Annotated in this window: 37 protein-coding genes and 1 pseudogene; 24 read left to right on the top strand and 14 right to left on the bottom strand. The window is 57.3% G+C overall.

The window, feature by feature from the left end; genetic code table 11:
• The first annotated feature begins 508 nt into the window (after positions 1 to 508).
• The 6 genes and pseudogenes from QZ869_RS21730 to QZ869_RS21705 all read left to right on the top strand — a co-directional run bounded on the left by QZ869_RS21730 (position 509) and on the right by QZ869_RS21705 (position 10327).
• Complete coding sequence (locus QZ869_RS21730) at positions 509 to 4822, top strand: putative Ig domain-containing protein (RefSeq protein WP_296022521.1); 4314 nt, start codon at positions 509 to 511, stop codon at positions 4820 to 4822.
• A gap of 1142 nt (positions 4823 to 5964) precedes the next feature.
• Positions 5965 to 6120: pseudogene (locus QZ869_RS21725) on the top strand (integrase); the annotation flags it as partial.
• 517 nt (positions 6121 to 6637) lie between these two features.
• On the top strand, positions 6638 to 8653 hold the full coding sequence (locus tag QZ869_RS21720; protein WP_296022518.1) for a ParB/RepB/Spo0J family partition protein: 2016 nt from the start codon (positions 6638 to 6640) through the stop codon (positions 8651 to 8653).
• A 107-nt stretch (positions 8654 to 8760) separates the two neighbouring features.
• Entirely contained in the window at positions 8761 to 9135 is a 375-nt protein-coding gene (locus QZ869_RS21715; protein WP_296022516.1) for a type II toxin-antitoxin system RelE/ParE family toxin, read from the top strand.
• Positions 9132 to 9428 (top strand): helix-turn-helix domain-containing protein, encoded by a 297-nt coding sequence (locus tag QZ869_RS21710; protein WP_296022514.1) that lies wholly within the window; start codon positions 9132 to 9134, stop codon positions 9426 to 9428. Before QZ869_RS21715 ends, QZ869_RS21710 begins: the two co-directional genes overlap by 4 nt.
• Positions 9429 to 10093: 665 nt before the next feature.
• The gene (locus tag QZ869_RS21705; protein WP_363315134.1) at positions 10094 to 10327 is read left to right on the top strand and encodes a hypothetical protein; all 234 of its coding nucleotides are present in this window, start codon (positions 10094 to 10096) and stop codon (positions 10325 to 10327) included.
• Positions 10328 to 10496: 169 nt separating this feature from the next.
• Here QZ869_RS21705 and QZ869_RS21700 read toward each other — a convergent pair whose 3' ends face one another.
• The gene (locus tag QZ869_RS21700) at positions 10497 to 10739 is read right to left on the bottom strand and encodes a WGR domain-containing protein (protein WP_296022511.1); all 243 of its coding nucleotides are present in this window, start codon (positions 10737 to 10739) and stop codon (positions 10497 to 10499) included.
• Between the two features lie 340 nt (positions 10740 to 11079).
• On the opposite strand from QZ869_RS21700, the gene QZ869_RS21695 reads away from it, so the two are divergent.
• Entirely contained in the window at positions 11080 to 11376 is a 297-nt protein-coding gene (locus QZ869_RS21695) for a hypothetical protein (protein WP_296022509.1), read from the top strand.
• A 31-nt stretch (positions 11377 to 11407) separates the two neighbouring features.
• On the opposite strand, the gene QZ869_RS21690 is transcribed toward QZ869_RS21695, so the two are convergent.
• The 6 genes from QZ869_RS21690 to QZ869_RS21665 form a co-directional block, all read right to left on the bottom strand.
• On the bottom strand, positions 11408 to 12022 hold the full coding sequence (locus tag QZ869_RS21690) for a 3'-5' exonuclease (protein ID WP_296022507.1): 615 nt from the start codon (positions 12020 to 12022) through the stop codon (positions 11408 to 11410).
• Positions 12023 to 12177: 155 nt separating this feature from the next.
• A complete protein-coding gene (locus QZ869_RS21685) occupies positions 12178 to 12339 on the bottom strand; it encodes a DUF1127 domain-containing protein (protein ID WP_296022504.1) in 162 nt (53 codons plus the stop codon).
• 4 nt (positions 12340 to 12343) lie between these two features.
• Positions 12344 to 13219: a DMT family transporter gene (locus tag QZ869_RS21680; protein ID WP_296022502.1), complete on the bottom strand. Its 876-nt coding sequence runs from the start codon at positions 13217 to 13219 to the stop codon at positions 12344 to 12346.
• Between the two features lie 358 nt (positions 13220 to 13577).
• Entirely contained in the window at positions 13578 to 14003 is a 426-nt protein-coding gene (locus QZ869_RS21675; RefSeq protein ID WP_296022498.1) for a VOC family protein, read from the bottom strand.
• A gap of 1662 nt (positions 14004 to 15665) precedes the next feature.
• Positions 15666 to 16292 carry a GDSL-type esterase/lipase family protein gene (locus QZ869_RS21670; RefSeq protein ID WP_296022496.1) on the bottom strand — a complete coding sequence of 209 codons (627 nt, stop codon included), beginning with the start codon at positions 16290 to 16292 and terminating at the stop codon, positions 15666 to 15668.
• A 66-nt stretch (positions 16293 to 16358) separates the two neighbouring features.
• The gene (locus QZ869_RS21665; protein WP_296022494.1) at positions 16359 to 17297 is read right to left on the bottom strand and encodes a 2-dehydro-3-deoxygalactonokinase; all 939 of its coding nucleotides are present in this window, start codon (positions 17295 to 17297) and stop codon (positions 16359 to 16361) included.
• 89 nt (positions 17298 to 17386) lie between these two features.
• On the opposite strand from QZ869_RS21665, the gene QZ869_RS21660 reads away from it, so the two are divergent.
• The 9 genes from QZ869_RS21660 (at position 17387) to QZ869_RS21620 (ending at position 27102) form a co-directional block, all read left to right on the top strand.
• Entirely contained in the window at positions 17387 to 18295 is a 909-nt protein-coding gene (locus tag QZ869_RS21660; protein WP_296022491.1) for a dihydrodipicolinate synthase family protein, read from the top strand.
• On the top strand, positions 18292 to 19458 hold the full coding sequence (locus QZ869_RS21655) for a mandelate racemase/muconate lactonizing enzyme family protein (protein WP_296022489.1): 1167 nt from the start codon (positions 18292 to 18294) through the stop codon (positions 19456 to 19458). The genes QZ869_RS21660 and QZ869_RS21655 overlap by 4 nt, the downstream gene beginning before the upstream one ends.
• Before the next feature lie 24 nt (positions 19459 to 19482).
• Complete coding sequence (locus QZ869_RS21650) at positions 19483 to 20754, top strand: sugar ABC transporter substrate-binding protein (RefSeq protein WP_296022486.1); 1272 nt, start codon at positions 19483 to 19485, stop codon at positions 20752 to 20754.
• A gap of 70 nt (positions 20755 to 20824) precedes the next feature.
• Entirely contained in the window at positions 20825 to 21751 is a 927-nt protein-coding gene (locus QZ869_RS21645; protein ID WP_296022483.1) for a carbohydrate ABC transporter permease, read from the top strand.
• A 10-nt stretch (positions 21752 to 21761) separates the two neighbouring features.
• A complete protein-coding gene (locus QZ869_RS21640) occupies positions 21762 to 22592 on the top strand; it encodes a carbohydrate ABC transporter permease (RefSeq protein WP_062597666.1) in 831 nt (276 codons plus the stop codon).
• Between the two features lie 2 nt (positions 22593 to 22594).
• Complete coding sequence (locus tag QZ869_RS21635) at positions 22595 to 23677, top strand: ABC transporter ATP-binding protein (RefSeq protein ID WP_153312710.1); 1083 nt, start codon at positions 22595 to 22597, stop codon at positions 23675 to 23677.
• On the top strand, positions 23674 to 24657 hold the full coding sequence (locus tag QZ869_RS21630) for an NAD(P)-dependent oxidoreductase (protein WP_296086253.1): 984 nt from the start codon (positions 23674 to 23676) through the stop codon (positions 24655 to 24657). Before QZ869_RS21635 ends, QZ869_RS21630 begins: the two co-directional genes overlap by 4 nt.
• A complete protein-coding gene (locus QZ869_RS21625) occupies positions 24654 to 26336 on the top strand; it encodes an SMP-30/gluconolactonase/LRE family protein (protein ID WP_296107316.1) in 1683 nt (560 codons plus the stop codon). Before QZ869_RS21630 ends, QZ869_RS21625 begins: the two co-directional genes overlap by 4 nt.
• Before the next feature lie 4 nt (positions 26337 to 26340).
• Positions 26341 to 27102, top strand: a complete 762-nt coding sequence (locus QZ869_RS21620; RefSeq protein WP_296022473.1) for an SDR family NAD(P)-dependent oxidoreductase — start codon at positions 26341 to 26343, stop codon at positions 27100 to 27102.
• Positions 27103 to 27365: 263 nt separating this feature from the next.
• On the opposite strand, the gene QZ869_RS21615 is transcribed toward QZ869_RS21620, so the two are convergent.
• The 5 genes from QZ869_RS21615 to QZ869_RS21595 are packed head-to-tail and all read right to left on the bottom strand — an operon-like array spanning position 27366 to position 32248.
• The gene (locus QZ869_RS21615) at positions 27366 to 28523 is read right to left on the bottom strand and encodes a MalY/PatB family protein (protein WP_296022470.1); all 1158 of its coding nucleotides are present in this window, start codon (positions 28521 to 28523) and stop codon (positions 27366 to 27368) included.
• Positions 28524 to 28528: 5 nt separating this feature from the next.
• Positions 28529 to 29287: an SDR family oxidoreductase gene (locus QZ869_RS21610; RefSeq protein ID WP_296022469.1), complete on the bottom strand. Its 759-nt coding sequence runs from the start codon at positions 29285 to 29287 to the stop codon at positions 28529 to 28531.
• The gene (locus QZ869_RS21605) at positions 29287 to 30213 is read right to left on the bottom strand and encodes a dihydrodipicolinate synthase family protein (protein ID WP_296022466.1); all 927 of its coding nucleotides are present in this window, start codon (positions 30211 to 30213) and stop codon (positions 29287 to 29289) included. The genes QZ869_RS21610 and QZ869_RS21605 overlap by 1 nt, the downstream gene beginning before the upstream one ends.
• Before the next feature lie 11 nt (positions 30214 to 30224).
• Positions 30225 to 31589 carry an amidohydrolase family protein gene (locus QZ869_RS21600; protein WP_296022463.1) on the bottom strand — a complete coding sequence of 455 codons (1365 nt, stop codon included), beginning with the start codon at positions 31587 to 31589 and terminating at the stop codon, positions 30225 to 30227.
• Positions 31586 to 32248, bottom strand: coding sequence for an aspartate/glutamate racemase family protein (locus tag QZ869_RS21595; RefSeq protein ID WP_113327685.1), 663 nt, complete (start codon positions 32246 to 32248; stop codon positions 31586 to 31588). Before QZ869_RS21595 ends, QZ869_RS21600 begins: the two co-directional genes overlap by 4 nt.
• A gap of 197 nt (positions 32249 to 32445) precedes the next feature.
• Here QZ869_RS21595 and QZ869_RS21590 point away from each other — a divergent pair, with 197 nt between their 5' ends.
• On the top strand, positions 32446 to 33144 hold the full coding sequence (locus QZ869_RS21590; RefSeq protein WP_296022458.1) for a GntR family transcriptional regulator: 699 nt from the start codon (positions 32446 to 32448) through the stop codon (positions 33142 to 33144).
• 122 nt (positions 33145 to 33266) lie between these two features.
• Here the strand turns inward: QZ869_RS21590 and QZ869_RS21585 are convergent, their stop codons facing one another.
• Positions 33267 to 35060: an ABC transporter ATP-binding protein gene (locus tag QZ869_RS21585; protein ID WP_296022456.1), complete on the bottom strand. Its 1794-nt coding sequence runs from the start codon at positions 35058 to 35060 to the stop codon at positions 33267 to 33269.
• 141 nt (positions 35061 to 35201) lie between these two features.
• Between QZ869_RS21585 and QZ869_RS21580 the strand changes: the two genes are divergently transcribed.
• The 7 genes from QZ869_RS21580 to QZ869_RS21550 all read left to right on the top strand — a co-directional run bounded on the left by QZ869_RS21580 (position 35202) and on the right by QZ869_RS21550 (position 43640).
• Positions 35202 to 36059, top strand: coding sequence for a sulfurtransferase (locus QZ869_RS21580; protein WP_296022454.1), 858 nt, complete (start codon positions 35202 to 35204; stop codon positions 36057 to 36059).
• 233 nt (positions 36060 to 36292) lie between these two features.
• Entirely contained in the window at positions 36293 to 37855 is a 1563-nt protein-coding gene (locus QZ869_RS21575) for an ABC transporter substrate-binding protein (protein WP_296022452.1), read from the top strand.
• Between the two features lie 104 nt (positions 37856 to 37959).
• The gene (locus tag QZ869_RS21570; RefSeq protein WP_296022449.1) at positions 37960 to 38970 is read left to right on the top strand and encodes an ABC transporter permease; all 1011 of its coding nucleotides are present in this window, start codon (positions 37960 to 37962) and stop codon (positions 38968 to 38970) included.
• Positions 38971 to 38974: 4 nt separating this feature from the next.
• On the top strand, positions 38975 to 39814 hold the full coding sequence (locus tag QZ869_RS21565) for an ABC transporter permease (protein ID WP_296086247.1): 840 nt from the start codon (positions 38975 to 38977) through the stop codon (positions 39812 to 39814).
• A gap of 8 nt (positions 39815 to 39822) precedes the next feature.
• On the top strand, positions 39823 to 41202 hold the full coding sequence (locus tag QZ869_RS21560; protein WP_296020260.1) for an ABC transporter substrate-binding protein: 1380 nt from the start codon (positions 39823 to 39825) through the stop codon (positions 41200 to 41202).
• A gap of 12 nt (positions 41203 to 41214) precedes the next feature.
• On the top strand, positions 41215 to 41595 hold the full coding sequence (locus QZ869_RS21555; RefSeq protein WP_296020259.1) for a VOC family protein: 381 nt from the start codon (positions 41215 to 41217) through the stop codon (positions 41593 to 41595).
• 2 nt (positions 41596 to 41597) lie between these two features.
• Positions 41598 to 43640: an SUMF1/EgtB/PvdO family nonheme iron enzyme gene (locus tag QZ869_RS21550; RefSeq protein ID WP_296107314.1), complete on the top strand. Its 2043-nt coding sequence runs from the start codon at positions 41598 to 41600 to the stop codon at positions 43638 to 43640.
• A 195-nt stretch (positions 43641 to 43835) separates the two neighbouring features.
• On the opposite strand, the gene QZ869_RS21545 is transcribed toward QZ869_RS21550, so the two are convergent.
• On the bottom strand, positions 43836 to 44775 hold a 940-nt coding region (locus QZ869_RS21545; protein ID WP_296107313.1), incomplete at its 5' end, for a LysR family transcriptional regulator.

Raw genomic sequence — 44775 nt, 5'->3', positions numbered from 1 at the left:
CTACAATGAGGTTCGGCCACATGGTGCGATCGGCAACAAGGTCCCGATCGCACTGATGAATCCGGGAAGCGTAACCAGCCCGCCTCCCTGACTGAAGCCGGAAAACTCAAGCCTCCGCTGGTCCAATGTCTGGGAGCAGTTCAATAAGTGGAAAATTCCAGTTCTAAATGGCCTAATTTAACGGGGGCACGTCAGGGGCTTTGTATGTGGCGCTAATCTGAGAACGAGCCAAACTTACTGATCCTTGGCAAGGCCGGTCCTTTCTTAGAGCGTTTCGATATTTGGCTAATATTACACTTGTACTGAGGACGCGTGACAAGCAGCCCAAACGTGTGATTATTTTAGCGCAACTTCAGTTTAAGCAATTGCATTCGGAAAAAGGCATTTACTTTCTGCTGGTCCATACGCTTTCTTAGTTTGGCCGACCGGGATGCTGCGTCGCGCGCGCAGCTCGGGGAACATTGTGACATCAATATCAGCTAAAATTTCCATCCGGTTATGGTTCGTATTGGCCCTTGTTTTCGGAGCGTTCGCATCGGTCAATCCTTCGGATGCGCTGGCAGCTTATTGCACGTCGCCTAAAACCGCGACCGTGAACCAGGGCCAATCGGTGACGTTCGACGTCAGCGACTGCGACGGGCCCTCCAACGGTGGCATGACCGATCCTCTTGTGCAGCCTTCGCACGGCAGTTTCGTGCTCAGCGCTCAGTCCGGTCTTGGCACGCAGACCGTGACCTATACCAACAACGGCGATGGCGCGACCTCGGACTCGTTCTACCTGCTGGACGAGGACAACGAGCAGGTCGTCTTCAACATCACCATCAATCCCTCGCGCACCGCCAGCATCGCGGTCTCGCCGTCCAGCGCCAACGAGGACAGCGGCACGGCCTTCGTCTACACGGTGACGCTGAGCCAGACCAGCAGTTCGGCGACCACGGTGAATCTGACCAGGAGCGGCACGGCCACCAGAGGGACCGACTACACCGGTGCGGTCACCAGCGTCGTGGTGCCGGCCAACGCCAGTTCTGCCAGTTTCAGCGTCACCCCGGTCGCCGACACCACGGTGGAACCGGACGAGACCGTGATCTTCCAGGTGTCCAGCGGTAGCGGCTACTCCATCGGCAACCCGTCCAGCGCCACCGCCACCGTCGTCAATGATGACTATCCCTCAGCAAGCATCTCCGTGTCCTCGGCAAGCGTGTCCGAGGATGGTTCTGCCAATCTGGTCTATACCGTCACCCTGAACCAGCCATCGCCTTCAGCGCTGTCCATCGGCTTCAGCGTCGGCGGGACCGCGACCTCGGGCACCGACTACGCGGCGGTCAACTCGCCTCTGGTGATCGCCGCTGGCCAGACCAGCGGGACCATTACGGTCAATCCCACCCCCGACAGCACCGTCGAACCCGACGAGACGGTTGTTATCAGCCTGAATACCGGCAGCGGCTACACAGTCGGTTCGCCGTCCAGCGCCACCGGCACCATCCTCAACGACGATCAACCGGCGCTGAGCATCAACGACGTGTCGGTGAACGAGGGTAACGCCGGTACCGCCAATGCCACCTTCACCATCTCGCTTAGCCAGCCGGCCGGTACCGGCGGCGTCAGCTTCGACATCGCCACGGCCGATGGCACCGCAACGGCTGGCGTGGACTACGTCGCCTCTAGCATCACCGGGCAGACCATCCCCGCTGGCAGCAGTAGCGCCACCTTCACCGTATTAGTCAACGGCGACACACTCAACGAACCGAACGAGACCTTCTTCGTCAACGTCAGCAACGTCGTGGGCGCTACCGTCGGCGATGGGCAGGGCCTTGGCACGATAGTTAATGACGACGCGCAGCCGGCCCTATCGATCGACGATATCAGTGTGAATGAAGGTAATAGCGGCACCACCACTGCCACCTTCACGGTGAGCCTGAGCGCGGCCAGCGGCCAGACGGTCACGGTCAATTACGCCACCGCCGACGGTACTGCCACCGCCGGCAGCGACTATGTCGCACGCTCCGGCACGCTGACCTTCGCGCCGGGGGTTACAGCGCAAGGTATTGCCGTCATTGTCAATGGCGACACCGCGGTCGAGTCCAACGAAACCTTCAGCGTCGGTTTGTCTGGTGCCGGCAATGCAACTATTGCCCGCGGCACAGGTACCGCCAACATCCTCAATGACGATGCGGTGGTGACGATCTCGCCGGCATCGCTGCCGGCTGCCACCGCCGGCACGGCTTACAGCCAGACCCTGAGCGCTAGCGGCGGCACCGCGCCGTATGGCTTCGCCATCACGACCGGCGCATTGCCGGCGGGGATGACCCTCAACACTGCCGGCGTCCTGTCAGGGACACCGACCGCCAGCGGTAGCTTCAACTTTACAGCGACCGCTACCGATAGCTCCGGCAGCCCTACCAGCGGCAGCCGCGCCTACACGCTGACCGTGGCCAGGCCGACGATAACCTTACCGGCCACCACTCTAGCCGGTGGTACCTCCGGACAGGCATATACGGCCGTGATGAATCAGGCCACCGGCGGCATCGCGCCATATACCTACGTGCTCAGCAGCGGCGCGTTGCCAGCGGGCGTCACGGTCAATCCCGCAACCGGTGCGCTCAGCGGCACGCCCACCTTGTCCGGGACATTCGTCTTTACCTTGACCGCTACCGACAGCACCGTCGGAACCGCCGGGCAGGCCAGCCAGAACTACAGCCTGAGCATCGCCTCTCCGACGCTCGCCATCGCGCCGGGAACCTTACCCTCCGGCCTCGGCGGTGTCGCGTACAGCCAGACCCTGAGCGCCAGCGGCGGCACCGCGCCGTACAGCTATGCGATAAGCGCCGGCACGCTGCCAGCTAGCCTAACCCTTTCCACGGGCGGCGTGCTATCGGGCACCCCGGCCATGGCCGGCAGCTTCTCGTTTAGTGTTAACGTCACTGACGCTAATGGGTTTAGTGCGACTCAGGCCTATACCGTCACGGTTGCCTCGCCAACGATAGCAATCACGCCTTCGACACTGCCCGCCGGGATGGTCGGCACCGCCTTCAGCCAGTCATTGAACGCGAACGGCGGCACTGCGCCATACGGTTTTGCCATTGGTGCAGGCACCCTGCCACCTGGCCTCAGCTTCAACGCGGCAGGCGTGATGTCCGGCACTCCAACTACGGCGGGGAGTTTTCCAATCACCGTGACTGTCACTGATGCCAATGGCTTCACCGGCTCACAAGGTTATACGCTGGCTGTGGCACCATCTGTTACGTTCAGCTTCTCGCCACCGGGAGGGTCGCTTGCCGAGGCCATGGCAGGCGAGAACTACAGTGCGCAGATTACCGCCACCGGCGGAGCTAGTCCGTTGTTATACAGCATAAGTTCCGGCGGCCTTCCGGACGGACTTACGTTGAACGCATCCACGGGCGAGTTGACAGGTCCGGTCAGCGCGACAGCGACAGTGAAAGATTATATTTTCATCGTTCAGGTACGCGACAACAACGGCGCGACCGGAACCGCAAGCTACACTCTTACAGTCAAGGGAAGATCCGTTAGCGTCAACGACCAACAGGTCACTGTTCCTGCTGGCAGCACGCCGAACAATGTCGACCTTACCAGAGGTGCGACAGGCGGCCCGTTTGTTTCCGCGCAAATCGCATCAGTCGAGCCGGCCAATGCCGGGACGTTTGCGATTGTACGCGGTGAGTTTGCGCAGGCCACCCCTCCGACTACGCTTGGGTGGTATCTCAAATTTACTCCCAACCCCGCATATTCCGGGCAGGTCAGCGTTCGCTTCAAGCTGATCAGTGCGCTTGGCGTCTCCAATATAGGAACCGTCACCTATTCCATTGGCTATGATGCTGCAAAGGTCGCCAGCGATATCGATGATATGGTGCATGGTTTCGTGCGCAGCCGACAAAACATGATTTCTTCCACGATCCACGTTCCTAGTCTCCTTGAACGGCGCCAGATGGAACAGGCGACCGATCCCGTTACCGCTCGGATGATGCCGTCGGAGAGCGGTATAACCGTCAATTTCTCCACCAGCCTTGCGCAACTGGAAGCGGCCCGCGATCGCGCCGATGGTATTGGGGGAGGTCATTCGTCACCGTTCAACATTTGGATCGACGGTGCTATCCTTGCCCACAACGACGAAGACATCAGCGGCGATAGGTGGGGTAGCTTCGCCATGATCAACCTGGGCGCAGACTATGTGCTTAACGAGAAGGCCCTCGTCGGTCTCTCGTTTCACTATGACCGCATGACCAATCCCACCGACGCGGATGCCGAGCTGAAAGGGAATGGCTGGCTTGCCGGGCCATATGCCTCACTTGAAGTCGGTAAGGGCATATTCTGGAATTCCAACCTGCGATACGGCGGCTCGAGTAACAATATCGATTCGACGTTCTGGGACGGCAGCTTCGAGACGACGCGCTGGATGGTAGACACCTCGATCGAGGGGCAATGGGATTTCAGCCAAGGCACCATCCTCGCACCAAAACTGCGTGCTGTATACTTTTCGGAGAAGGTCGACGACTACGCTGTAAGGAACACTGCCGGCGATGTCATTGGAATCGAAGGCTTCGATGAGGACCAGTTCCGCGTTAGTCTCGGGGCGGAGATTTCCCGGTCGTTTACGCTCGATCGCGGTTCGACGCTGGTGCCCAAGGTGGGCCTGACCGGCGGTTTCTCCGGCCTGGATGGCTCCGGGGTTTTCGGCCAGCTTACGGCTGGTGTCCTGATGCAAACCACCGAACTCTGGATGTTAGATGCAAGTCTTCTTTTCAATATCGAAGGGGAGGGAGAAAAATCCGTTGGTGCTCGTGTGCGCGCTGCCAAACGTTTTTAGCGATTAGGCTGCTTGCTCCGCCATTGCGCGGATAGAGGTTCGGCTATGTGTTCTGATGAGTCAACACAGGCAACGCGGGCGCGACGAAGCTTGAAGAGGATCCCTCGCTAAAAACTTGCTTCCGACGATTGTATTAGCCGCCATCGTCCTGTGCTGGCAAGTACAGCAATCTCGCAGGTTATTTGGCCAAGTGCCTGACGATGAGAAGAAAACAGTTTAACGGGATTTTCACGACGTCGTAGATACGTTCATTAGCCGGGACAACGATCACGATCCCTTTACATCACTCATAGACACATCGTTCTTAAAGCGAAAACCCATCGTGCTGAATGCAAGGTCGTTGGTGTTTCCTCCGGATGACAAAGCCGCAGCCCCTCCGCTCTTGGCAAAACTATTCTTCACTAAGGCGAGACAAAGCTTCGAGAATATGTCCGTCGATGAAGCGGGTAGCTGGAATACCACATTTGCATATTTAAGCCGTTCGTCCGTCGCGACTAATTCCGAGGCAGAAGTTTCCCGAAGTCAGAAGCGGTCACATCTCCGACGACAGAGAAGTGGCAGCAGCTCTCCAGCACCGAGACGTTGTCAAAACTCCGTCGTAAGAAAACTGATCCCTCCTCACGCCGTCATCAAAAGCGAGATTGTCGCGCAAAGCGCAAACGGGATCACGAGGAGATAATATCTACGATTAAAATTACCCACCGAAACCATTAGAACAATCGCCATCGCAATCAAAATCGGAGTGACTACGAATGCAATATCAGTCCATCTCAAGGTGATTTTCTCCCTATATATTGCGGAAAATTCTCGACTCATCACGCGTTTACGACGCTGGTGACCACGACCAGTCTTTGCCGAAACACATTTCAACCATGACAGCCGCACGACAGACATAACGCCGAGCAAATGCTTATAGATAATCTCAGGACCCAACGAAAGGTCGTCTTCACTGCGGTCCAATAATCGGCTTTGGCTGAGTTCACAGTTCAGGGGACGACCCCACGAGTGAAATGCTTCGAAAACAACGAGGACTGCAGCTGATTTGCCATAAACAGGAATCGATGCATTGTTATGACCTACCAGCTATCGGCCTAAGGCTTTGGCGTTCTCATCGAAAGACTTGCAATGCTCCTCGCAGGTTTCACGGGCTGAGATCGGGTTATCTAACCGAGGCTGCCAACCGAGGCATTCCGCTGCCAGAGGCCATGGAGCAATCGAAGCATCGATCCGTCCAGCAGGCGTCTAGCTATTATAACAGCGCCACCCGGCGAAGCGGGAAAGCGGCAAGACTGCTCTAGGTGCTTGATCCCGGAGTTCAATCGCGCAGAGATGGCGTGAGGCACTATGGGCCAAGCTCCAGTCGGAAGTAGTCGAAGCCCGGCTTGCATTCAGAGGGGAAATTCCGATCAAACAGATCCCATCCATGTCGCCGCAGCTTTCTGTAAACGCCGATATCGCGCAGCTGGTCTTCAGTCAGGCCGGAGAATGCTTTGAGAGCCTGTTTATCCGTCAAACGACTAGCTGAACTATCAGAGCTGGATAAAGCGAGACCAATCAATTGGTGAATCCCCGGCAGACCAGCGGGGAGCGGGCTTACGCCCCCACCCCTTCGTTCCGGAGGATGTGAGAGCACATCCACCGGAACGGTGGGTGAAGGCATCGCCCGACTAGCGGGGCTTGCTCTTAGGAAACCGGGAACCGTGGAGAACCATCATGAAACTTGTCTGTGAAGCCTTCAGTCTGACCGCCTTTGTCAGCGCCGCGATCATCATCGCCGCCGCTTTCGCCTGAACCATTGCTTGAGGGAGACTTGCCATGACCAATACCAATTCCGACATCATCACCATCGCTCTCGACAAGCTCGACCGCGATCCGAAGAACGTCCGCAAGACCTATCGCAAGGAGGGCATCGAGGAGTTGGCATCCAACATCCGGGCTGATGGCTTTCGCCTGTTGCAGAACATCGTGGTGCGAAAGGGTGACAAGCGAGGTCGCTTCTTTGTCATCGCCGGAGAACGTCGCCGCCTTGCCCTCGCCCTGCTGGCGGAGGAGGGCGAAATCGCCAAGGATTTTGCCGTCGATGCCAGATTGCGCGATGAAGCCGACGCCACCGGCATCAGCCTTGCCGAGAACATCATGCGCGAGGACATGCATCCCGTCGATCAATACGAGGCCTTCAAGGTGCTGGCCGACGATGGTCTTTCTATCGTCGATATCGCCGCCCGCTTCGCCACCACGGAAACCATCGTCAGGCGTCGTCTGGCTTTGGCACGGGTTGCCCCTGCCCTGCTTCAACTCTACCGCAATGAAGAGATGAACCTCGAACAGCTTTCCGCCTTCACGATCAGCGATGACCACGAGGAACAGGTGCGGGTGTGGGAAAGCCTCCCGTCATGGAACCGGAATTCCTACACCATCAAGGCAGCACTTCGCCGTGACGCCATCGCACCATCCGACAAGCGCATTCGGCTCATCGGCGGCATGGACGCCTACGAACAGGCCGGTGGCGAGGTCAAGCGTGATCTGTTTGACGAGCGCAGCCAGGGTTATGCCGTTGATGTCGCACTGGTGGAGCGTCTTGCCGCCGAGAAGCTGGAAGGGCTGGCAGCAGACCTTACCGCCGAGGGATGGGCGTGGGTGGACATTCGCCCGGAAATCGACTGGCGCGATCTCAACGGCTTTGGACGTGTCTATCCCGAGCAGGTGGAGCGGACGGAAGCCGAACAGGCGGAAGTGGCGCGGCTACAGGAAGAGCACGATGAACTCGAAGGCGTGGTTGAAAGCGGCGATGGCGATGAAGGCACGGAGGCGCGCATTGCCGAAATCGTAGCCCGCATTGGAGAACTCGACCGGGAAGTCTATGCATCCGACGATCTGGCGTGGTCCGGAGCCATCATATCGCTCGATTACAGCGGAAACCCTGTCGTGTATCGCGGCTATGTGCGGCCCGTGGATCGTGACAGCGATGCAGAAGCGGATCAGGCCGAAGGAAATGGCGATGCTGCGACGAGCGTGAACACAGATGCGACACTGCAGGCCCCTGCTGGCCCTAACGTCCTCCACTCCGCAACGCTTGTCGAAGACCTGACGGCGCAGCGCACCGCAGCCCTCCGGCTGGAATTTGCCAAGAATCATCACGTTGCGCTGGCAAGCGTCGTGCATGCGCTTCTCTTGCAGACCATCCTGACGCATTCGCGCGATCATTCCTGCCTCGACATTGTGCTGACCAGCAAACCAATCGCAGGCAGCATGAAAGCGCCGGAAAACAACATCGCCGTCGCTGGCCTTAGCGAACTAGCCGAGCGGTTTGACGATCATGTTCCCGGCAACCCCGCCGATATCTTCGATTGGTGCCTTGAGCGCGATCAGCACGAGCTTGTCGAACTGCTGGCCTTCGCCGCAGCCCATTCCATCGATGCGGTGAAGGATAAGTACGACTACCGCAAGACGCAACGCGCCCATGCAGAGGTGCTGGCGGATGCGCTCGACCTCGATATGACGAACTATTTCGAGGCGACGGCAGAGACCTACTTCAACCACCTCACCCGCGATGGGATCGAAGCGGCGCTGGTGGACATCAAGGGACCGGACTTTGCAAGTGGCGTCGGACGCATGAAGAAGGCAGAGGCAGCAGCCTATGCGGAGGCGCAAACCAAAGGCAGCGCATGGCTCCCCTCCCCTATCCGGCCAGCAAAGGCAGCAGCGAATGTTGTTGATCGCTTGAGCGTCGATGACGACAGCGACGACGAGGTGCACGGTGTAGCCGATGACACTGGCGAGGCCGATCAGCCGGAAGATGAACTGATGCAGTTCCCCGAGGCGGCTGAGTGATTTCAGCCGTCGCCCGCCGCAGCGTCTCCCCGCTGCGGCGGGGTTTCCTGTGCGGAAATTCCTCACTTACTTATTGACGCGGATACGGAAATTCCGTATATTGAATCATGCAGACAGTGATCGAAACGCCCGCTTATCTGGCCTCGGCAAAGGACGAAGGCCTCACCATAACAGAACGGGAAGCGATTGTTTCATACATCGCTGCAAACCCCGATGCTGGAGACATCATGCCGGGAACCGGGGGCGCAAGAAAGCTTCGGTTTGCCGGGCGCGGGAAGGGAAAGAGCGGCGGCTATCGGATCATAACCTTCTATGCCGATCCGGAAATCCCCGTCTTCCTACTAGATATCTACAGCAAGGACTCTCAGGCCAATCTTTCACAGGCCGAGCGCAACGAGCTAAAAGAAATACTGACCGCCTTGCCCCGGCAATGGCGAGAAAATGCCAGCAAGCGATCAAAGAACATCAGGAGCCTGAAATGAGCAAAGCAGGATCACGTATTCTACAGGGTGCCCGTGAAGCTCTCGCCTACGCGAACGGAGAAGCGGACGAAATGCAATACGAACATCACATTCCCTCAGAGGTTAATGTGAAGGCCATCCGGCAAAGGCTTGGTCTGTCACAGCAGGCGTTCGCATCGCGTTACGGTTTCTCCGTCGGTCGTGTGCGCGATTGGGAGCAGAGTCGATCCAACATGGATGCGCCGTCGCGCATCCTTCTCACGGTGATCGACAAGGAGCCGGAAGCTGTCGAAAGGGCTTTGAAATCGGCCTGATAGGAGATCGAGCTATCAGGCCTCGGGGCGAAGGGAACCCCCTTCGGCCCTTCCCCTCGCACTCCCCTGCCCGCCCATCATAAGGGACCTGTTGACGGCGGGGAATGCCACTGGCTTTTGAGTGGCAGAGCGTGGCTAGTCGTCTCCGCGACAGAGCTGCCACATCTTTCTCTCCGTACTGCAAGCTGACAGCAATGGCGGTCACGCGAACGCGTTGTCGTAATGGGTCGCGTAATGGACTTGTCAGATCTTCACTCCACAGAAGCCGCCGGTTCAACGAGCACGCAGTTAGCGGGCGCCGAGACGGCTTGAGTACATTTGATCGGATGAGCTTGATGCCGAATCTCCTGTCCACCGCCCAACACGGCATAGGCGACCGAGGCGATATTGCCGGAGCGTGACGTCATGGCATAAGATGAGACGTGATCGAGGGGCTTGCGTATCTCCCTGGTATGCGTGGCCTCAGCGATAGGTCACTGCGTCCGGCCAGGCTGACAGCAACCACAGCCGTCAACGAATTTCCCCTGGCGATCGCCATTCCTCGCGAAACAAATTCCTTGCCACCTGCGGCGCTCCGCATCTGCTGCGCCCCTACGGGTGCAATCAGCCTGTCTTCCGGCCGCCTTGTCGTGACCATCGGCAACGCAAACCAAGGAGACACTGCCATGACCGATCTCGTCAACTTCATCCGCTTCAATGACAACAACACCCTTAGCGGCAACATCGCCTCGGTCGCCTACGACCTCGACATCTTCGGAGAGGAATTCGACAGCACCAACGCCAAGGCTCCGGTCTACCGCCTTTTCGCCAAGACCCCCGCGCGGCCGCCGCGTCGAGATCGGCGGCATCTGGAAGAAGCAGAACCAGAACGGCGGCGACTACCTCACCCTCTCCGTTAACACCGGCTACGGCAAGCTCAATGCCAATCTCGGTCGCTACCCCGGACAGGACGACGAGGATCTGATGGCGGTCATTCCCTGGGACTGACATCAAAGCGCCCCCGGCTGAAAGGCCGGGGACATCTCCTGCTGTCCAGAGTTGGGAATCGGTCCGCCATGCTGGCGGGCATTACTTTGGCTGGTAGCCCCGCCGCGTCTTCTGACGCGCAATGGCCTCGATGCGCTTCGATGGATCGTCGCCGTCATCGACGAGCTCGACCTTGATCTGACCGCGCCTCCCGATCCGGCCCCATCGACGCTCGAGCCATATCGCTCCGAACAGATCCGCCGAAACCTCAAGCGCGTAGAACCGCGCCATGTTGCGGGCTGGGTCGAGGCGTTCGGCGTAGAATGGGCGGGGCATCGGCGTCATAGGCTCGATTGTCATCGCACCGTAGACGCATGTCCAATGAGAGTTTTGAAACGGACGGTTCGTCATGATTCATGAAGGTGATGGAAATGCTGCTAGGTTGGGCAGCTTTTGGCCCGAAGCGGTCAGTGAGGTTGCTCAACTTTGCGAATCCTCTAATTTCTCAATTGATTATGGAGAAGACTGATATGACATGGCTTATCCACTCTTTCTCGGGAATTGGGCCCATAAAATTCGGCATGACTCCAGAGGAAGTCGCCACACATATCGGAGCACCAGACCGGTCGAGACGAGGCCTTCGGTCTAATACGTTCAGTAACATCGCGGTACCAAAGCGCCAATCGTGCGTTATCGCGGAAATCGCGTTCGCGAGATCGAAGCCTTCTACGACATTGGGGTAGTTATGTTTCGAGGAATATCTATTTTCGAAACGAACGGATTAAAGGTACTCCGCGCATTGGAGCAGCTAAATGGGGGAGCTGCGATTTCTGCTGGGATCATACTGTTCGACAAGCTCGGCTTAACGGCGGGTCGCCTGGATGAAGGTCCGCCCACAGGGCATTCGGTAACCGCCTTCACGTCCGGCACCTGGGACGGCAAGACCGCCGACTTCGAGAGCATCAGCTTCAATGACCGCTAATGGCGCGATCCTGCCAAGACGGCAGTCGGCTCTAAGAGCGGCCAAATACCTCCCGCTGAAGCTTGCCGGTCTGCATAAGATATTGAAGCGTGTAAGCGATCGAAAGAGCGTCGTCCAACGCATCGTGACCTTGCAAAGGAGGATGCGTCACGCCGTAATAGTCCGCGAGTTTGTTGCTTGGGGTTCTCGCCAAATCCTCAATAGGCATTCCAGCGGCAAGCAGAAGCTTTACGGAGTTATCAAAACGATGAGCTGGAATTGAGGGCTCAATGCCCGCAATATAGCAACTAATCGCGATCATGTTCAGTTCGTCTTTTCCCCATGACCAGCACCGGGAACCTTCGGAAAAGGCGTCGAAGCTCGAAAGGGCGTCCAGCAATGACATACCGTGGGCATCGATCTCCTCCTCCGTGATGCCGGTCAGCTTCGTGAAAAAGGGATCGAGGGTATATCTGCTGCCAAATCGGTCGATTGGACGGACGTAAGCCTTGAACGTGTCGATAAGCGGAAAATCGCCGTCGAGCCCCAACTTGACCGCGCCAATCTGCGCGATAACCGGATCTGGATCATGTGCCGCGCACCAAAATCTACGCTGCGAACCTTCAAGGCAGAGAAATTCGCAGTCGAATATGATCGCAGTCTTCAACGGTTTCTTCCTTTCTCGAACCCCGATTGTTGCCCACTTGCGCTTCTGACTATTGCTGCATCGTAGATTAGGGCGTTTCGCAGCCGCCGCAATGTCCGCTCTTGGCGCAAACCGGTCATCTGCTGTCACCAGTGACAATCGCCGGGACGAATATGCTACCGCCAGAAGGGTTTGCGGCTTTCCCGCATAGCCTCGCTTCTGTTGATGCCTAGGTCGTTAAGCTGTTCTTTGTCCATATTGCGGAGCGCACGGCGCTGACGCCTGCGATCCGGCCAGATAAAAAAGATGAGGCAGGCGATTTGAGCGAGTCTTGCCATAAGCTCAGCCTCCCGACAGGAGGATGACGCCGGCGATCAGCGTCGCGCAGCCGGCGAGCCGCCATAGCCCGACCTTCTCGCGCAGTATCACCATGCCTAAGAGCGCGCCGACCATCATTGACATTTCACGCATGGGCGCAACCAAGCTTAGTGGAGCGCCCGAATTCAATGCCGCCAGCACAAAGATGTAAGACAGGGGTGAAAGGAGGCCTACGCCGATCGCTAGCCACCAGTAGCCCCGCATCGCCTCAATGGCCGCGCGGGGATTAGCGACTACGATTGGCGCCAGAAGAAAGAACCGCAGCAGGTTTGAAAACCAGTCGAGCACGACCGGCGCGATCCCAAGCACCTTGACGACGTAGGCGTCAACTACGGTGTAAGATGCAATAAGGCCACCCGTTGCGGTTCCCCATCGCACTCCAGCCTGACCGCCGGGACGTCGGAAGGCAGAGAGCTCACCTTGCGTGGCAATAAGGCCGATACCGGCTACTACGAGAAGCAGTCCTGCGACACCTTGCCCAGACGGGCTTTCACCCAAGATGAAGAACGCACCAAGCGTCGAGAGCATAGGGCCGGTTCCCCTGGCAATCGGATAGACCACAGATAGGTCCGCGACCTGGTAACCCCTTTGCAGGCAGAGGCTGTATGCCAGATGGATCAGTCCGCTCAGCACAAGGAAGACGACACCAATCCTTGTCCAAGCAACCGTATCGCCTTCCGTAAGGACATAGAGCACCCATGGGGCGTATGCGATGCACGCAATCAGATTGTAGGCAAATACAAACACCGGGCCGACTGATGCGGCCCGCTTGGAAAGCAGATTCCAGCTTGCATGGATAAAGGATGCAAGGACAACAAGTAGCAGCGAGGCAAACGCCATCGAGACCTCCTAATGCGCCAATGGCGCTGGTTGATCTCGACGTCTCCTCCTCTGGGATTTTGCCCCTAGGGTGCAGCCGTGGAACTCCCACGGTTTCTGCAACGCTCGGTCCTGCAACGGTAATGCCGCCCGGAACCCTAGTTGCCACTCGGTCGATAGGTGGACCTTACTCGATTGTCCCGGCAACGTGCAAGCATTGTCGTTTTGTCGCGATGTGGACAGTTTGCTTTTGGCCCGAGGCACTAAGTTTCAATGTAAGATATGGGACCGGAGCCCACGTCTTCAATCGGCCCGAAGCGGATAAGCCGAAGTAGGTTCACGCGTCTACCATCCGGTGTTGGCGCACCGTTCAAAAAGCTCAGTCTGCTGGAGGGAGCAGATGAGGATTCCAAACCACATCCCACAAATGTCCGTCGGGATCACGGAAGTAGCCAGCGTAGCCGCCGTAGAACGTGGGCACGGGGCGTTTCACGATCTCGGCTCCGGCCCGCTCAGCGGCAGCCATCACCTCCTCGACCTCTTCCATCGTTGACACATTGTGGCCAATGGTGAAGGACGTGGAGCTAGGCGGCTGTAAGGGCAACCCAGTGTCGTGAGCGACGTCGCTCTGCGACCAAAGCGCCAGCTTTAGACCTCCACCCAGATCAAAGAACGCAACCGTGCCATGTTCGAACTCTTGTCCAATGATCCCTTCAGTCGGTAGCCCGAGACCATCGCGGTAGAATGAAACCGATTTTTCCAGGTTGGAAACGCCCAGCGTCAGCACTGATATTCTAGCTTTCATACCCATACTCCTACTATCGGCACGAGCACCATGCTCATGCTGTCGTAGTCTTGGGCCGCTAGATCAGCGCGGAAGGACCCACACCGTGGGGGTCGGGCCAACCTTCCCGAGCCTAACCTGTTTTAGACAGAACAAAGCTAGCTTCCTGTGGCTCCATCGTCAAGCACGACCGCTTGTGGCGCAAAGCAGCCGCGTGATTTGGCGACCTGGCGCCACATTAGCGCAAGGGCTCAATCCCCATTAGATGCGGTTCTCAAAATCTAAGTGGCGGTGGAGGGGCTGGGGAGGGGAGTGTCTCGTCGGTTCCGGCCCGATTGCCAAGAGATTCTCAAATCGAAGATGCAGTGGAAAGCAGAATGCGAAACATCTTGAGTGGAGGGGTCGTCTTGTAAGGTCTCGCAATGAGGTGGCGAAGGGTCACACGCAAAACACGGATGCAGGAGTTATGGAAGAAATGCGAATTGGTTTTCGGATTTTACAAAATGTTTGAAACGCTCGCGTCCTTGCGGGTTGGAATGCGATGGTTGATTGAAGGAAGGGCTCTGCGACGTTTGCCCAAGAGTCGCCAACTGTGCTAGTTGCATTAACCAGTGCCCTAGGTTTTGCGAATATCGATTTCAATTTGGACAGATTGATTCGCTTGGTAGTCAGGTTGAGCGATCTAGGTTTGCCTACATCGGTGAGATTGGATCTGCGTGGTGCGCTTTTGTGCGCTTCGTGTTCCGTGGTGTCAAAATCTGAAGTCGGCCTCCAGGTAGGTTGCTTGTCACAGGAGCCAGTCCCGGGGTAACCTACTGTCTGGGGTAGTCGTTGCGGGCAATTTCGCGATTTGATTGAGCACGGATGGTTTCAATAGAAGTGGGGGAGCTGCTTGCATAATTCGCTGTGCAGGGTAGGCGGGTTCGCGGCATCTGAGGGTAAACCTTGTCAGCTGACAAGGTTTGGCGGACCCGAGGTGATATCCCGACAGCTTGATACCTTGTCAGCTGACAAGGTTTGCAAGAAAGTCTCCTACTCGCCCGGCTTGAGGTTCATACTGACCGACCTAATGACGGGTGCGCGCTGCAGGAAAACCATCCCGATGAGAGGCAACTATTATGAGCGGTTTTATTGGAGCGAGGTAGACAGCTCCCTCCCAGTGGCGAATCTTACCTTAGAACTATCGCGACTACTTCCTAAGGCTATGTGACGTTAAATGCGAGCGGGATGTAAGAAGCCCCGTATGTGGGTGCAGCGGCATGCGTTCAACCTGACCTTGGCTCGAATGTATTTCTAGAGCTGAGCCTGAGCGACAAGCAGCAACGAAACGGGTCAATCATTGATGCATATGGATAATGGACCCAACTACCGCACCCGCAGAGATTATTGTACCGCATCGCTCGACGGGTTTGGGGCAGGGATCTGCGCAGGCTTCATCGTTCTCTTTTCGAGGTTCTGGTGACCCTCAAAGAGCCTGGCCTGGGAAGATGACTTCAAGACTCTTCGGACCGTAAATGAAACGAAATCCTAATGCGGCAACATGCCATCGTTGCCCGCTTGACGCCACAGGACCACTCCCCAGTAGACGTTGTGCTGGCCCAGGCGGAAAAATCTATCCTGACCCCGCCGCATAATGCAGATCCATCCCTGTCCAAGACTAGATTGTGGATGGGTCGGCTGACCTCAGTTCAGCAAGCTATGAGATTTTTTGAGGGCCTCAGACCAAACCGCGTACCCTGCCGTATTCAGATGAACCAGATCAGGCAAGTAATAGCGGAACATTGGCAACCCATTTTCTCCGAGGAGACCGGCGTTCGGGTCCAGCCAGATTGTTTGCTCGCAATTATGACACCAGTCTTGAGCCTGCTGGTTGAAGCGGCCGAACTCATGGCGATAGATCCAGCGCGCTGGACTTGGCTTAATCGCCAGCACAGTTACCTCGGCAAGTGGCAACGCTTGGGATATACGGCAACGCAAATCCTGAAGGTGCTGAAGCGTTGTTTCAGCCTTAAGGCCGTCGCTGGCTATATCGTTCTCTCCGAAATACAGTAGCACCTGGGTTGGATTCAGAGGGACAAGAAGCTTGTCCAAGTAGTGGCTGGCAGAAAGGTATGTCCCGCCGCCAAACCCGAGATTAACGATATCCAGGGAGCCAAGGTCCTCTGTGACAGAGCTCCATATCCGGAACGACGAGGAGCCATACAAGGCGATCGGGTTGGCTGGAAGACCGATGCGTTGCAGGCGGGCGAGAATGGCCACGATATCGTTTTCGTGGCGACTGGTGCCTATACTAGCTGGGAAGTCGTACATCGTAGCCTCGGAACATCTGGTTTGGGAGAATGACGGCGAGAGCTGCCGACCAGCGAATGATCGAGGTCACGATGGCGTTAGCGCAAGAATAGCTAGCGCTCCTTTCGCCAGAGTGTCGTCCGCGGCGACCGAAGTTTTGAGCCCGAAGGCCTCTGCGGCAACAAGATAGAGATCGTTCAACCCGTCATTTCCGACGATTTTTCCATCATCTCCCTCCGTGAACCATCCTGCCTCGCGAGCTTGGCGAAACTCCTGCCCTATGACCATCCCCCGCACATAAGAGCGCAGCTGCTCCGGCGAAAGCCGGCCAGCGAGCCCACCGGTCCTCGCCGAAAACATCAGTGACAACATGGCGCCGGATTGCTTGGCTTCTGTCAGGCCCCAGCGAAAGGCATCCGGATCGTCGACCGGCGGCTGCGCAGATCCTCGGGCGATGAAGGAATGATTGATGAGCAAGTTGAAGATCTCACCTGTCACGAATGTCTGGAAGCCATCGATCCGTTGCTCCTTCACGCGCGCCCATTTGCTGTGGGTGCCGGGTATGATGAGCGTAGAGTCCTCTTCGAGACCATAGCCCACGATCAGGGTTTCTTCACCTCGCATCACATCGGGAAAGGGCATTCGGGCTGGGTCATTGAGACCGGGTAAAAAGAAGAGATCGGAGCCGTTTGGTAGCGATCTTCGAATAGCGCCAGCAGCAAGTTCACTGGGACCCGCGGGGCACGGTACATAGGCAACCTCGACCCAACCGTTTCGGCTCGTAATCATCCCCAATGCGGCAACCGGCAAGGCCCCGTGGCTTGAGAACCAGGGTGTAAGTGCGTCCATGAGCGCGGCCTCGTGTTGGCCTTCAACGAGACTTGATATGCCGCTGCCGGTCTCAAGATTATCAAGTTCTTCGCCGCCTTCTCCGACGAGGGCTGCCCTCAAAGAGGTCGTTCCCCAATCCACGATAATTGATGTCGCTGTTTCCGCCGCCATGTCGCGCACTCTTCTTTCGTTCATCTTGGGGCTTGTCATAAAGCGCGAGGATATGTAGTGTCAATTAGTGAAATCAAGGTATCAATATATGATACCTAATATGGAGGTAGATCATGGTTGCTGGCCTAAGAGGGATATTGCCCGTTTTGCCGACTCCATTTTTGGACGATGGCAATGTTGACGAGGTGGGTATGAAGCGCCTCGTGGCCTTCGCGCTGGATAAAGGCGTGGACGGTGTCGTGTTCCCTGGTTTTGCAAGTGAAGTGGAAACCCTCAATGCGGTGGAGCGCGCCACGTTGCTGAAGATCGTCGTCGATGCTGTTGCCGAAAGGGTCCCGGTGGTGGCAGGCGCAAGTGCTGCCGACTGGCGCGACGTAGTCGAACATGGGAGGGTTGCATCATCACTTGGCATCCGGCACCTCATGGTCCAACCACCCAAATCGGTCGGCACGGACGCATCGGCATTGATCGACTTCCTGGGCAAAATCATTGGGGCACTCCCTGACGTCCAAATCATCTTGCAGAACGCGCCTGCACCTCGCGGCTCAGACCTTTCGCCGCAGGCGATCGTAGAGATCGTAAATGCCCTGCCGCAGGTGACGTACGTCAAGGAAGAAACCCTTCCCGCCGGTCCAGCGATCAGTCACATCATCGCCAATGCGCCATCATCGCTTAAGGGTGTCATCGGTGGCGGGGGCGCTCGCTACATTCTCGACGAATATGCCCGAGGTGCTACGGCCGCGATGCCCGCGCTGGAGATCGCCGAGGAACATGTGGCCATTGACCGGGCGCTTGTTGCCGGGCGGCATAAGGATGCTCGCAGGATCTATGTCCGCACCCTGCCGCTTCTGGTACTTCAGGCGGTCTACCGCATGCGGTTGACCAAATATGTGCTGGCCCGTCGCGGCGTGATCGATCGCCTCGGCGTGCGTGCGCCGACACCCGAACTTGATGCGGCAGCCATTGCCGATATTGACGCTAATCTGGTCGAACTCGGTCTTGTTACCCCGGAGGCCGCATGAATAGCCCCGTCACATCCATCGAAGTTTTCACGCTGACGCAGCCGCGAAAGGTTCCTTATCTCGGCGCGCTCCGGGAAGGGGAGGTGGTCAATCCCAATGGTTACATCGTTCGCAAGGGTAACCGAACAGTATATCCTACGTTTGACCGGAGCGTGTTGGTCCGCATGACGACAAAGTCCGGCATTGTAGGTTGGGGAGAGACCTATGGTATCGTAGCGCCCGGCGCGGTGGCCGCTTTGATCAACGATCTTCTGGCCGGTTTCGTCATTGGGCGCGATGCGTCCGATCCAGCTGCGATCTATGACGACCTATACGATATGATGCGGGTACGCGGTTATACCGGAGGATTTTACGTCGATGCGCTTGCCGCACTCGACATTGCGCTTTGGGACATCGCCGGGCAGGAAGCTGGGAAATCGGTTCGCGAGCTTCTTGGCGGAGGTGTGGAAAGCTTCCCGGCCTATGTTTCGGGTTTGCCCGAAAAGACATTGAAGGCACGGGGTGATCTCGCAAAATACTGGCAGGATCGTGGTTTTGATGCTTTCAAATTCGCTACACCGGTGGCTGACGATGGCCCGGCGGCCGAAATCGCCAACCTTCGGCACGTGCTTGGCCCGCAGGCAAAGATTGCCGCCGACATGCACTGGAACCAGACGCCGGAACGAGCGCTGGAGCTCATTGCCGAAATGAAACCTTTCGACCCCTGGTTTGCCGAAGCCCCGGTCTGGACCGAAGACATAGGCGGACTGGAAAAGGTTTCGAAGGGAACAGACGTTCCGATTGCCGTTGGCGAGGAATGGCGCACCCATTGGGACATGCGCGCCCGGGTCGAGCGCTGCCGCATCTCCATCGTGCAGCCGGAGATGGGACACAAGGGTATCACCAATTTCGTCCGCATTGGCGCTCTTGCGGCCGAGCATGGCATCGATGTCATCCCACACGCAACCGTTGGTGCGGGCATCTTCCTCGCCGCCAGCCTGCAGGCGTCGTCAACATTGGCGACCCTGAAGGGTCACGAGTTTCAGCACTCGATATTCGAGCCCAACCGCCGCCTGCTTGCTGGCGACATGGATTGCCGCGAAGGCAGCTACTACCTGCCTTCCGGACCGGGACTTGGCGTCAAGCCGTCGGAGGCGGCACTCGCACTTATTGAACGTATCTGAACTGGTTTTCTGGAGGAGGAACCCATGACCAAAGGAATAAAGAAGCTGGCGCTTGGCACAGCGACCGCGATGCTGATGACAATGGGCGCATTTGCGCCTGCCATGGCTGATACGGTGCTGAAATTCATCTCTTGGCAAACCGACGATGCCGGTACCGGCGAATGGTGGCGTTCCGCCATCGCCGCCTTCGAGAATCAGCATCCGGGCGTGAAAATCGAGTTCACCAAAGCTGAGCGTAGTTCCTACGCAGATACGATGACGACGCTTTTTGCGGCCAATCAGCCACCGCAAATCGTGCATCTGGCGTCTTTCGAGTTTCAGATGTTTGCCGATAGCGGGTGGCTCGAGCCTCTCGATCCTTGGCTGAAGAAGGACGGCATCGACATGAAGGGTTGGGCCGGACAGCAAAAATGCGAATGGAATGGAGAAACCGTCTGCATCATGACCAACTATTTCGGGTTCGTGATGGCTTACAATAAAAAGATTCTAGATGAGGCGGGCGTCGCGGTTCCGAAGACCTATGATGAGTTCCTGGCCGCTGCGAAAGCGACAACGAAAGATCTGAACGGCGACGGCATTGTCGATCAGTTCGGCACTGGCCATGAAACCAAGGGCGGTCCGGGCCAATATCTGACAGAGATGCTGAACTACATCCTCGACGCCGGAGCCTACTGGACGGACAAGGATGGCAACATCACCATCGACACGCCACAAATGGTCGAGGGTCTTTCACGCTGGAAAACCGTGATGAAGAGCGGCGTCAGCCCAGTGGATATGAGCGCCAGCGACGTGCGCAAGCTTTTTGCCGATGGCAAAATGGCGATGCGCCTCGATGGACCGTGGCTCTACGGTACAACCGAAAAGGGTTCGGCCAAGGCTGACATCGTTTATGTCGCTCCGCCGCTTCACCCGCCGCTCGGCGGTTCATCCAACGTGCTGGCCATGCCGGCTGATATCCCCGACGACCAGAAAGCCCTTGTATGGGATTTTATCAAGTTGACGATGTCACCAGAATTCCAGCGCAGCTACGCCACCCTCGGCGGGAATACGCCGCCAAGCCCGACTGCCGACGTCTCGGGTGTGGAGAAGACCATCCCACATTTTCCTGTGCTGATCGAGACGATGAAGGCCGCATCCGATGCGGGGATCGACCGCATCCCGACTGGACTTGAGCTCTTCTACAATGAGTTTAGCAAGATGGTGATGGAAGAAAGCCAGAGGATGATCATTCAGGATCTCGATCCGGCAGAAGTGGCCAAAACCATGCAGGCCAAGGCCGAAGCCATTAAGGGTTAATCCCGTCGTTTTGCCATTGCCCATTTGAAGGGCTGTTGGCCACCATTCGCATCCGGCAGGAGGACCATCCATGACCGAACCCGTTCAGGCTGGGCGTCGCAAGTTTTTCGATCTTGCGCGTCCTAGCCGACAACATCTCCTCGGCTATATTCTGATCGCGCCCGCGGTCCTGATGGTTGCCGCCATCATCGTCTGGCCGCTCGTTCTGGCCATCGACCTGTCGTTTCAGCAGGTCAAGATACCGCGGCTCGGCGGGGCTGGCCGTCCATTCTCCCTTGCCAATTATAATTGGCTGTTTTCGTCGCCGGAATTCTGGTTGGCGTGTTGGGTAACACTGAAGCTGGTGATTGTCGTCACCGCAGGCAGCGTTGCCGTTGGTCTGAGCACGGCGCTTCTCGCCAACAATCGCTTCAAGGGGCGAGCCGTTGCGCGGCTGGGAATGGCACTGCCTTGGGCCGTGCCGGAGATCATTGCGGTTGTCATCTTTGCGTGGATGTTCGACACGTCCTTTGGCCTGTTCGGCTGGCTGTCGATCAAGCTCGGTTTTACCGACCAGATGATACCTTGGGTCAGTAGTTCCACGGCGGCCTTTTGGGCCGTTGCCATTACCATGGTGTGGAAGGGCTTTCCCTTCGTGTCGATCATGTGCCTTGCCGGTCTACAATCCATTCCCGCTGATTATTACGCGGCCGCCAAGGTAGATGGCGCGAGTGTGTGGCAGCGGTTCCGCTGGATCACAATGCCGCTGTTGATGCCGGTTCTAGGCGTGACGCTGGTGCTGACGCTGCTGTGGGTGTTCCGCGACTTTTCGATTATCAAGGTTCTGACCGGTGGCGGGCCGCTGCGTTCGACGCAGACGCTGTCCATCATGACCTATGACCAGGCCTTCCAGTATCACAATTTCGGCCGCGCCGCCGCTGTCGGCGTGTTGACGCTGGTGATCTGCATCGTCGCGAGCCTGTTGATGCTCGGCCGGCGTTCGAAATCGATCTATTGAGGGGGCTTTGATGAAACGGACATTTTTACAGAGCCTTGCTCTCTACGCGACCGTCATCTTCACGCTGGTCATGATCCTCTTCCCGGTCTACTGGCTTCTCGTCACGGCGCTATCCACCACTGATGAGCTATACCGACTGCCGCCGACCTTCTGGCCGGAAGACGCGCAGTGGGACATATTCGCCCGTGTCTGGGCCGCAAAACCTATCCTGCTCTGGCTCTGGAATTCGATGCTGGCGGCCATCGGTTCTGTGGCGCTGTCGATGCTGGTTTCGGTCAGCGCCGGTTACGCGCTATCGCGTTATTCCATGAGGGGCGGCGCGACTATGGGTCTCTTCGTTCTGACGGCGAAGATGTTGCCCGCAACCTTGCTGGTCATACCGCTGTTTTCGATCTTCTCCAGCTTCGGCCTGATCGGTAGCCTGTGGACGCTGGTGCTGGCGCATTCGACTATGATCATTCCGTTCGCCACATGGATGCTAAAAGGCTATTTCGATACGATTCCTAAAGAACTGGAACAGGCCGCCATGGTCGACGGCTGTTCACCAGTTGGCGCGATGGTGCGCGTTGTGCTTCCCATCGCAACGCCCGGTCTGGCCGCCACCGCACTCTATGCCTTCGTGCTGAGTTGGGCCGACTATGCCTATGCCCGCACCTTTCTCGTCAACTCGCCGGACAATTGGACGGCTAATCTCGGCATCACCACGATGCAAGGCGAATACGTCACCTACTGGAATGACATTTCCGCCGCATCCGTGTTCATCGCGCTGCCGATCATCGCAATCTACCTGTTCCTTGAACGTTATTTGGTCGGCGGCCTGACCGCTGGCGCGGAGAAATAAGCATGGCCAATATTTCCATTCGCAACGTCAGCAAGTCTTATGGTGCCCTTAATGTGCTCAGGCCGTTCTCGCTCGAAATCGAGAACGGAGAGTTCGTGGTGCTGGTCGGGCCATCGGGCTGCGGCAAGTCGACAATGCTGAAAATCCTTGCTGGTCTCGAGCCGGCCAGCGAGGGACAAATTTTTATCGGTGATAACGAGGTCACGGATCTTGCGCCCGGAGACCGCGATATTGCCATGGTGTTCCAAAACTATGCACTTTACCCGCATCTGACCGTGCGCCAGAATATTGGCTTCGGTCTGAAGATGCGCGGCACCGATAAGGCTGAGCTCGACCGCCGTGTAGACGATGCGGCGCGCATTCTGGAAGTAACGCCCTATCTTGATCGTAAGCCCAAGGACCTCTCCGGGGGGCAGCGTCAGCGCGTCGCTCTTGGTCGCGCTATCGTGCGCCAGCCGCAGGCCTTCCTAATGGATGAGCCCTTGTCCAACCTCGACGCAAAGCTACGTGTCCACATGCGTGCCGAAATCGGCGCTTTGCACAAACGCATCGGCGTCACCACAGTTTACGTCACACATGATCAGGTGGAAGCCATGACCATGGCGGACCGCGTGGTTATCATGCAGGGCGGCGTCATTCAGCAGATCGCTGGGCCGGACGAGCTTTTCAACAATCCGGCCAATCTCTTCGTTGCCGGTTTCATCGGCTCGCCGGGTATGAATTTTCTGAATGCGGAGCTACACAACGGTGCGCTAAAACTGTTTGGTCAAACAATCACCATGCCATCTGCGAAGGCCCGTGAGGGCAATGTGGTTGTCGGTCTGCGACCTGAGCACCTGACCCTGGGCGACGCGCCCGTGACTTTCACCGTCCGCCCGACACTGGTGGAAAGTTTGGGGTCGGAGAAGTACGTTTACTTCGACGACGAAGCCGCAAGGGTAGCCGATGGAGAGGACGGTAAGTCGAAGGGGCTGATAGCGCGCGTCTCGCACACCGGCAATCTTCCTGGCAATGAGGCCCTAAGGCTTGGTTTCGATCCTGCTCAGCTTTACTTCTTCGACGCGAAGACCGGAGTACGGCTATGATCCTTGTCACCGGATCGGCAGGCCGTGTCGGGCGCGCCGTGGTAGCGGCATTGCGCTCACGGGGCCGCATCGTTCGCGGCCTTGATTTGAGGCCGTCTGGAACCGGGGGCGAGGAAATTGTTGGTTCGCTCGAAGATGCCGAGGCTATTTTCAAAGCCATGGACGGCGTGAGCGATGTCCTGCATCTAGGAGCCTTCATGTCCTGGTTGGCCGCTGATCGCGACAGCATGTTCGCTGTCAATGTCGAGGGCACACGTCGGCTTCTGGACGCGGCCTCATTGGCTGGAGTGCGGCGGTTCATCTTTGCTTCTTCCGGTGAGGTGTACCCGGAAAACCGTCCGGAGTTCCTACCAATTACCGAAGATCACCCGCTTCGGCCAAATTCGCCCTATGGTCTTACGAAGCTGCTGGGAGAAGAGCTGGTCCACTTTCATCAGCGGCTGAATCGCATGGAAACCGTTATCCTGCGTTTCTCTCACACGCAGGATGCAGGGGAACTGCTAGATGAGGAGAGTTTCTTTTCCGGTCCTCGGTTTTTCCTGCGCCCGCGTATTCGCCAGCAATTGAGTTTTGGAAACACAGCCATCGCCGACTTGCTGCAATCTCACGATATCGGAGAGCCATCGCATATACTCGCGCGAAATGAAAACGGCCGACCGTTCCGCATGCATATAACCGATACACGTGACATGGTGGCGGGCATCCTGCTCGCTCTCGACCATCCGAAGGCCGCAGGTGGCACCTTCAATCTGGGTGCCGATGAACCGGTCGATTTTGCGGAGCTTCTGCCGAAGATTTCGTCGCTGACCGGCCTTCCCATCGTAACAGTCGATTTTCCCGGCGACGGCGTCTATTACCATACGTCCAACGAGCGGATCAGAAACACCTTGGGGTTTGAAGCGCAATGGACGATGGACCGGATGCTGGACGACGCGGCGGCCGCAAGGCGGCGGCGAGGCGCGATGGAGCAGGGGCAATGAAACCGGAGACGCCGGGTGGCACGGCAGCGCTGTCCAAGGGACTGACGCTGCTTGACATGGTTGCCGACGCGCCGGAGCCGTTAAGGTTTGCGGATCTGTTGCGCGCGTCTGGTCTGCCAAAGCCGACCTTTGCGCGAATCCTACGCACGCTCATCGCTTATGGTCTCGTCCGCCAGGATGAGGCACGTGGCACCTATGTTCTCGGCCAGCGCTTTCTGGAAATGTCCCACAAGGTCTGGGAGAGCTTCGATCTCGTCCCTGCGGCAACGCCGGAACTCGAGCGTCTCGCGGCCGAACTCGGGGAGACGGTGGCGCTCTGCAAGCTTGACGGCACGATGACGCAGTATCTCGCGGAGCGCTCGCCGAATGGTCTTTCGGTGCGCGTCGAAGTGGGGCGTCGCGTTCCGCTTCATTGCACGGCGCCCGGCAAGGCGCTACTCGCCTTCCAGGATCCTGCAGTTGGTCGTACCCTGCTGGATCGCTTGGCGCTCGACTTGCAGACAGCCAAAACCATCACCACCCTTGAGGCGCTACAGGCCGATCTCACATTGACGCGGGCGCGAGGGTATTCAATTTCTTATGAGGAGCATCTACCCGGAGTAAATTCGGTGGCTGCCCCTGTTATGGGCCGCGACAATACCCCGATGGGCGTGCTCGTCGCATTGGGGCCGTCATCGCGGCTCGATCCCTCCAATATTCATCCCACTGGTCGCGAACTGATTGCCGCTGCTCGGCGGATCACAGGCGCAGCCGGGGCAGTGGCAATCAGCTCACGACCACGCCCGCGTTCAGCAACGGGTCGCCCTAACGCTGAGCTCAGTTGCACGCTACCCTGGGGTGCCCAGCTGGGGGAGAGCCCAGCCTGGCACGAAGCGGAACAAGCCCTGTACTGGGTGGATATTCTCCATCCGGCCGTGCACCGCTTTGATCCGGCCACTGGGCGCAACGAAACCTGTGAGACCGGGAAGCTTGTCAGTGCGGTCATCCCGGTCAATGGAGGACGATTGCTCGTGGCGTCGCAGGACGGCTTAGAGTGGCTCGATTTCGCTTCCGGACGGCTGACACCATTTGTCAGCCCGGAGGCGGACATTGCCGACAATCGTCTGAACGACGCCAAATGCGGGCCCGATGGGGCAATATGGGTCGGATCGATGCGCATCGATGCATCGAAGCCTACGGGTGCGCTCTATCGTATTAATTCCGATGGGGCTTTCGAACCAAAGGAGAGCGGAATCGTAGTTTCCAACGGCCTCGGTTGGAGCCCCGATGGGGGGACGTTCTACTTCGTTGACACTGTCCCTGGTCTGATACATGCCTACGACTGCAACCCATTGACCGGGTCGCTGTCGAACCGTCGCGAGTTCGCGCGCATCCCTGTCGCTGACGGTCGGCCCGACGGTCTTGCTGTCGATGCAGAGGGAGGCGTCTGGTGCGCGATTTGGGACGGCTGGTCGGTGCGCCGGTACCTTCCTAGCGGGAAGCTGGATCAGGTGATCGATATGCCGGTTCCACGCCCCACCAGCATCGCTTTCGGCGGGCCAGATTTGTCGACACTTTTCATCACAAGTGCACGTACGCGCCTGCCGGCGTCCACGCTTGCCGACGCGCCGCTCTCCGGCGGACTATTCTCCTGCCGCCCCGGAACCACCGGCGCCGGCATATTTGTCTTCAAAGGATAAATAGATGCAGCTCGAAAGTGTCTTTGGACTGAAAGGCCGTACGGCACTCGTCACGGGTTCGAGCCGCGGCATCGGCGCCGCCATTGCGCAGGGGTTGGCGGGAGCGGGCGCTCGCGTCATCCTCCATGGCGTGAAGCCAGGAGCTGCTGAAGCCGTGCAACGCCAGATCGCCGCAAGCGGCGGTGCAGTGCATGAACTGGCAGGCGACCTCTCCGAGCCCGGTGCCGGTCGTGATCTGGTTGAGCGGGCCGAAGCAATTGCTCCTATCGATATTCTAGTGATCAATGCCAGCGCGCAGATCAACGCCGTGCTCTCAGAACTGACGTCCGAAGATCTTGCCTTTCAGCTGGCGGTCAATCTGGGCTCGACAGTGGAGATGCTGCAAGCCGTTCTCCCGCGTATGGCGGCTCGCAAATGGGGCAGGGTGGTTTCTATTGGTTCGGTCAATCAAGTTCGACCAAAAGGTATCGTTACCGCCTACGCAGCGACAAAGGCTGCGCAGCATAATCTGATTCAAAGCCAGGCGCGTGATTACGCGCGTGATAATGTCTTGCTCAACACACTTGCCCCTGGTCTTATCGACACCGACCGCAACGCCCACCGTCGTGACGAGGATCCGGAAGGCTGGGAAAATTACGTGCGGACGCTGAACTGGATGGGCCGTGCAGGACAGGCGGAGGAACTAGTCGGCGCCGCCATCTTCCTTTCCTCTCAGGCGTGCAGTTTTATGACCGGGGAGAGCATACTCCTAACCGGGGGATATTGACTGATTGCCGGCAACACTGAGCGTGAACCTTTACGAAATGGACGCTATTTGGCCTTGCCAAAAGCCGACGCTGCTTCGCGTCGATGCCTTCCGCCGATCTCATGATTGTCGCATATGTTGCGACGAACTTGCAGGCTGGTTTTTTTAGAGGTGTGTAGCGGATGACGACCGTCTCGCTGAGGTCGAGCACCATGAGCAGCGGTCGGTGCTTGGCTTGCTGGACCAGACGAGGGAGAAGTCCCCTCCGGATAAGTGTCTCGGCGTTAGGGTCGACTGTTGGTAGCTTTCAACGCTCTCTCGATACGATCCAAGCCCTCTACCAGAATTGCGCGTGGGCAGGCGAAATTCAGCCGAATAAAATTGGCATAATCGGGGCCAAATTCGGAACCGGCGCTAAAGCCGACTTTGCCATTCTCGAGAAAATAGGTTTGTGGATCAGATTCCAGCCTAAGGGCAGTGCAGTCCAGCCAGGCAAGAAACGTGCCTTCGGCCTTGATCACATTGATCGATGGGAAGCGGCGGTTGATCTCATCCGACAGGAAGTCTCGATTAGATTCGAGATATCGAAGCATCGCAGTTTTCCACTCACCAGCTTGCGTGTAGGCCGCAAGCGTCGCTTCAAGTCCGATAATATTGACGCTGTCCACCATACCAAGCCGTGAGGCTGAAAAGGTCTCGCGCATGCGCCTATTTTTTATAATGGCGAAGGCAGTTTTCAGACCGGCAATATTGTAGGTTTTGCTTGCAGCCATGAGTGTAATGGTACGCTGGGCAGCGTCATCCGACAGTGAGGCAAATGGAATGTGGTGGCGGCTATCGAAGAGAAGTTCGCAGTGAATTTCATCAGAAATGACCAAGACGCCTTGTTCCCGGCATGCGTCAGCCATTGATGTGAGTTCTTCTCGGCTAAATACCTTGCCAGTGGGATTTTGTGGATTGCAAAGGAGGAATGCCTTTGACTTTCCAAGCTCAGTTTTGAAGGGCTCTAGCTCCAACTCCCACCCGAACACACCTGGGGTCAGAGCTGCATCGCGACGAATGAGGCCCCAGTGACTTGGAGCGCTGAGGATAGGGCGATAGACTGGTGTCTGCACAGTGATCCCATCGCCAGGCTCCAGAAACGCCTTCATCGCCATGTTGAAACCAGGCTCTACACCTGGAAGGAAAACTATCTCTTCGGGAGCGACTGTCCATTGATATTTGGTTTCAAGGTCTTCAACGATGGCAGTGCGCAATTCGTCCTTCGCAACACCATATCCGAGGATTGGATGTTTCAGCCTGTGCGTGATGGCTTCAATGATCTCCGGCGCTGCTGGAAAATCCATGTCCGCAACCCACATGGGCAAAACATCGGCGGGATATTTACTCCACTTGGAGCTGCCGGTGCCTAGACGGTCATGCACCAGATCGAAATCGGTCATCGTCACTAAATCCCTTTGATCATCCCGCCATCGACACGGATGGAGGAGCCTGTCACATAACTGGCTTTTGTACTGGCAAGGAATGTTGCGACTGACGCGAATTCCTCGGGCTTGCCATAACGACCGATCGGAATGTCTTTCTTCGATGCATTTTGCACCGCTTCGATATCGGCACCGGTGTTTTTTGCCTTGATGCCGTCGAGTTCGCGAACACGATCTGTGTCGATGCGTCCGGGTAAGATCATGTTGACGGTGACACCGTGTTGACCCACTTCGGATGCGAGCGTCTTCGACCAACCTGCGACGGCTGCGCGAACGCCGTTGGATAGCGCGAGGTTAGCAATGGGCTGCTCCACCCCGGATGAACCGATGGTGATGATGCGGCCCCATTTACGCTCAATCATGCCCTCAAGCATCGCATCGGTAATTGTGAAGATCGATGTGGCCATCATCTCGAATGCAGATACCCAGTGATCGGCGCTCTGACCAAGGGCGGGACCGGCTTTCGGACCACCGCTGTTGTTGACCAGAATGTCAACGCCGCCGGCTGCGCGAAGCTTTTCGATCAGCGCATCAACGGATGCCTTGTCTGAAAGATCTACCGTCAGAGGCACCACCTTTTCCAAGTTCTCTATTTTGTCAGCATTTCGTGCGGCCGCATAGACCTCCACGCCTTCAGCAGCGAGGCTGGCAGCGATTGCGGCACCAAGGCCGCGGCTTGCACCGAGTACGAGAGCGGTTTTTCCAGAGATTCCGAGATCCATTAGTTCAACAACTCCAGTTTTTTCGTCTGACGCTCGATCAGCTTTTCAACTTCCGCAATCGCGGTCTTGCTCAGCGCAGCACCCGGGCGTCGCTGCGCGGCGCTTGCGATCGCGCCGCGTTTCATCAGAATGTATTTGCGCACAGCAAGGCCAAGGCCCGGCTGCTGCTCGTAGCGCATCACCGGAAGGTAGGCGTCGAACAGATCCTGGGCGTCGTCGAACTGGCCCTCCTGGCTGAGACGGCAGACGCCGACCATCATTTCGGGGTAGGGGAAGCCGGTCATCGCGCCGTCTGCACCACGCTGCATTTCCTCGGTGAGAAAGACACCGGCATTGCCGCAGAGAATAGAGGTGCGTCGGCGTCCGTTGGCTTCGGCCTGGCGAAGATCGGTAATCTTTTGAAGTCCCGGCCAGTCTTCGTGCTTCACCATCACAATGCTCGGATGTGCCTCGAGAATGACCCCAAGCGTTTTGGATGAAATCTGTACGCCGGTCGAAAGCGGGAAATCCTGCAGCACGACCGGAACATCGGCGCCAACCGTTTCCACGACGTTACGATAATAGCCGATGATCTGCTCATCCGTCTTGAGCGAAGACGGCGGCGCAACCATGACACCCGCCGCACCCAGATCCATGACCGCCTTGGTCAATTCGCCGATGGCAGCGAGACCGGGGGCTGACACGCCGACGACGACCGGCTTGTCCGCGGAGCGCTTTATCGTCTGTCGTGCGACCTCTATCGACTCCGCCTGGGTGAGCTTCGGCGCTTCACCCATCATGCCAAGGATCGTCAGACCATCTGCGTCTTTTTCATAATAGAAATCGACCATTCGATCGACGCTGGCACGATCCAGCGAACCGTCCTCGTTGAATGGGGTAACGGCAATGACGAAGACGCCTTTGGTCGAAGAATTGATAAGGGGCATGGTCGGGAATCCTATTCAAACCAGTTGGATTGGCCACGGCGGACATAGTGGCCCGAGCCAGGCTCATTGACGACGTCGTTACCATCAAAGGCCAGTTGGCCTGAAAGATAGGTGCGCACGACTTTGACCGAAAATTCACGGCCATCGAAGGGGCTCCAGTTCAGTTCGTCATGAGCCTTGGACGAATCCCAGATCGTCTTTTCGCGCGACAGGATAGTAAGGTCTGCATCGCCGCCGACGCGGATCGCGCCTTTCTCTGGCCAAAGGCCGAAGAAGCGCGCAGGACGTTCGCAAAGCTGTTCGACCGTCATTTGCGGCGCGTCCAGTCCCCGCGCTTCTGCTGCCGTGTAGAAGGCGGGAAGAAGTGTTTCGAGACCTGGAACGCCAGCGCCCGCGTCGAAGATGGAGGGTGTGAACTTATTGTCGATTGGCCAACTGGAATGATCTGAACTGACGAAGGCGACGCGGCCAGCGATGATTTCATCCCATAGCGCATCTATCTGGCCAGGACGAATGGGAGGATTCACCTTCATCTTGGCGCCAAGCTCAGGGCCGTCCTTGTCCGGGTCGAACCAGAGATAATGCACGCATAATTCACCGGTCGCCGCGTAGCCATCCGCCAGATAGTTGTCGACGAGTTGAAAACCACGCGCCGTTGTCAGGTGAACGATGTGGGCATGAGCACCGGCAGACGCCCCCAGCTCGAGAAACTGTGCAGTTGCCGCCAGTTCCGCAGCTGGCGGACGGCTTTCCGAATGGGCCTCGATCCCGTCTCGCCCGGCAGCTTTCGCCAAAGCGATGTGTGCACGAACGATTTCCTGGTCCTCATTATGCACGCCAAGCGGAATGACCGTGTCGGACAATGCCTGAAATGTTGCAAGAATCTGCTGTGCTGGGATCCGCGGGAAACGGGTCGGGCTGCTTTCGAATGTCGAAATCTTGAAAGCAACCACACCTGCTTCGATCAAAGGCTTGATGTCGTCGGTGGTTTGCTCCGGCAAAATCGTTCCATATAGCGCGACATGGGAATGCGCGTGTTCGCGTATTGCCTCGACCTTGTCGTTCAAGCGCTCGACTGTGTTGAGGGGAGCAGGGTTGTCATAGGGCATATCCACGATGGTCGTGATACCGCCAGCGATTGCAGATCGCGTCGTGGAGCGAATGCCCGGAAGCCCGCCATAGGAGCATGCGTGGGTCTGGCCGTCTACAACGCCGGGAATGATGAGGTCGCCGCCCGCGTCATGAAGTTCGGCAGATGGTGGAGCATCGCCGGTTCCAATGGCTTGGACCTTGCCGTCGCCGATGCCGATCCAGGCATGGTCTAGCGGGCCCTCAGGCAGTACTGCGGTGCCGCGTACAATAAGGTCGAAGCTCATCGTCTTGTCCTTCCATATGCCAAATCAAGGTGGGTGACGGCCAGGGTGGCTGCGGCCTGAACCGGATCGATGACCGGGATCCCAAGGTTCTGCTGAAGCGCATCTCTGTAACCGCCGAGACCCGCACAACCGAGAATGACGACATCTGCGCCGTCTTCGTCCCGCAGCAGACGCGCGGTTTGTGAGACGATGTCGACCACGTTCGCGGCGACAAGCTGGCTGACCGTCCTGTCGATCGAACGGTCGCCCGCCAGCCGTTGATCCAGTTTCAGAGTCTTCAAGTAGCGAAGGTGGCGGTCGATCGAGGATTGTCCAAGCGAGATGATCCCAAAGCTGTTGCCCAGTGCGTGCGCGGCAAGATAAGCCGATTCCGCGATGCCATAGACCGGGCGGTCCACATGCTTGCGGACCTCAGCAATGCCGGGATCGGAAAAGCAGGCCAGAATGAAGGCGTCAGCCTGCGATGTCGATACGGCTTCAATGATGTTCGGTATCACTTGGGTAACGTGATCGTCGGTTTCGATACCCGCTGGCGATTTTGCCAGCTCAACGCAATGAAGCGCGTGAGAGGAGCGCGCCCGGACAGGTTCAAGGCACGCCTCCATCGATTGCGTGACGCCCTTCGAGCTGTTCGGATTGATGATGAGGATTTCTGACACGCCTACACCCGCGACATGGCACACCGTGATGGTGTTGCAGATTTAAAATATACCACGTAGTATATTACGCATCTCAAGCTTGTCAAAGCGACTTTCGCACGATGTGGAAAAACGAACCTGGATTTGAAAAGCTTTGACTCGCAGGCTGCACATGACTGACAAAGACGAAACAGCGCGCTTTGCGCATGGAGGCATGTTTGAACATTTCTGAAAGGTCTGCCCCTCAGGAAAAGCGGGCGAAATCGCTGACTGAGCAGGCTTACGTCACGTTGCGCGAGCGCATCATTGTCGGTGAACTTGCTCCAGGCGTCGAGGTTTCCGAGCCGGAGCTAGCCGAACAGCTTCAGATGAGCAAAACGCCGGTGCGCGAAGCGCTGGGGCGCCTTTGTGTAGAAGGTTTGATGGAGGCGTTCCCAAGGCGCGGTTATCGTGTCACGCCTGTAACACTGAAGGACGTGAACGATCTTTTCGCTATTCGTGGTGTTTTGGAAGGGACAGCCACCGCGCTTGCCTCTCAGAACCTGACGGAGCAGGAATTGGGTGCACTCGATCAATTGGCGCAGGCAAACTATGTTGTAGGTGAGGATAACAGCACCAAGACATTCGTGACATCCAACGAGTTGTTTCACGCTGCTATCGCGAGAGGATCACGCAACACGCGCCTAGCCTCGCTGGTCATCAGCCATCTCGAGGAATGTGCCCGCTTCTTCTATATGGGCACGCGGGTTCGCGACCTTAATCCCGAGACGGAGGCGGACCATCTGCGCATCGTCGCATTCCTGCGCAAGCGTGATGGCGAGAGTGCCAAGCAGGCTATGCTGGATCACAATGAAAATACGCGCAAAGGGCTGCTGGATGCGTTGATCTCCAATTCGCAGGTCAGACTGACCCTCTAAGGCGTGCCGCGCGAAAGCCACAGGTGGTTCGGCAATAACGACGTGCGGTGATCGCGATGTGATGCAACCCTCATGTGGAGCATTGAGCTTATCGGCATCAAGGCCGATGTTCTGGCGATGCTTCAGTTTTGCTTGACCAGATGGCCGGGTGCGGCCTCGCGATAGATTGACTTCTCCGGCACGTAATCGACGGGCCGAACAGCGCTGCCGATTTCAGCGCCGATCCTGAGTTTGCGCTGCTGGCGTCTGTGCGGATCCGCAACCGGTACGGCATCCAGCAACCGCTTGGTATAATCGTGCTGTGGATTGCCGAAAATCTGCGATCGGGAGCCGATTTCCACGATCTCTCCCAGATACATGACGGCCACTCTATGGCTGACACGCTCCACGACAGCCATGTCGTGGGAGATGAAGAGATAGCCGACATTCAGCCTCTCCTGTATCTCGAGCATCAGGTTTACAACTTGCGCCTTGATGGAGACATCAAGAGCCGAAACGGCCTCATCCGCGACGATGAGACTGGGATTGAGCGTCAGCGCACGAGCGATGCTGATGCGCTGACGCTGGCCACCTGAAAATTCGTGTGGGAAGCGGCTTGCCATATCGGGCTTCAGTCCAACCTTTTCCAGAAGGTTGATTGCCCTGTCATGCGCTTCCCGCTTTCTCGCAATGCCGTGTGCAATCATCGGCTCAGCAATGGCGTCGCCAATGCGCATGCGCGGGTTAAGGCTCGAAAACGGGTCTTGAAAGATCATCTGCATCTGGCGACGGACTCGTGAGAGGCGCTTTCTCGGCATCGCTCTCACATCTTCACCATCCACCTTGATCGTGCCGCTGACGGGTTCCACGAGGCGCAGGACCGAACGGCCGGTCGTGGATTTGCCGCAGCCCGATTCACCGACCAGAGCCAGTGTCTCTCCCGCTTTCAGGTCAAACGATACGTCTTCCACCGCGTGGACGCGGGACGTGACGCGACCGAGAATTCCGGTTCTGACCGCAAATCGTGTTACCAGATTGCGAACTTCCAAAACTGGCGTTTCAAGTGGCAGCGAGGTCAGTCTCTCCGGTATCACCTTGCCCGTTTCGACATCGACCAGTGGGAAGGTGGCAGGCTGTGGATGATCCGCCATCGACCCGAGCTTCGGCACCGCAGAAAGCAACGCGCGCGTATAGCCATTAGCCGGGCTGTCGAATATTTGCTTGGTGGGGCCCGTCTCCAACACTTTGGAGCGGAACATGACCAGCGTGCGGTCCGCGATTTCCGCAACGACGCCCATGTCGTGCGTAATGAACAGCACGCCCATGTTCTCTTCAGCCTGCAGTAGCCTTATCAGTTCCAGGATTTCAGCTTGAACGGTCACGTCGAGCGCAGTCGTCGGCTCATCGGCAATGAGCAGCTTGGGACGGCAAGAAAGTGCCATGGCGATCATGACGCGCTGTAGTGTGCCACCCGAAAGTTCATGTGGATACTCATCGAAGCGTTTCGCAGACGAGGGAATGCGAACACGGTCAAGAAGCTTGATCGTTTCTGCCCTGGCTTCGCTTGGTCCAATCTGACGGTGGCGTCGCATGGCTTCGGCGATTTGCCTGCCGACCGTCATGACAGGGTTCAGCGAAGTCATCGGCTCCTGAAAAATCATGGCAATCTGATTGCCGCGAACGTCCTGCATGTCCTTCTCGGAGAGCGTCAAAAGCTCACGATCACCGAGCTTGACGCTGCCGCTGACGCGTGAAGTCTTTTCAGGCAGGAGGCGCATGATCGACATGGCAGTGACGCTTTTGCCGGAACCCGACTCGCCGACAATAGCCACCGTTTCACCAGCGTTGACCGTAAAGCTCACATCGTTGACGACCGGCGTCCAGATGCCATTTCGCCGGAAGGATGTCGTGAGATTTTCAACGGTCAGAATGGACACGCAGGTTGCTCCAAACGAGAAATGACATGCCGGACAAAAACGGACTTTCGTAATATACTACGTAAGATATTTGAACTTGCCAAGCGTGTTCTTATGGGGGAGGATCTTGAAACGTCAGATACCACGAGGAGTAAACGCGGCATGGCAGATGATATCCGCAAATCCGTTCTTCTGATGCCTGTCGAGCTTCAAGCTTTTAGAGAGGCAGGCAAAGACGTAACGATTCTGGCTGTCCATTCCATCAATCCCTACACAAGTGAGCCGTCTTTCAAGGGCCTTCGGATTGAAGGTGCCATCGATACCCAAGCCTACACCGATTTCCAATCGCCCGCGACGGTCGAAGGTGGCCAGCGGCCATTACCCGATATCGCGGTCCTGGAGCAGAAGGCGCGCAAGTGGGGATTGCGCAAGCAGAGCACGATCGTCGTCTATGATAGCGATCGCAGCATGACGGCCGCGCGCGCCTGGTGGGTGCTGAAATGGGCAGGGCTACCGGACGTCCGGGTTCTGGATGGTGGCTTTCGCGCTTGGCAGGTTGCCGGACTTCCCGTGACAGAAGCGATTGCGACGCCCGTCGCCAGTGAGATCAGCCTCTCTGCTGGCAACATGCCGGAACTCGATGCCGATGGCTCTCTTGCGCTCGCGAGGCGTGGGGTACTCCTGGATGCACGCATCCGTCCAAACTACATCGGCGGTCCTACTGTCGAGGGGCAACCCCCGAGAGGGCATATTCCCCTTGCGGTCAGTGCGCCAGCGCCAGACAACGTCACCGACTACGGCAATTTCGCCGATAGTGCGACGCTTACGGAAATGTACCGTGCGCTTGGTGTGGATGGCTCTAAGGAAGTGGGCGTTTATTGTGGAGCCGGAATGTCCGCTGCCCATACGGTGCTGGCGCTCGCGGCGATTGGGGTCAGCGCCTCCATGTATCCTGGGTCCTGGTCGGCTTGGGTTGCGGACCCGTCCCGGCCTGTCGTTTCGGGCGCATCTCCGGTCTGACGTTCCGCTTTCATAAGCAGGATCGCGACGGAAGACTGAGAAATCTGGGCAGGATATTCTCACCCATGCGCAAAAAATAGGCGAATTTTCTCTCTGTTTAAAGTCGAGGCGGATTACTTTACATGCTGCGCTCGTGCTGATATATCTCGTAGTATACTACATAGATAAGGTGCGATTGAACGCGCTGAACGCGGGAACGGGGCTGGTGCTCCATGCTTGGAAAGGGCAAGCGAATGAAGATCTGGAAGGGATTTACAGCAGCGGCCGTGGCTTTGCCGATTTTGGCGGGTGCGGCTGTCGCAAATGCGCAGGAACAACTGAAGACCCTGGTAGTGGCTGTGCCATCCGACCCGGTCAGTCTTGAGCCAGGAACTAACAAGGCCGAGCCCATTGGCAGTGAAGTTATCCTGAATGTGTTCGACACTTTGGTCGCTTGGACGGCCCCAGATTTCACCAAACTCGAAGGCCGACTTGCGAGCAACTGGACGGTGTCGCCTGATGGCAAGGAGTTCAGCTTCAAGCTTCGCGAGGGCGTGAAGTTTCAGGATGGAACTCCATTTGACGCTGCCTCTGTGAAGTTCTCGCTCGAGCGTACCAAAGCTTCCAACCCTTACGTAAAAGCGACCTTCGATCTGATCAAGGACATTGCCGTCGTCTCGCCAACGGAGGTCAAAATCACGCTATCGGCGCCTTATCCGGCGTTTCTGTCTATCCTGGCGCAGCCTCAGTCGGCCATCGTCAGCCCGACCGCAGTTCAAAAGTTCGGTGATAAATTCGCGTCAAATCCGGTTGGCACTGGACCCTTCGTCTTCAAGGCTGCTCAGGCGGATACCAATGTCGTGCTCGAAGCCAATCCCGATTATTTCCGCGGCGCGCCGAAGCTTTCGAAGATCATCTACCGCGTCATTCCAGATGCCTCCACGCGCAGGTTGGAGTTGGAAAGCGGCGGCGTCGATATTGTTCAGCAGCAAGGTCAGCTCTCGGCCATCGCAGCCGAGGATATCGAAGCGCTGAAGTCCAACAAGGACGTAAAGATCATTGAAAGCCCCAGTCAGATCATCCGTCAGCTTGAGTTCAACAACAAGAAGACTGATGGTCCCTTCGCCAATGTGAAGGTTCGTGAGGCGATCACCCACGCGATCGATTATGACGGGCTCCTACAGGGCGTTTTCGGAGGTACAGCGGAGCGCGTCTATGGACCGCTGACATCGAACAGTTGGGCCTTCAATCCTAAAATCAAAGAGTTGGCCCCGACTTACGATCCGGAACTGGCAAAGAAGCTGCTTACCGAGGCAAATGTCGATCCATCGTCCATCTCGCTCAAACTCTACAGCTTCCAAGGCCCGCTCTGGGGCGCGGTCGCAACCTTTGTTCAGGCGAACCTCGCAGAGATCGGCATTAATGCAACGATCGAGCAAACCGAATTTCCGGCTCTTCGCGCGCTGCAGACCTCTGGTCAGTTCGACGTGGCTTTGGATGGACGGCAGCCCTGGTACAATGATCCTGACGCTCACATAACCATCGGCTATCTTTCCACGCTTGCGGATACCGCCATGACGTTCCGCATGCCGCAGGACAAGGCGCTTGATGACCTGATCCTTAAGGCACAGCAGACGCCGGATATGGACGCCCGCAAGGCGTTCTACTTCCAGGTTCAGGAGGAAATCGCCAAGCGCGTGCCTGCAGCCTATCTCTTCAGCCCCAAGCTGATCGTGTTTGCGCGCGCCAACGTTGAAGGGCTCGTCGTCAACAGTGCGCCGCCGCTGAACGAATACTGGTCAGTCTATAAGAAGTAATCCAATTCACGTGGGCGGGCGCTTCGGGTGTCCGCCTTCTTATCACGCCTGAATGACGTCGAGCGTCTGGAATGACGTCCTCCAATATTGAGTGAAGCGAGAAGATGGCGAGTTTCATCATACGCAGATTGATCGCATTGATACCTGTGATGTGTATTGTGCTGGTCATCGTTTTTTCGCTCGTTCGCATGATACCGGGCGATCCGGCCGTCACACTCCTTGGACCTGGTGCGACGCAGGAGCAGATTTTGGCTCTCCGTGCCCAACTCGATCTCGATCAGCCTGTCATTCTTCAATTCGTCCATTATGTCTTGGGCCTCTTCGGCGGGGATTTTGGTATCTCGCTCAAGACTGGCCAGCCGGTCGCACATGAAATTCTCTCCCGACTGCCCGCGACCATCGAACTCTCGGTTCTCGCGGTCATTATAGCCATCATCGTCGGTATCCCGCTTGGCGTCCTGTCCGCCACACAGCCAAACTCGATCTTCGACCACGTCACCCGCATAGCGTCGCTTGTCGGCGTTTCGATGCCAGCTTTTCTGCTGGCTCTGATTCTCCAGCTGATCTTCGGCACTTATCTGCGGTGGCTGCCTGTTTCAGGTCGGATGAGCTCGTTCATTACGGCTGAGCGCATAACCGGGTTTGCTGTTCTGGACGGTATCGTCACCGGGAACTTTGACGCGGCATGGAGCGCCATCCAGCACTTGATATTACCGACAGCCGTTCTCGCCGCTTTCCTCGCCGCAACGCTTGGTCGCTTCGTGCGCAACACGATGCTGGATGTCATGGGTGATGATTTCATCCGCACGGCGAAAGCCAAGGGCTTGAGGCGCAGCGATGTCATTCTCAGGCATGGCCTGCGCAACTCGCTGCTGCCAGCCATTACCGTCATAGGTCTGAAATTTGCCGAAATGCTTGGCGGCGCCATCCTGACCGAAACAATCTTCGCCTGGCCCGGCATCGGACGATACATGTTCGAGGCCATCAAGAACCGGGACTATCCTGTCATTCAGGGCACTACGCTCGTTTTTGCGCTGCTCTTTGTGCTGACATCCATCGTGGTGGATCTGCTGTACGGCGTTCTGGATCCGCGTGTGCGCAAGAAGATGAAGTAGAGCCATGCGAGACCTTTTACTATTTCTGAAAAGCAACACGCTGGCGCTCGTCGGTCTCCTGACATTGCTGCTATTGGTCGGTGCCATTACCATCGGCCCATGGATCACGCCATATACGCCCACGAAGCTCGATATCCTGCACAAGCTTGAAGGTCCCACATTCGCTCATTGGCTCGGAACCGATGCGTTCGGTCGGGACGTGCTGACACGGATCATGTATGGCGGGCGGGCAACGCTTACGATCGGGGTCGGCGTGGTGGCGGTTGCCTTCGTGATCGGCGTGGTCTTCGGCATGCTGGCGGGGTTTACTGGGGGCTGGGTGGACAGCATCATCATGCGCATTGTCGATGCCATTCTGGCTTTTCCAGCCTTGGTGTTGGCCATTGCGCTCGCTGCGGCATTCGGCCCAAGCCTGCAAAACGCCATGCTTGCTGTAGCGATCACGCTGGCGCCACAGTTCGCGCGCGTTGCGCGAAGCCAGGCTCTGAGCGTCTCGGTGAAGCCATATGTCGAAGCCGCCGTCTCATTGGGCTTGCCGCCTCAGCGCATCCTCTTTCGCTATATCTTCGTCAACGGACTGGGTCCGCTTTTGGTGCAGTCGACCCTGGCGCTTGGGAGCGCAATCCTGCAGACGGCAAGTCTGGGTTTTCTTGGCCTTGGTGCACAGCCCCCTATGGCTGAGTGGGGCGCCGACGTCTCCGCCAATCTTCAATATGTGCGAAGTGCGGCATGGGTGGCGCTAGCACCGGGCATGGCAATCCTGTTTGCGGTTTTGTCCTTCAATCTGATCGGTGACAGTCTGGCGGACTGGTTCAACCCACGCCGCCGCAGTGAGCTTGAGTAGAGCCAGCCATGTTGACCATAAGTCTGGAAAAAATCGACTTCCTGCCGCCGACGCGGGTGACGGACGACACCAGCGTGCTGACGCTGAAGAACCTGGTATTCGAGCCCCTGTTGCGATGGGACAAGGGGTCCGTTTCGCCAGGCCTGTTTTCGCATTGGACCCATACGGAAGACGGATGTAATTGGGCTTTCCACATTCGCGAAGGTGCGGTCTTCCATGACGGCAAGCGATGTGTGGCAGAAGATATCATCTCCTTCCTCAATGGTATCCTGGATGCGGTCGATACGTTTGGAATGAAATGGTCCTACGCCCGTTACCTGAAAGATGCGCGCATTTCTGCCGATAGCGATGCCATCCTGTGTGTCAGCAATCCGAAGCCCATCGCCGACATTGTCGATATTTTTTCCGAGTTCTATATCTGCCGGCTCGATGCAAATGGCCGTCCGGTTCTTGGTACGGGCCGTTATCGTGTGTCCGACTATGAGCCGCAGAAAAACGTTCTTCTCGAGAAGACCAATGGCGCAAGCGGCCCTGATCGTATCCTCGCGCTGGCAGAGAAACACGCCGATATGCGCTACGAGCAATTGCGCTCGGGCTACGTCGATGCTGCCTCCAATCTGGAGCGCGTTGACAAAGCTCTGGATTTTTCTCCGGACTATCAGTGGGGCAAAGCGGTCAACACTCTGTCGGTGATGTATTACCTGAATTGCAGCAAGGGCATTTTTCAGTCGCCCGCAGCTAGGCTCGCCGTCAATCATGCGGTGGATAGCCAAGCGATTGCAGATGGTATCTTCCATGGCCTCGCAGTTCCATCATCCACAGTCGTCAGTCCCTTTCATATGGGAGCCGTCCAAGCCAACCTTTCGCCCATTCCGTTCGATCGGCAAAAGGCGAGACGCCTGCTAGACGGTCTGGATACAAGTGCCGAAATCGAGCTGCGAACGCCCACCTTCATGCCCGAGAGAGCACCTGAAATCAGTCGATTTGTCGCGGAGTCGCTTGAGGCAGTGGGCTTGAAGGTGAGCATTAAAACAGAACTCGACAGACCTGAATATGCCCGTCAGATCGGACGCAAGGAGATGGGCGACATGGCGATTTTTGACTCCTCGCCACATAGCACCTACCGCATTCTGAACGACAAGATTTCAAGCGCTACCAAGGCTGTCTGGTGGCAGGGATATCATGACGACGAGACAGAAGCCCTGATTGCCGCCGCAAACGAGACGGCCGAGAATTCTGATCGGGCCCGGGCCTATGCCAGGTGCCTCAGGCGTCTGCAGCAAAATCCGCCCTGGCTCTATCTCGTCCATCCGGTCGATGTGTTTGCAGCGCGAAAAAATCAGCGTGGCCTGTCAATCGACCACAAAGGCACACTCAACATTTTCTAAAGGACGCATGACTTGGAAAAAAATTACTCGATCACCTTCTTTTATTACGATGACATCATGTCCGTTGTGCCATTCTATGAAGATGTTCTCGGCTTCGAACTGGTGCTCGATCAGGGACTGGCGCGGATATATCGTATCGCGGGCAAGTGCTATTTCGGCATCGTTGACGGTAATCGTGGCCACCTGAAGCATCAGGCAAACAGTGCTGTTCTACTGACGATCGTCGCGCAGGATGTCGAAGGCTGGCACCAGCGGTTGACGGAAGCCGGCGTCAAAGGCCAGTCTGAACTGTTGCGCGGTCGGTTCTGCGACCATTTCTTCTTCGAAGATCCCGCTGGTTACGCCATCGAAATCCAGCGCTTTCATAGCCCGGATATTGCAAAGCTGTTCTGATTATGACCGATACAAAAGACGACAAAGCCTCTTTACGCGCGAAACTGCTGATAAACACGAAAGCCTTCGGGGAGGAGCCGCTTCTATCGTTGCCGAATGGCGCAGTCGCGACCCTTGAGCAAGGCTATATCCCATTGCTCGTGAACTTCAGCTTTGAAGACAAGGCCGCGAAGGGCTTACGCAAATTGAAGGATCAAGCCGAGCCCGAGCCTGCCGTCTATTTCTCTGCGCTGGAACTTGTGCGCGATAACGCGACACTTGCGCTGATCGGCGAGACGGGGAGCGGCAAGAGCACGTTCGCCAAGCATCTGGCCTTCTCCCTTGCCCAAGGCGACATCCCGAAAAATGATGTTGTCCGTAACGATCAGGGCGCGGTTCACCCTGAAGAATGGGGCATAGGGAAAGTCCTGCCGATTTTCGTCAAGGTCACGGCAGGCTTGAGTTTTTACACTCAGCTTGCTCACGCCGCGCCGGATTTGAGCGCCTTGCAGGAACCGGATGAGGCATTGCTCATCATTCTCGATGGTGTAGAGGCGGCAGGGCGGGAAGCGTCTGTCATTCTGGAAGACGCAGCCGCTTTTCAGCTGCATAATCCGAAGACGCGCATTCTCGCATTGATCGAATCGCAGGCTGCAAAACGCATCTCGCTTCCCTCGGTATTTGCCCGCCACGAACTGCTTCCCTTTCTCAAGACTCAGAGACTTCAGGCTGTGACCCGCTTCACCGGATGTGCTCCGGCTGGAAATGCAAGCGTGCTATCAAAAGGGGCGGCCAACCCTGCTCAGTTCGTCATGGCAATGAAGGGCGGCGGGCAAGAGGATACAACTGAAGGCATCGTTGATCGTTGGCTCGAAAAGCTCACAGAGGACGAAAAGACCGCAGATTTACTGTGCGGTCTGGCTTACGACTCCGTGGCTGGCCACTCAGATGATGGAGGCCTTTTCCCGGTTGTTCGCGCCAGACAATTGCTCGCCGCACGATATCTCGCCGAGAAGGCGCCCGAGATCGCCGCCTCGCAGTTCACTAAGGACCCTGATCTGTGGACGCCGGTCGTTCTAAGCCTTGCGGCGCGTCTCAATGCAAAATTCACGAGTGGCAGTCTTATCGAAGCCTTGGTCGCCAGTGGCGATCTCCGCGGTGTGCTTTTGTCAGCCGGATTGCTGAGTGGGCAGAGCCCGTTGCAACAGAAGATCATGCCGCATCTTCTCGATATCATCGAGCGGGGTCTTCTCAGCGCGGCAGAGCGGGAGGTGGCAGGCCGCATCGTTTCGCGTTGGGGCGATACCCGGGATCTAGAAGCTTTGGCGGACGTTCCGGGCGGCACATTCACCTTCGGCTCTTCAACGCATCCAAACTCCGCTCCGCCACACTGCGTCGAGGTGGCGGGATTCAAGATCGGTCTTTATCCCGTTACGAACCGTGCCTATGCGGGCTTCATAGAAGAGACCGGGCGCCTGTGGCAAAGCCAAGATCGCTCCAACGCGGAGAGGCAATCGGCCCCGGCAACGGATTTGACGCGGCGCGATGCGCGAGCTTACTGCGATTGGCTCACCGGAAAGTGGCGATCTCATGGGCGTATCGGGACCGACGAGATCGTGCGCCTTCCAACCGAACCTGAGTGGGAACGTGCCGCGCGGGGCGACCAGATGGAAGAAGGGGCGGCGGTCGTCTATCCGTGGGGCCATCTCTGGGCAGATGACGTCGCCAACTCCGAAGAAACCGGTTTCAACGATACCTGTACTGTAGGTCTTTTTCCAAAAGGCCGCTCGCCATATGGCTGTTACGACATGGCTGGCCAAGTGTGGGAATGGTGTACCACCTTATGGGGCGATGATATGGCGACGCCGAGCTTCCGATATCCGTATTGGTTAAATGATGGGCGCGAGGACCGCGACGCCGCTCCATCCATCAGGCGGGTGTTGCGAGGCGGGTGCTTTTCCAGCGGAAAGCTGAAAGCGTGCTGCACCTATCGCGGCAGTCTGGAGCCGGACGGTTTCTGGCGCGGCAACGGCTTTCGCATTGTCGTCAGCAACAAGAGCCATTAGCGGTCCGCACCCAACGGAAACTATGTTAAGAGATGAGCGGAAAGTATCCTCCACGGGTCGTTTGCTCAACTTCCTTCGGTGGGAATCGCCGGCACGCGTGAACTACGGCGTCACCACTTCCTAGATTAAGCAGACGAGTGTGCGGTTCTTCACGCCCTCAAGGTGCGCAGGAACGTGTCGACGGTTCATATCCCATCAAGAGCTTAAATCTGACTGCGAGGATCTCAGAAAATCTAGAAACGCGCGCATACCCGTACCGAGGTGGCGATGTCTCGGGTAGTACAGGCAGAGGCCAGGATAGGGCGGCGTCCAGTCGGCAAGCACCTGCCGCAGTCTTCCGTCCGCGAGTGCGTCAGCCGCCATCCACCGCGTCACATAGGCAAGCCCGCAACCGTCCAAAGCCGGCGCAAGGAGAAGTCTAGACTGGTCGACGACAAGGTTGCCGGTTGTCGCCACGACGACATTTTCGCCGCGCCGCTGAAACTCCCAGCGGTAGATCGACCCGCCTGCCATGCGGAGCTGGATGCATTGGTGAAGTGCTAGGTCGGACGGACTCTCCACGGGTGGCGCATTGTCGAGATACGCGGGCGATGCCACCACTATGTGTTGCTGGTCCGGACCGATCGGGATGGCAACCATCTCTCCAGGAACCAGTTCGGCCGCGCGGACGCCGCAATCGAATCCTCCTTCAGCGATATCGACCAGTCTTCCCTCGGACCGGATCTCAAACCGCATCGCGGGCTGCAGCTTCATGAAGCGGGTCAACAGCGGCATTAGCACCTGCTCGGCGGCGTTGGCGTCGCAGTTGATCCGCACAAGCCCGGACGGCGAGGCGGCCTGGTCGTGAAGCTCCTCAACGGCCCGTCCTATTTCCCCGATCGCGGGCAAAAGCCGCTCGGCAAGCCTTCGGCCCGGTTCAGTCAGCGATACGTTCCGCGTCGAACGGTGGAAGAGCTTTACCTTGAGACGTCTCTCGAGTCCGGCGACTGCATGGCTCAACGCCGACGCCGTCTGGCCCAGAACTCGGGACGCAGCGCGAAAACCTCCGTGCTCGGCGACGGCAAGGAAGGCCGCTAGCTCGCCAGGAGGGAGCAAGCCCACTGTTCGAATTATCTCATCATTGCGTATAACGGTG

This window comes from uncultured Agrobacterium sp. (genome assembly GCF_913777885.1).
Taxonomy (GTDB): Bacteria; Pseudomonadota; Alphaproteobacteria; order Rhizobiales; family Rhizobiaceae; genus Agrobacterium.
The sequence above is the reverse complement of the archived record's forward strand: the minus strand, read 5'-3'. Positions and strand labels throughout refer to the sequence as shown.

Coding starts and splice junctions, on each gene's coding strand:
- QZ869_RS21720 (WP_296022518.1), top strand. CDS start 6,638: ATGACCAATACCAATTCCGACATCATCACCATCGCTCTCGACAAGCTC.
- QZ869_RS21715 (WP_296022516.1), top strand. CDS start 8,761: ATGCAGACAGTGATCGAAACGCCCGCTTATCTGGCCTCGGCAAAGGAC.
- QZ869_RS21710 (WP_296022514.1), top strand. CDS start 9,132: ATGAGCAAAGCAGGATCACGTATTCTACAGGGTGCCCGTGAAGCTCTC.
- QZ869_RS21705 (WP_363315134.1), top strand. CDS start 10,094: ATGACCGATCTCGTCAACTTCATCCGCTTCAATGACAACAACACCCTT.
- QZ869_RS21700 (WP_296022511.1), bottom strand. CDS start 10,739: ATGACGCCGATGCCCCGCCCATTCTACGCCGAACGCCTCGACCCAGCC.
- QZ869_RS21685 (WP_296022504.1), bottom strand. CDS start 12,339: ATGGCAAGACTCGCTCAAATCGCCTGCCTCATCTTTTTTATCTGGCCG.
- QZ869_RS21680 (WP_296022502.1), bottom strand. CDS start 13,219: ATGGCGTTTGCCTCGCTGCTACTTGTTGTCCTTGCATCCTTTATCCAT.
- QZ869_RS21675 (WP_296022498.1), bottom strand. CDS start 14,003: ATGAAAGCTAGAATATCAGTGCTGACGCTGGGCGTTTCCAACCTGGAA.
- QZ869_RS21670 (WP_296022496.1), bottom strand. CDS start 16,292: ATGTACGACTTCCCAGCTAGTATAGGCACCAGTCGCCACGAAAACGAT.
- QZ869_RS21665 (WP_296022494.1), bottom strand. CDS start 17,297: ATGAACGAAAGAAGAGTGCGCGACATGGCGGCGGAAACAGCGACATCA.
- QZ869_RS21660 (WP_296022491.1), top strand. CDS start 17,387: ATGGTTGCTGGCCTAAGAGGGATATTGCCCGTTTTGCCGACTCCATTT.
- QZ869_RS21655 (WP_296022489.1), top strand. CDS start 18,292: ATGAATAGCCCCGTCACATCCATCGAAGTTTTCACGCTGACGCAGCCG.
- QZ869_RS21650 (WP_296022486.1), top strand. CDS start 19,483: ATGACCAAAGGAATAAAGAAGCTGGCGCTTGGCACAGCGACCGCGATG.
- QZ869_RS21645 (WP_296022483.1), top strand. CDS start 20,825: ATGACCGAACCCGTTCAGGCTGGGCGTCGCAAGTTTTTCGATCTTGCG.
- QZ869_RS21640 (WP_062597666.1), top strand. CDS start 21,762: ATGAAACGGACATTTTTACAGAGCCTTGCTCTCTACGCGACCGTCATC.
- QZ869_RS21635 (WP_153312710.1), top strand. CDS start 22,595: ATGGCCAATATTTCCATTCGCAACGTCAGCAAGTCTTATGGTGCCCTT.
- QZ869_RS21630 (WP_296086253.1), top strand. CDS start 23,674: ATGATCCTTGTCACCGGATCGGCAGGCCGTGTCGGGCGCGCCGTGGTA.
- QZ869_RS21625 (WP_296107316.1), top strand. CDS start 24,654: ATGAAACCGGAGACGCCGGGTGGCACGGCAGCGCTGTCCAAGGGACTG.
- QZ869_RS21620 (WP_296022473.1), top strand. CDS start 26,341: ATGCAGCTCGAAAGTGTCTTTGGACTGAAAGGCCGTACGGCACTCGTC.
- QZ869_RS21615 (WP_296022470.1), bottom strand. CDS start 28,523: ATGACCGATTTCGATCTGGTGCATGACCGTCTAGGCACCGGCAGCTCC.
- QZ869_RS21610 (WP_296022469.1), bottom strand. CDS start 29,287: ATGGATCTCGGAATCTCTGGAAAAACCGCTCTCGTACTCGGTGCAAGC.
- QZ869_RS21605 (WP_296022466.1), bottom strand. CDS start 30,213: ATGCCCCTTATCAATTCTTCGACCAAAGGCGTCTTCGTCATTGCCGTT.
- QZ869_RS21600 (WP_296022463.1), bottom strand. CDS start 31,589: ATGAGCTTCGACCTTATTGTACGCGGCACCGCAGTACTGCCTGAGGGC.
- QZ869_RS21580 (WP_296022454.1), top strand. CDS start 35,202: ATGGCAGATGATATCCGCAAATCCGTTCTTCTGATGCCTGTCGAGCTT.
- QZ869_RS21575 (WP_296022452.1), top strand. CDS start 36,293: ATGAAGATCTGGAAGGGATTTACAGCAGCGGCCGTGGCTTTGCCGATT.
- QZ869_RS21570 (WP_296022449.1), top strand. CDS start 37,960: ATGGCGAGTTTCATCATACGCAGATTGATCGCATTGATACCTGTGATG.
- QZ869_RS21565 (WP_296086247.1), top strand. CDS start 38,975: ATGCGAGACCTTTTACTATTTCTGAAAAGCAACACGCTGGCGCTCGTC.
- QZ869_RS21560 (WP_296020260.1), top strand. CDS start 39,823: ATGTTGACCATAAGTCTGGAAAAAATCGACTTCCTGCCGCCGACGCGG.
- QZ869_RS21550 (WP_296107314.1), top strand. CDS start 41,598: ATGACCGATACAAAAGACGACAAAGCCTCTTTACGCGCGAAACTGCTG.